This window comes from Halotolerantifilum yawarlongkerapense (assembly GCF_054506745.1).
Window position 1 is genome coordinate 346,028 of record NZ_CP199719.1, and the last position, 57,671, is coordinate 403,698.

At 55.8% G+C, this 57,671-nt stretch carries 50 protein-coding genes (2 of these 50 running past the window's edge); 1 reads left to right on the top strand and 49 read right to left on the bottom strand.

The genetic code is table 11. The features are described from left to right. From ACULM0_RS01730 to ACULM0_RS01740, 3 genes are all read right to left on the bottom strand, one after another. Nucleotides 1-2,257: the 5' portion of a zinc ribbon domain-containing protein gene (locus tag ACULM0_RS01730; RefSeq protein WP_463678734.1), read on the bottom strand. 938 nt of this gene lie to the left of the window's left edge; the window shows 2,257 of its 3,195 coding nt (coding positions 1-2,257); it begins with the start codon at nucleotides 2,255-2,257; its stop codon lies off the left edge, out of view. Between the two features lie 209 nt (nucleotides 2,258-2,466). Beyond that, nucleotides 2,467-3,144, bottom strand: coding sequence for a TIGR00266 family protein (locus tag ACULM0_RS01735; protein ID WP_463678735.1), 678 nt, complete (start codon nucleotides 3,142-3,144; stop codon nucleotides 2,467-2,469). A gap of 102 nt (nucleotides 3,145-3,246) precedes the next feature. Next, nucleotides 3,247-4,467: a choice-of-anchor Q domain-containing protein gene (locus ACULM0_RS01740; RefSeq protein WP_463678736.1), complete on the bottom strand. Its 1,221-nt coding sequence runs from the start codon at nucleotides 4,465-4,467 to the stop codon at nucleotides 3,247-3,249. Between the two features lie 167 nt (nucleotides 4,468-4,634). Between ACULM0_RS01740 and ACULM0_RS01745 the strand changes: the two genes are divergently transcribed. Beyond that, entirely contained in the window at nucleotides 4,635-6,260 is a 1,626-nt protein-coding gene (locus ACULM0_RS01745; RefSeq protein ID WP_463678737.1) for a GGDEF domain-containing protein, read from the top strand. 80 nt (nucleotides 6,261-6,340) lie between these two features. Here the strand turns inward: ACULM0_RS01745 and orr are convergent, their stop codons facing one another. The 46 genes from orr to ACULM0_RS01975 form a co-directional block, all read right to left on the bottom strand. Beyond that, nucleotides 6,341-7,405: an ornithine racemase Orr gene (gene orr, locus ACULM0_RS01750; RefSeq protein ID WP_463678738.1), complete on the bottom strand. Its 1,065-nt coding sequence runs from the start codon at nucleotides 7,403-7,405 to the stop codon at nucleotides 6,341-6,343. Nucleotide 7,406: 1 nt separating this feature from the next. After that, the gene (locus ACULM0_RS01755) at nucleotides 7,407-8,783 is read right to left on the bottom strand and encodes a GlmL-related ornithine degradation protein (protein WP_463678739.1); all 1,377 of its coding nucleotides are present in this window, start codon (nucleotides 8,781-8,783) and stop codon (nucleotides 7,407-7,409) included. Nucleotides 8,784-8,797: 14 nt separating this feature from the next. Next, on the bottom strand, nucleotides 8,798-11,035 hold the full coding sequence (oraE, locus tag ACULM0_RS01760) for a D-ornithine 4,5-aminomutase subunit OraE (RefSeq protein ID WP_463678740.1): 2,238 nt from the start codon (nucleotides 11,033-11,035) through the stop codon (nucleotides 8,798-8,800). Next, the gene (locus ACULM0_RS01765) at nucleotides 11,036-11,413 is read right to left on the bottom strand and encodes an ornithine aminomutase subunit alpha (protein WP_463678741.1); all 378 of its coding nucleotides are present in this window, start codon (nucleotides 11,411-11,413) and stop codon (nucleotides 11,036-11,038) included. A gap of 20 nt (nucleotides 11,414-11,433) precedes the next feature. Further along, nucleotides 11,434-12,849: a 2-amino-4-oxopentanoate thiolase subunit OrtB gene (gene ortB / locus ACULM0_RS01770; RefSeq protein ID WP_463678742.1), complete on the bottom strand. Its 1,416-nt coding sequence runs from the start codon at nucleotides 12,847-12,849 to the stop codon at nucleotides 11,434-11,436. Next, nucleotides 12,842-13,153 carry a 2-amino-4-oxopentanoate thiolase subunit OrtA gene (gene ortA / locus ACULM0_RS01775; RefSeq protein WP_463678743.1) on the bottom strand — a complete coding sequence of 104 codons (312 nt, stop codon included), beginning with the start codon at nucleotides 13,151-13,153 and terminating at the stop codon, nucleotides 12,842-12,844. The genes ortB and ortA overlap by 8 nt, the downstream gene beginning before the upstream one ends. A gap of 16 nt (nucleotides 13,154-13,169) precedes the next feature. After that, entirely contained in the window at nucleotides 13,170-14,216 is a 1,047-nt protein-coding gene (gene ord / locus ACULM0_RS01780; protein ID WP_463678744.1) for a 2,4-diaminopentanoate dehydrogenase, read from the bottom strand. 255 nt (nucleotides 14,217-14,471) lie between these two features. Continuing rightward, nucleotides 14,472-15,878, bottom strand: coding sequence for a sigma-54 interaction domain-containing protein (locus tag ACULM0_RS01785; RefSeq protein ID WP_463678745.1), 1,407 nt, complete (start codon nucleotides 15,876-15,878; stop codon nucleotides 14,472-14,474). After that, nucleotides 15,875-17,203 (bottom strand): Na+/H+ antiporter NhaC family protein, encoded by a 1,329-nt coding sequence (locus tag ACULM0_RS01790; RefSeq protein ID WP_463679842.1) that lies wholly within the window; start codon nucleotides 17,201-17,203, stop codon nucleotides 15,875-15,877. Before ACULM0_RS01790 ends, ACULM0_RS01785 begins: the two co-directional genes overlap by 4 nt. A 124-nt stretch (nucleotides 17,204-17,327) precedes the next feature. After that, a complete protein-coding gene (locus tag ACULM0_RS01795) occupies nucleotides 17,328-18,560 on the bottom strand; it encodes a serine hydroxymethyltransferase (RefSeq protein WP_463678746.1) in 1,233 nt (410 codons plus the stop codon). A 26-nt stretch (nucleotides 18,561-18,586) separates the two neighbouring features. Beyond that, nucleotides 18,587-19,030 carry a SoxR reducing system RseC family protein gene (locus tag ACULM0_RS01800; protein WP_463678747.1) on the bottom strand — a complete coding sequence of 148 codons (444 nt, stop codon included), beginning with the start codon at nucleotides 19,028-19,030 and terminating at the stop codon, nucleotides 18,587-18,589. Continuing rightward, nucleotides 19,023-20,795 carry an aspartate--tRNA ligase gene (gene aspS, locus ACULM0_RS01805; protein WP_463678748.1) on the bottom strand — a complete coding sequence of 591 codons (1,773 nt, stop codon included), beginning with the start codon at nucleotides 20,793-20,795 and terminating at the stop codon, nucleotides 19,023-19,025. Before aspS ends, ACULM0_RS01800 begins: the two co-directional genes overlap by 8 nt. Next, nucleotides 20,796-22,100, bottom strand: a complete 1,305-nt coding sequence (hisS, locus tag ACULM0_RS01810; protein WP_463678749.1) for a histidine--tRNA ligase — start codon at nucleotides 22,098-22,100, stop codon at nucleotides 20,796-20,798. It abuts the gene before it with no gap. A 254-nt stretch (nucleotides 22,101-22,354) separates the two neighbouring features. Beyond that, nucleotides 22,355-23,740, bottom strand: coding sequence for a coproporphyrinogen dehydrogenase HemZ (gene hemZ / locus ACULM0_RS01815; RefSeq protein WP_463678750.1), 1,386 nt, complete (start codon nucleotides 23,738-23,740; stop codon nucleotides 22,355-22,357). A gap of 11 nt (nucleotides 23,741-23,751) precedes the next feature. Next, nucleotides 23,752-24,363, bottom strand: coding sequence for an MBL fold metallo-hydrolase (locus ACULM0_RS01820; protein WP_463678751.1), 612 nt, complete (start codon nucleotides 24,361-24,363; stop codon nucleotides 23,752-23,754). Between the two features lie 2 nt (nucleotides 24,364-24,365). Next, nucleotides 24,366-24,815 carry a D-aminoacyl-tRNA deacylase gene (dtd, locus tag ACULM0_RS01825; protein WP_463678752.1) on the bottom strand — a complete coding sequence of 150 codons (450 nt, stop codon included), beginning with the start codon at nucleotides 24,813-24,815 and terminating at the stop codon, nucleotides 24,366-24,368. A gap of 11 nt (nucleotides 24,816-24,826) precedes the next feature. Then, a complete protein-coding gene (locus tag ACULM0_RS01830; RefSeq protein WP_463678753.1) occupies nucleotides 24,827-26,989 on the bottom strand; it encodes a RelA/SpoT family protein in 2,163 nt (720 codons plus the stop codon). Between the two features lie 134 nt (nucleotides 26,990-27,123). Continuing rightward, the gene (locus ACULM0_RS01835) at nucleotides 27,124-27,636 is read right to left on the bottom strand and encodes an adenine phosphoribosyltransferase (RefSeq protein ID WP_463678754.1); all 513 of its coding nucleotides are present in this window, start codon (nucleotides 27,634-27,636) and stop codon (nucleotides 27,124-27,126) included. A 9-nt stretch (nucleotides 27,637-27,645) separates the two neighbouring features. Then, the gene (recJ, locus tag ACULM0_RS01840; RefSeq protein WP_463678755.1) at nucleotides 27,646-29,928 is read right to left on the bottom strand and encodes a single-stranded-DNA-specific exonuclease RecJ; all 2,283 of its coding nucleotides are present in this window, start codon (nucleotides 29,926-29,928) and stop codon (nucleotides 27,646-27,648) included. Between the two features lie 3 nt (nucleotides 29,929-29,931). Further along, nucleotides 29,932-30,324 carry a LapA family protein gene (locus ACULM0_RS01845; RefSeq protein WP_463678756.1) on the bottom strand — a complete coding sequence of 131 codons (393 nt, stop codon included), beginning with the start codon at nucleotides 30,322-30,324 and terminating at the stop codon, nucleotides 29,932-29,934. 53 nt (nucleotides 30,325-30,377) lie between these two features. Beyond that, nucleotides 30,378-31,244: a protein translocase subunit SecF gene (gene secF, locus ACULM0_RS01850; protein ID WP_463678757.1), complete on the bottom strand. Its 867-nt coding sequence runs from the start codon at nucleotides 31,242-31,244 to the stop codon at nucleotides 30,378-30,380. Beyond that, on the bottom strand, nucleotides 31,241-32,545 hold the full coding sequence (secD, locus tag ACULM0_RS01855; RefSeq protein ID WP_463678758.1) for a protein translocase subunit SecD: 1,305 nt from the start codon (nucleotides 32,543-32,545) through the stop codon (nucleotides 31,241-31,243). Before secD ends, secF begins: the two co-directional genes overlap by 4 nt. After that, nucleotides 32,542-33,066, bottom strand: a complete 525-nt coding sequence (locus tag ACULM0_RS01860; protein WP_463678759.1) for a gamma carbonic anhydrase family protein — start codon at nucleotides 33,064-33,066, stop codon at nucleotides 32,542-32,544. Before ACULM0_RS01860 ends, secD begins: the two co-directional genes overlap by 4 nt. Nucleotides 33,067-33,074: 8 nt before the next feature. Beyond that, nucleotides 33,075-34,424 (bottom strand): thioether cross-link-forming SCIFF peptide maturase, encoded by a 1,350-nt coding sequence (gene scfB, locus ACULM0_RS01865; RefSeq protein ID WP_463678760.1) that lies wholly within the window; start codon nucleotides 34,422-34,424, stop codon nucleotides 33,075-33,077. Between the two features lie 59 nt (nucleotides 34,425-34,483). Further along, nucleotides 34,484-34,621 carry a six-cysteine ranthipeptide SCIFF gene (scfA, locus tag ACULM0_RS01870; protein ID WP_463678761.1) on the bottom strand — a complete coding sequence of 46 codons (138 nt, stop codon included), beginning with the start codon at nucleotides 34,619-34,621 and terminating at the stop codon, nucleotides 34,484-34,486. A 67-nt stretch (nucleotides 34,622-34,688) separates the two neighbouring features. After that, nucleotides 34,689-34,946, bottom strand: coding sequence for a preprotein translocase subunit YajC (gene yajC / locus ACULM0_RS01875; protein ID WP_463678762.1), 258 nt, complete (start codon nucleotides 34,944-34,946; stop codon nucleotides 34,689-34,691). Between the two features lie 65 nt (nucleotides 34,947-35,011). Then, nucleotides 35,012-36,124 (bottom strand): tRNA guanosine(34) transglycosylase Tgt, encoded by a 1,113-nt coding sequence (gene tgt / locus ACULM0_RS01880; RefSeq protein WP_463678763.1) that lies wholly within the window; start codon nucleotides 36,122-36,124, stop codon nucleotides 35,012-35,014. Further along, nucleotides 36,108-37,172, bottom strand: coding sequence for a tRNA preQ1(34) S-adenosylmethionine ribosyltransferase-isomerase QueA (gene queA / locus ACULM0_RS01885; RefSeq protein ID WP_463678764.1), 1,065 nt, complete (start codon nucleotides 37,170-37,172; stop codon nucleotides 36,108-36,110). The genes tgt and queA overlap by 17 nt, the downstream gene beginning before the upstream one ends. Before the next feature lie 14 nt (nucleotides 37,173-37,186). Then, nucleotides 37,187-38,464 carry a SpoIID/LytB domain-containing protein gene (locus tag ACULM0_RS01890; RefSeq protein WP_463678765.1) on the bottom strand — a complete coding sequence of 426 codons (1,278 nt, stop codon included), beginning with the start codon at nucleotides 38,462-38,464 and terminating at the stop codon, nucleotides 37,187-37,189. Continuing rightward, on the bottom strand, nucleotides 38,461-39,492 hold the full coding sequence (gene ruvB / locus ACULM0_RS01895; RefSeq protein ID WP_463679843.1) for a Holliday junction branch migration DNA helicase RuvB: 1,032 nt from the start codon (nucleotides 39,490-39,492) through the stop codon (nucleotides 38,461-38,463). The genes ACULM0_RS01890 and ruvB overlap by 4 nt, the downstream gene beginning before the upstream one ends. Before the next feature lie 12 nt (nucleotides 39,493-39,504). Next, nucleotides 39,505-40,107: a Holliday junction branch migration protein RuvA gene (gene ruvA, locus ACULM0_RS01900; RefSeq protein ID WP_463678766.1), complete on the bottom strand. Its 603-nt coding sequence runs from the start codon at nucleotides 40,105-40,107 to the stop codon at nucleotides 39,505-39,507. 99 nt (nucleotides 40,108-40,206) lie between these two features. Next, nucleotides 40,207-40,827, bottom strand: coding sequence for a DNA alkylation repair protein (locus ACULM0_RS01905; protein ID WP_463678767.1), 621 nt, complete (start codon nucleotides 40,825-40,827; stop codon nucleotides 40,207-40,209). A gap of 183 nt (nucleotides 40,828-41,010) precedes the next feature. After that, nucleotides 41,011-43,500, bottom strand: a complete 2,490-nt coding sequence (locus ACULM0_RS01910) for a heavy metal translocating P-type ATPase (protein ID WP_463678768.1) — start codon at nucleotides 43,498-43,500, stop codon at nucleotides 41,011-41,013. 15 nt (nucleotides 43,501-43,515) lie between these two features. Continuing rightward, nucleotides 43,516-43,806 carry a metal-sensitive transcriptional regulator gene (locus tag ACULM0_RS01915; RefSeq protein ID WP_463678769.1) on the bottom strand — a complete coding sequence of 97 codons (291 nt, stop codon included), beginning with the start codon at nucleotides 43,804-43,806 and terminating at the stop codon, nucleotides 43,516-43,518. 133 nt (nucleotides 43,807-43,939) lie between these two features. Beyond that, the gene (locus ACULM0_RS01920) at nucleotides 43,940-44,707 is read right to left on the bottom strand and encodes an alpha/beta hydrolase (protein ID WP_463678770.1); all 768 of its coding nucleotides are present in this window, start codon (nucleotides 44,705-44,707) and stop codon (nucleotides 43,940-43,942) included. A gap of 230 nt (nucleotides 44,708-44,937) precedes the next feature. Then, entirely contained in the window at nucleotides 44,938-46,332 is a 1,395-nt protein-coding gene (nhaC, locus tag ACULM0_RS01925) for a Na+/H+ antiporter NhaC (RefSeq protein ID WP_463678771.1), read from the bottom strand. A gap of 112 nt (nucleotides 46,333-46,444) precedes the next feature. After that, a complete protein-coding gene (locus tag ACULM0_RS01930) occupies nucleotides 46,445-47,293 on the bottom strand; it encodes a response regulator (RefSeq protein WP_463678772.1) in 849 nt (282 codons plus the stop codon). A 3-nt stretch (nucleotides 47,294-47,296) separates the two neighbouring features. Further along, nucleotides 47,297-48,532, bottom strand: a complete 1,236-nt coding sequence (locus ACULM0_RS01935; RefSeq protein ID WP_463678773.1) for a sensor histidine kinase — start codon at nucleotides 48,530-48,532, stop codon at nucleotides 47,297-47,299. A gap of 417 nt (nucleotides 48,533-48,949) precedes the next feature. Then, complete coding sequence (locus ACULM0_RS01940; protein ID WP_463678774.1) at nucleotides 48,950-50,710, bottom strand: ABC transporter ATP-binding protein; 1,761 nt, start codon at nucleotides 50,708-50,710, stop codon at nucleotides 48,950-48,952. A gap of 12 nt (nucleotides 50,711-50,722) precedes the next feature. After that, a complete protein-coding gene (locus ACULM0_RS01945) occupies nucleotides 50,723-52,453 on the bottom strand; it encodes an ABC transporter ATP-binding protein (RefSeq protein ID WP_463678775.1) in 1,731 nt (576 codons plus the stop codon). A 360-nt stretch (nucleotides 52,454-52,813) separates the two neighbouring features. Then, on the bottom strand, nucleotides 52,814-53,077 hold the full coding sequence (locus ACULM0_RS01950; protein ID WP_463678776.1) for a hypothetical protein: 264 nt from the start codon (nucleotides 53,075-53,077) through the stop codon (nucleotides 52,814-52,816). A gap of 7 nt (nucleotides 53,078-53,084) precedes the next feature. Continuing rightward, nucleotides 53,085-54,236, bottom strand: coding sequence for a trans-sulfuration enzyme family protein (locus tag ACULM0_RS01955; RefSeq protein WP_463678777.1), 1,152 nt, complete (start codon nucleotides 54,234-54,236; stop codon nucleotides 53,085-53,087). An 8-nt stretch (nucleotides 54,237-54,244) separates the two neighbouring features. Further along, nucleotides 54,245-54,895, bottom strand: a complete 651-nt coding sequence (locus ACULM0_RS01960; RefSeq protein WP_463678778.1) for a class II aldolase/adducin family protein — start codon at nucleotides 54,893-54,895, stop codon at nucleotides 54,245-54,247. 17 nt (nucleotides 54,896-54,912) lie between these two features. Next, on the bottom strand, nucleotides 54,913-55,659 hold the full coding sequence (locus ACULM0_RS01965; RefSeq protein WP_463678779.1) for an MTAP family purine nucleoside phosphorylase: 747 nt from the start codon (nucleotides 55,657-55,659) through the stop codon (nucleotides 54,913-54,915). Further along, complete coding sequence (gene mtnA / locus ACULM0_RS01970; protein ID WP_463678780.1) at nucleotides 55,656-56,681, bottom strand: S-methyl-5-thioribose-1-phosphate isomerase; 1,026 nt, start codon at nucleotides 56,679-56,681, stop codon at nucleotides 55,656-55,658. Before mtnA ends, ACULM0_RS01965 begins: the two co-directional genes overlap by 4 nt. Beyond that, nucleotides 56,678-57,671, bottom strand: the 3' portion of a protein-coding gene (locus tag ACULM0_RS01975; protein WP_463678781.1) for an amidohydrolase. 293 nt of this gene lie beyond the right edge of the window; 994 of the gene's 1,287 nt are visible here — the last part of the coding sequence; its start codon lies off the right edge, out of view; its stop codon occupies nucleotides 56,678-56,680. The genes mtnA and ACULM0_RS01975 overlap by 4 nt, the downstream gene beginning before the upstream one ends.

Below are 57,671 nucleotides of genomic sequence, written 5' to 3' on the forward strand. Positions count from 1 at the left end.
TATTATTTCTCGCCACTTGCAGATCGAAGTAAGGACTTTGTTGCACCTCGTCGTCGCCGAGCAAAATGGCGATCGATACATCATCTGAATCCTGAAAACGCTGACGATCCAGGTCAATGCGATAGGATCTGATGGGTGACGCATAGGGGTTGTTTTCCAGTGCATGGGCCACATAAGGTTTGGCTCGATTCAAGGTGACCTCCGGATACATCCACTCATGGAAGGGGTTACCAGGAGTCAGTGCCTTGTTGGTCCCGGTAATCATATCGTTGATTCTCCCTCGGTAGTAGACGCCAAGGGAATTCTGGAATCTTTCGTGGCTACCGGTGGTGACCTTCACGATGGACTCGATAGGATCCTTCCAGCTCCCTTTATAGGCTGTGAGCAGACGTTTGAGATAGGCCTTGGGTTCTTCTTGGTAGTGAAGGTCGCGGAGTTTGAGCAGTGCATAGCCCATGGCGTACCCCTGGTTCTGCCTGGCCTCTGCCAGTTCGTCTGAACCCAGGGAACCCCAGTAAGCCTCATCTCCGATTGCCCGCGCATAGCTTTGAAAATACTCTTGGACCATGGGTTGGAAGTCTCCGGCCACCAGCTCTTTGGATTTGTAGAAGGCCGCCGCTTCATTTTCCAGAAGGATGGCCGTAGCCTCCCAAAACCAAGTGTTCGCCTTCCAGTCTACCCCGTAGAGGTAGCGTGAGCTCTGCGTAACGTGCAACAGTTCATGAGCTGCCGTGACCAGGTACTCCGACTGCCGGTAGGCATCGGCATTCTTTTCCATAGGTCTTAGCGTCAGATAGGGCTTGAGCATCGCCGCGTTATAGGAACTGCCGAGATCTTTGGCCCGTTTAGAGACCATGACCATGACGCTAGGCGGTGATAAGAGGTCTCGTTCGGTGTACAGGTAGTAGTTGGCGTGTAGCACCGCATCGATGGCTTTGGTCAAGCCGAAAGGCAGGAGATTTTCGCGCTTCCACTTTGCACCGTGTTGTTTCTTAAACGCTTTGTAGGCTTCACTTTTGACGAAAGCCTGGGCCCTTTCGATGGCCTGGACATCGGGTAGCTTTTGCACGCCCTCCAGGTAGTCGAAGACCAGGCCGGGGTAACTCGGTAGTTCGTGGTTACGCATCGCTTCATCGATCACGCGAGCATAAGACTCGCTGGGATCGAGCAGACCCTTTTCTTGATACAAACGGATCTCGGTTTCAATCGCCTTTTTCACCTCATCGGGGCGGTTGAACCCCAGGTCGATGGGATAGTAGAAGGTATAGCGGGAAAGGTCTTGATAGTGGGCCTTCAGCCTCGGATCGTCGAGATCTTCCTTTTTAAGGTCTTTTCCATAAAAGACATCATAGGGATCATCGCCAAAGGCATCTTTAAATGCCTTGTGCTCTTCATACATATGGGCCCCCTTGGCCACGACACCCAATGTAAAGAGCAGTCCCGTGACGGAATTATGATTCGTTTGATAAACTAAAAGGTCGTCTCGGATCTCGTATCCTAAGAGCTCAAAATCACCGGGCGTATCCCCTCGTCGAAAGACGATCAGGTCTTCGTATAAGGCCGGATCGATCCCCTTTTTCGCAAGGTCCACCTCAATCGTGTAGATCCCCGACGTGTGTTCACCGGGTGCAAGTCCTGCGTCGAAATGATTGGCGGTAAGAAGGAGCAGCTCATCATCTAAAAATTCCGATTGTAGTCCTTCAAATGCTTCACCTTGAATGGCTTCAAGGATCACCTCTTCTTCTCCCGGTTCTGTGGAACCCGTGAGCCGTACGGTCGTGTCAGCAGTTTCAGCCACCCTCTGTTCCGGTAGCACCTCGGGTTCTTCAAAGGCAGGCAGTGCCTCGGATGCCGGCCTTGTGCTCTGTCCGGCTATCCCTTGGGAGGGCTCTTCATCGCTTTCTCCGAACAAATAGATTCCTGCGGGGATCATCAGAAGGAGCAAGAGGGCCACACCGATCCACAAGGGCCTGGCCTTTTTCTTACGGCCGTGGGACGCGGCGCGTCTACCTGTAGCCCTCACCGGATCATGTGTACGCTCACTCTGCGGAGTTGAGCGAGCCGTGTCTTGGGTAAAGATCTCTGTCACCATAGGCTCATCGGTTAGCGTAGCCCCGCAGCTCGTACAGAACTGGAATTGCCCGGCGACGGGCTCTCCGCAAGTCGGACATCTTCTCACTTCGAGTGAAGCACCGCATTCCGTACAAAAGGTCATCGATTCATCCTGCGTCGTACCACACTGGATACACCGTTTCATTCAAAACACCTCCGAAGGGGTCGCGAGCCGCACAAAAAAAGCGGCAGTCCTCCCTATTTCTTTTTACCCGCTCGCCGACCTGTCAACGCGGTTGTCAAAAATGTGGAAACTTGCTTGTTGACAGATTCTTGCCACTTGACAAGATCCTTGATTCAAACCCATCGCTTTCTAGAATAAAAGCCACCCCGGAGGGTGGCAAAACAAACTAACTATTTCGCAGGCATCATGGCGCGGATCATTTCTGTAAAGGCTTGGGGATTTCGTGTCTGAATCAGGATTTTTCCGGGTCCTGTGAAATGGCAAACGAGGCCCTCCCCAGAGGTCATGGACGAAATCCAACCTTTTGATGCTTTGTCGATGCTGTAGGGCATGTGCTCAGACCAGGCGACCAGGTGGTGGTTGTCGATGGTCACGCGTTTGCCCTCGGGCACTTCCAAGGTGTGGATGGCACCGTGGGAGTTCACGAAAACTGTACCGTTTCCGCGGATGTTCAATACGAAGAAGCCTTCCCCAGATAGAAATCCCTTGGACAAATTTTGCATCTGCGTGTCCACTTGGACTTGGTCTGTGGCCGCCAAGAAACCATCCTTTTGTACCGTATAGCCCTTTCCCTGCGAGACCTCGAGGGCCACAACACCACCGAGTGAAGCTGGCGCCAGGGTGACGGTCCCGGCTCCGTTCTTTGCATGGAGGGTCTGGAAGAAGAACTTTTCACCGGCCAACATGCGACCGAGCCCCTTCATAAGGCCACCCTCGGCCTTTCCTTCTACGGTGATGGTCTCGTCCATGGACACCATGGCACCGGACTCTGCTTTGATCTGTTCTCCACTTTCGAGCTGAACCTCCAGTAATGGGAACGCCTCGGGATGATGAATCGTGTACTTCATGAGATTCCTCCTCTAGATCAGACCATCTGTCTGAATTCATATGTGTTATCTAAGATTAGTATATCATATTTACCATATATTGTAATTTAAATTTTTTAAAAACTATCTCGTGTACCGATCCCACAGTTTGCCGAGAAAACCCCGGTCTTCAAAAGCACCGATATCCGTGCTACCCTTACGCCGCACACCGCGTTGGTCCGTGTCCAAAAGCTGATCTCCTCGAGCGATGGCATTGGCGAGTGGGCTCGAGGATGCGAAGGCACAGGTCCATGTGGGGCCGCCGTGATCGGCTGGTGCCAGGAGCATGGCATCTCCCGAAGGGACTCCCTCCAGACTTCCGTCGCCCACGAAGGTGTCCGAGATCTCCTCGATGAATCCCTCCCCGTAGAAGCCGAAACCACCGGTCCCGAGGAAGTAGTCGTTCCTGGCGTTCTGCGAGATGACGCTAGCGCGTATCCTGAGCTTGCCGAGGTTGTAGATGCCCCCGCCCTTGTGCGAAGCCGAGACGTTGTCCGTGATGGTCGTGTGCAGCAGTTCCAGGTCGCCCCGGAGGCTGATACCGCCGCCCTGTTCACCAGAGCGATTGCCCACGATGGTCGTATTGATCAGCTCTGCGCTGCCCTCGCAAGACACGTGGATACCGCCTCCGTTGCGGACGGATTCGTTGTCCATGACCAGACAGTTCTCCAGTACCGCCACGGCGTCGCGCTGCACCTTCATACCGCCGCCGGATCCCCCGCAGTCGAGTCCCGCCAGGTCCTCTTTCGGTGGACGCGGGATACCGATGTTGCGGGTGAGCACCGAGTCTTTCATCAGAAGGATCCCTCGGTTGTCGATCCCCACGCCGTAGGTGGCACGGTTGTCGCTGACGATGCAGTTGTCCAGCGTCACCTGTCCCCGGTTGAGGATTCCGGCTCCACCGCGGGGGACCTCATCCCGTTTCCCGTGGCGGACGGTGATTCCTTCCATGTAGAGAGCACCGGTTTCTTCCACGGTGAAGACCCGGTCGGTGGCCAGGTCCAGACTTTCTGCTCCCTGTACAATGGATGCATCGGGACCGAAGCCCATGACCACCACATCGTGATCGATCACGATGCCGCTTTCTGTGTGGACTTCATCGATAAGCCAGATCACAAGGCCCGTGCCCTGGGTACGATCGATGGCTTCCTGCAGGCTTGGGTAATCTCCTTCCGCACCGACGGTCACGATGGTCCCTTGGCTCGATAGCACTTGTTCCCGGGTGACGCCTGCGTCCCAGGGTTTTAGGGTGAGTATGAACAGACTCAGAACCAATGCGATGATGATGCGTACTTTTTTCATCATGTCCCCCCGACGTGTCTTCTTCAGTACTTTTCTTCTCCTTAGTTTCCATAATAACAAATATCCTAGTCTATGAGCGAATAATAAACAAAAGGACTATAACGTTAAGATTTACCGTGTTACAATGGATTCAACTGAGTTTCATTAGAGTGACGAAGGATGTGACATTTGTGTTTGACTGGATACTGAGCGCCGTAGACGGCATACAAACGATACTACTCATGATGATTATCATGAAGACACGACCACGCTTCTGGAAGATCCTCCTGTTTGTCGTTGCAAATACGCTCGTCATTGAAGTCGTAAAACCCTTGGTAGTGGCACAGGGACCTTCCTTCGCTTGGAACAGCCTGATCGCCATCATGGCTTTTGCTGTCTATGTGGTGGCCATCCAATGGATTTTTCAAAAACCCTTTCACTTTGCACTGGTAAGCGCGTCCTATCTGTTTGTCATCTTCTTTTTGTTCCAACTCTTCTCGTTTTTGATCATGATGATTCTGGGGCTTTGGATAAACTTTGGAGAGAACATGTTGATGATCACAGAAATAGCCTACTATTCAATCATCTTATGCGTAGAGATCTTTCAACCCAAATGGCTCCGTCGTCCCCACCAACACCTACATGCCTTTGTAGCACGACGAACCTATGCTAAGATGCTTGTGGATATTCTCCTCGTGATCCTGTTATTCTTGTTCACGACCTCTTTCATATTTGAAGCTTTTCATGAATCACCCTATATGTCGAATCGCATCTATTCGGTCGCGACTTTTTCACTCGTGTTCGTCATGGCCTTCATCGTCCTCTTGAGAGCGATTATTCAGTCTCATAAAAAAATCGACTATCAAAAAAATGAAGTCCATTTGAACAGCCTACTCATGAAAATCGACCAAATGCTCTTTCAAGGGGCTAGTGATGATCAGGTCTTAACCCACCTAAGCAATAGCCTCCTTGCGCATTATCCAGATGTTGCTACTTGTGAAGCTTACATCGTAGCGACCGATCAACACATCACGATTGACTCTTCCGCTAGTCCTGATGACAACGTCACGCCAGACTATCTCAACTTCGTTGAACATCAAAAGAAATTTCAAGCGAAATCCGATGTGATTGCAGATGTTTTTCTTCCATCGATCGCCACAAGCGAAGGATTGACGCTCCGCGTCCCCATTGTAGACGACGGCGACCTCTTTGCACTGCTTTCGCTCTCAAGTAAAGATCGCGATACCTTTGACGATGAAGATCTCACCCTCGCCCGGTCGCTAAAAGACCAGCTCGAGGGCATCATAGGGAAACACCGGGCCTATCGCCAGGCCATCCATGCTTCTACACACGATGACAGCACAGGCCTTTACAACCGAAGGCATACAGAGGAGAAAATTCTCGCGCATATATCGGATCACGAAAACGGAAACCGCCGCTTCGCTCTTGTTCTGATTACCCTCTTGGGGCTCGATGAAATCCGTGCGGATTATGGCGATGACCAGATGCAAGCGCATGTGAAGGACTTCGCAGATTTCTTGAAGGCACACGTAGAAGAGGCGACTCTCATCGGTCGCTACAGTGAAAACGAGTTCTTGCTCATTTTTTCCCAGGCAGATCGCATGGCCGTGGATACCCACATGAGCACCATGAAAGTGAACTTAAAGGAAATCCCCTTCTCACCCATGAAACCACACTTCCACTACGGTGTTTCCTTCTATCCGGACACCTCTCGATCGCTGACACGATTGATCACGGCAGCCGACCAACAGATCGTTGTTAACCAGCGACTGAAAGAAGGCCTGGGATTAACCTGATCCAAAGGACCAAACATGAAAACCAGCCGGTCGCAGCTCCCACCTTGGGAACTTGCGACCGGCTGGTCTTTTGCTTTCATTTATTCTTTTGTGACCTTCTCCACATAGTAGCTCGTCATGGCGGCGAGGAGGGCTCCGTAGCTCAGTTTGAACTGCAGGATGTCGCCTACCTTGTAGGCATCCTCTGTCGCTGTCAGGTCTACGATCAGGTGGTCGCTCGAGGCACCGATGATCTCGATGCGGTCGTCTTGCGGGATGAGACCGGAAGGATCCACATCCTGTCGGCCGATCGCCAGGATCCCCCGCTTCATCTTACCCTTATCTTCAAAGACCGGTTTGTTGCCGAAGGCATCCATACCGATGGTGCCCTTAGGCACACTGTCCTTCACCTTGCACTCGATGATCTCGGCTTCGAGCAGGAAGGCATCGTCGTGGGTTCCCGGGTAGCGGTCTCCTTCCTTGGTCTCACGACCCAGGACAAGGACCTCGCCAAGACGCAGGTTGTTGATTCCATCTGGTAGACGGTTCTCGCCGATCAGATAGATCGACGACGAGTTGCCACCAGATACCATCTCAAGTTTCAGCTCGTGGATCTCTTCGATCTGCTTGGCCAGTCGCGTCAGCTCGCCCAGATTGCCTTCTTCCGGGATCACCCCGCCGTAGCAGGTCAGGTTGACCCCGATGCCGTGCAGGTCTACACCCGGTAGGTGGAGAATCCGCTCGACAGCGGCGAGCGCATCATGCGCGAGGACACCCTCCCTCAGATCACCCAAGTCCACCATGAGGATCACGTGGTGGCGGATCCCCAGCGCCTCGGCCGCACGGCCGAGGGCCTCGATGGTCACAAGCTCCGAGTTCAGGCTGATGTCCGCGTAGCGCACCACCTCTTCCACCTCGGAAAGCGAGGGCAGGCGTAGGAGCACCTTGGGGATCTCATCGAAGGCGGCCAGCGCCTTGAGATTCTCCACCCGTGAATCGGCCAGGTAATCCACCCCGCCCTTTACAAAGGCCTCCACCACATCGGGATGGGCACAGGCCACCTTGGTCACGCCCATGATCGATAGGCCCGCGGCCCTGGCATCGCTCTTTAGTTTCGCAGCATTGTCGACCAGTTTTTTCTGATCGATGATCACTCTTGGATACATCTTACTTCACCAACCCCAAGCTCTTCTTCAGCAGGTACAGGGCACTCTCCGGATACTCCTTGGAGAGCACGCCGAGGGAGGCCATGATATAGTCGTTGTCGATGAGTACCTTGGCCTCATCCGTGGGCAGCAACTTCTCACCCTTGTTCGACGGCGCAATGGCCATGAGGATCTTGTCGCGGTCCGGCAGACGCGTCAGCGCTCCGCCCGTACCGATGATCGTTTTGATGCTGGTCAGGTCCTTCCCTTCGGCCAGCACCTTCTTGCCCTCGCCACCGTAGAGACTCCTGAAGCCTCCAGCATGACGATGGGCAGCCCGTAAGACCGCCTCAAGGGCCAGGCGTGTCACAAAGGTCCGTTCCTCGTCTGTTGTCGGAATCGGCGGATGGTTCTCGATCAAATCGTTGATCTTTTCCACAGGCATCCCCAGATCCACCGTCAGTCGGTCCATCCCGATCAGGTTCACGATGTTGCGCATGTTCACGAAAACCCCGAGATCGCCCTCCACGGTACGCTTGGCCTTGGGCTCTGGACTGATCAGATTACGGCTGATCTCCTCGGATCCCTCGGCCACCGAGTGCAGATCCGTGGTAGCCCCGCCGACATCCACCGTGATCAGATCGCCCAGCTCCTCTTCGAGGAGTTTTGAGGCCTCCATCACCGCACCGGGTGTCGGGATGATCGGTCCGTTGACCAGGTCCTTGATGTGATCCATCCCGGGAGCATGGATGATATGCTCCTCGAAGACATCCTGGATCACCGCACGCGTCGGTTCCACATTCAGCACATCGATCTTGGGATAGACATTTTCCACCACCGTGAGATAGGACTCCAGACCGTAGTCCTCGAAAATCAGGCGGATCTCTTCCTGGTTTTCCACATTCCCGGCATAGATCACGGGCACCTTCAGCCCGAGCTTACAGATGGCCTCTGCATTATCGAGAGCCGTGTCCCGCTCACCATAGTCCACCCCACCGGCGATCAGGATGATATTCGGCTTGATCTCCTGGATCTTTTTCAAATCGCTGCGGCGCAAACGGCCCGCCGTTACCAAGTGCAGGTTGGCCCCGGCTCCCAGTGCCGCTTCCTTGGCCGCCCTAGCCGTCATATCGTAGACGAGACCGTGGACGGTCATCTTCAGTCCACCCGCCGCACTGCTCGTCGCCAAGAGCTCATCATAGGTCAGCGCATCCGCGTCCATGTTTTTCGCGAGGTCGTCGATGGCGCTTTGGAGACCGATGTTCACGTCCCCCTCCAGCACCGAGGTGGGCGCTTGGCCCTGCCCGATAAAGGAAGGGGCATCTGTATGGATGCCCCCGAAAGCGTTGACGACCGTCGTGGTACTGCCAATTTCAGCTACCAGTACCTCAACGTGCATACAATCACTCCTTATTATTCTTCTTCTTTTTTCGCTTCCGGCTCGATGCCCAGACGCTCCCACCGCTTCTTCACCAGGTAAGTCGCCACGTTCACGCCGCGGTCGTTACGACCGAAGCCCTCATCCATCCCGTTCTCCCGGGCGATCTCAGGCGTTACCTGCGTACCACCGGCCACGATGATGAACTGATCGCGCACACCTTTTTCTAGTGCGTAGTTGTGAATGCGTTTCATGTTCTTGTAGTGGACGTCATCGTGCGAGATGATCGTGGAAGCCATGATCACGTCGGCATTGTGCTCGATTGCCGCGTCGACCAACTTCTCGATCGGCACACTGGTCCCGAGGTACTCGGCGTCGATGCCGTACTTCTCGATCCCGCCGTGCTTGATGTCGATAATCTCACGCAGACCCACAGAGTGCTCGTCCTCGCCTATGGTACCGGCGACAATCTTCAAAGGACGCGCTTCGATTTCCTCTCGGATCTCGTCATCGCTGAGCACCTCTGGCTCCGGTGGAATCTCGAGCTGCGATGTATCCAGATCGAAGTCCAGAACACCCTTGAGCTGTACGCGCGTACCCTCTGAAGGATGCATGGCCTCGAGGTGGATGACCTCGACGTCTCTTAAGTTCATCTTCTTGGCGAACTCGATCGCAGCGTACTGAGCCACGCGTCGCTGTGCCGGTAAGAAAATCTCCACCTGCACGACCCCGTCACCGAGCCACTGGACTTCAGGCTTGAGGTAAGAAGAGTCGCCCCTGTATTTTTCCGTCTCTTCGAGACGATTGTTCACGTTATCCTCTTCATCGAGCTCGTCGATGTAGATGATCTTCTCCGGCTGCTCGAAGGTTGACCCGTCGATCAGCTTAGCAGGATCATCGATCGCAGCCTCGTCGTACTGGGCCACATTATTGTGACCGAAGTGCGCGGTCACGGGAGCAAAGTAATCCTCGTCACGCTCGAAGACCGTACCGGCACCGATACCGCCGTTGATCTTTCGGCCGATCCCGTCGCCGTTACGCTGTGGGTACTCTCCCGAATCGACGAAGTAACCCTTCTCAACGGCCTCAAAGTAGCCACCTTCTTCGATGATTTCCTCGAGGAACAAAATCGCACGCTCTTTGAGCTCGCGCGCCTTATCGCGGAGGTAGCCCTCTTGCTTCAGCTCTACCATGTCCATGAGCGAATCCATACCGACGAGCGCTTGCTTCGCTGTGTCGCAGGCCTCAATGTTGAACATATGCCACGGTACATTTCGCCCTTCATCCGGCGTGATCGTGGACTGGATATCCGCACTGGTGAGACGGCTGATCATCATGTTGAGCACGTGGGTAACCGTCGCTTCACGAGAAGAACTCGTGATGTACTTGGTGTTCATCTGAGCGCGCATCTTGTACTCGCTGAAGACTTCACGGAGCGCCACGGCATAGGGCAAATCGAGCTTCATTGCCGGTGCTGGCACCGCACTCGGTGGCACCGTGGAGAGCGCGATGTTCTCTTTCGGCATACCGCACTTATGCGAGTAAAGGGCGTTGATCCCGTGCTGTACCATCAGCTCGGGCATAACCTTCCAGGCCTGTCGGGCAGTGGCGTTGGCATTGTGCGCACCATCGATCTGCACCATGTCGGCCCAAGTCATCACTTTTTTACTCTCTGCCGCATCGACAAAACTGCGGACCATATTGATGTTTCTGTAGAGCACGTTGTACTGGGGATCCTGGTGGGCACCGTTGACGCCCTCTTCCGCCAGCATCACGGCGATATCAGGACCGGCCACACCGGAAACATACGAGTGGTAATTGATCGGACGGCCCACTTCTTCCTCGATCAGATCCAGGGCCTTTCTATGTGCACGCACCTGTTTTCTGGAGATCGGGATACCACCCGTTCCCTGTGGCGTCCCCTCGATGAGCCCATCGAAGTGGGACTGGCCGGCCGTACGGATGACCATGATGTGGTCTGCGCCGTGCCATGCGGCCATGCGCATGCGGCGGATGTCATCTTCAAAGCGACCGGAGGCGATCTCGGTAGTGATCACATTATCCGGCTGCGGATCGATATCGTCAAAGTAACGGGCCGATGGAATCCCGAGGGACTGTTCCATGGGCTCCGCACAATCTTTGTAAACGAAGGGGCCCATCTGTAGATTCTCCACCTTCTTGCGCCATGTCCAACCGCGGCGCTTGGGGCGGTAGTCCTCGAGACCCTCTAGAATATCCCGTACATTGAGTCGTTCGTTCTTATCGAGTTTCATCTATTTGTCCCCTCCCTTGAAATACTCAACGGCATCATCCCAGTGCTTGCCGTCGATCAGTTCGAGTCCTGCCTGTCGGACGGGGATGTTCTTTTCCTTGGCCACGCGGTAGACCACGTGCCCCACGCCCTTGCCCATCAATCCGCGGTCCACAGCGCCTTCTACGAGGGGTTTCGCCTCGATGGAGCTGAAGCCCATGCGGAGCAGAACAGAACGCTCGATGGAAGGACTCGTGTGGGTCTTGGCCAGGTCTATGAGGGGATCAACGATCTCCTCGACGAGACCCCAGAACTTCTCGTGGATCTCCTCATCAGAAAGGGATGTCAGGTGCTGGTGACGCTTTTCGAAATCGTCATCACGCTTTAAAAATCCGTGCATTACACAACCTCCTTGTGACTCTATAGGTTCTCCCGGATCTCGGTCTCCATCTCGCGCACGCGCTCGGTTGTTAGCCGCGTTTCTTCCGCGAGATAGGCAAGGTCTTCCTCCGTGAGTGGTTTGTCTTCATTGTAGCGAATGGCGTTCTTGATGAAGCTCTTGCGGATCTTATCCAGATCCAGTTCATGTGCTGCGATCTTCGAAGGATCAGCCGGAAGGATGATACTCTTACCGGGCACCTCATCGCGGGGATTACCGAACTTCAGCTCGATGCCGTTGTCCCGGGCAAAGGACAGCTGGGGCTGGATGTGTTTCCCGGCTCCTGTGTATTCTGTCTCCTGGACCACAATGATCTGGTCTTTGTCGAGCTCTGCCGCGATGCTGAAGGCAGCCGCAAGGGATGTGTTACCAGCGGGTCCTCGCTCGAGGCCCTCGATCTGCGCCAGCGTTTCCGTCATGTAGAAGGTTTCCCCCTGAGTGACCGTCAGGTAACGGTCCATGTAGCGCAGGGGGCGCGCGGCGGAACGCGGCACATCGGATCGATCCGGCCACGTGGCAAAGGGGATGCCAAAGCCCGTATGTCCCGTTGTGAAACTCTTGCGGTTGAAGTCCACATCCGACGCCATGTGCAAACCGGAAAGATCCACACTGGCAGCGACGACCTGGCTATCCAGAGCGCCGGCCTTGATCAAGCCGCGGGCGGTTCCCGTCAGGTTGCCGCCGCCGGCATTGGTGCAGACCACCACGTCGGGGTCGCGCCCCTCACGCTCGCGCATCTGCATGGCGAGCTCATAGCCCAAGGTCTCCACGCCGGCGATGCCGAAGGGCGTGTAGAGCGAAGCATTGAAATAACCCGTTTCCTCGAGCAATTGTAAGAAGGTGTAGAAGAGCTCGGGACCGACGGTCAATTGAACGACCTCCGCACCATAGGCCTCACATTTTCTGGCTTTCTCAATGATCTCAGGTTGTCCCTTATGCTCGGAATCGTAGCACTCCTGGACGATGATGCACTTCAGGCCCAGCATGGCCGCCTGAGAGGCTACGGCCGCACCGTAGTTGCCGCTCGTGGCGGCGATGACACCCTTGTATCCATTTTTCTTCGCATGGTAGACAGACGTCGCGGCGCGGCGCGCCTTGTAGCTACCCGACGGATTCGACGCCTCATCCTTGACGAAAATCCGAGCGCCTTTTCCCTCTGGAGCGAACTTTCTCGCCAGTGCCGTGAGGTTCTTCAGCTCGATGAGCGGCGTGTTGCCCACCCCGGTCTCAAACTGCATCTTCTGCACGTCCTCGAGGGTGTAGCCCACTTCCTTCATCATGCGCTCATAATCAAAGGTCACGCCAGCACCCTCATACTCACTGTAATCGATGCCCACGGACTTGAGCATGATCTCATTCTTCTTGGCCATCATGGCTTCATAACCTTGATTAGGCATCGGCTTCACCTCCAAATAGGATCTCCCTGAGGTCGCGGCCGATTTTCAAAAGCTCGGGCACGTGGTTACCGAAACTGTGCTTGTAGGTCGGTGCGATCTCCACGAGCTCACCGGACACCTTCCGCCCGGTCAGGGTCTCCACGGACACCTTGTCGCCAATCTCCGCGGTGTCTTCCACCAGAAGACCCGTGATCCATCGTTCCAAAGGTACGTTTTTCGTATCGTCAGGCACCTGGGGTGCGCGCTCTTCCGATGTGAGTACCACATCGTACAGACGCACCCAGTCCCCTTTCTTGGCTGTCAAGATTATCTCTCCTCTCTTATGAGCGTTCGATCATATCGCGTACATCGCCCATCATGGCGCGCGGTACGGGCAGGTCGATCATCGTGCGCAGACCGGGACGTGCGTTGATCACGTGAGGGATCATGTTGACGCACATGGCGATCGTTCCCAGACCACCCTCCACCTCCGGTGTGATGGCCATATCGATACGCGGAGAGCCTTCGAGCGTGATGTAGTCGCCCGTCTGAACGCCCACCATCTCAGGTTCGATTTGCTGGGGGTGGACCATGTTGATCTTGAGCTCGCCATCGACGTAACCCTGACCCGTCATGCTCACACCGGCTACGTCGCCTGCTGCGGCGAAACCGTACTTGGACTGACGATCGACATTTGTCACGATCGGCTTCATCTGCTGCTCAAAGCGGTCGACTTTCCAACCGAGGGCGTCGGCGATCATTTGTACGGACTCTGCGAATCCGACGTGACCGGCCAGGGAGCCGTCTTCTACACCCTTGTCGAAGTCCTCGACGGTGATGCCCACACCCTGCTCTTCCATAACGGCTTTACCGAAAGGCGAGAGGCTGTTGACGCGCTTGGCAATCACGTTGTCAACTCGTGTCATGGCGCCCGTGAGGGCTACGACCAAGAGATCCATGATCATGCCGGGGTTGATGCCCGTACCGAGAACGGTCACACCATTGGCCTTTGCAAGCTCGTCGATCTTCTCGGCCAACTCCGGCTCCTGAGCCTGTGGGTAGGCCATTTCTTCCGCCGTGCTGATCACGTTGACACCCTTCTCGACGACCATCTTGATCTTATCGAAAGTCTTGGCCGTAAAGGAATCCGTAGCGATGAGACAGACATCACAAGGAACCGATAGCACTTCTTCAATGCTGTTGTTGATGATGACCTGTGGATGCCCCTTGCGATCGACACCGAGCACTTCGTGCATTTCCTTGCCTACACGCGCCGCGTTGCGGTCACAAACACCGATGATCTCGATACCCACTTTCGTGATGAGCATCTCAGCCATACCACTACCCATTGCGCCGAAACCCCAAATTGCTACTTTTACATTTTCCATTACACAAACACCTCCATAGTATTTTCACCCACTATAGGTGCAAGGTACGTGCCAATGTCAGAATACAATGCAAAAATACATGAAAATACTAAAAAGGACAGGTAAAGCACAAAAAAATGACGGTTTTCAGGAAAACCTTTGCCGGCAGATGGGCATATTTGACACGCCCGCCTCTTTATTGTATCGAAAAAGGGGAAGACATGCAAAAACCGCAAAATATCTTGCATTTACAGTGCAAGATATTTTGCGGTCTCTCTATTCGCGATCGAAGCCATATTTCTTCAGTTTGTACTGAAGGCTTTGCCGACTGATCCGTAGCGCCTTGGCCGTCTTGGTGATATTCTGGTCGTGAAAAGCCAGGTGCGTGCGGATCGTATCACGCTCGATCCGCTCGACATAGTCGTCGAGCCCCTCAAAATCAATGGGTTCTGCCTGCGAAACATGGGCTTTTTTCGCCAGCATGACCTCTTCGATATGGACGGGTAGGTGTTCGCGGGTGATCACGTGCTCATCGGTGACCATGTTCATGGCCGTCTCGATGTAATTCTTCAGTTCCCGGATGTTCCCCACCCAGCGGTAGTCCTTAAAGGCCTTCATCAAGTCGTCGGAAAGCATCCACACGTCCTTGTGCAGCTTCTCATTGAAGGCACGGATGAAGTGGTCCACCAGTAGCTCGATGTCCGCGGGGCGATCCTTGAGTGCTGGTAGGTGGATTGGAATCACATTGATCCTGTAGTAGAGATCCTTACGGAATTTTCCGGACTCCAGTAGTTCCTTGAGGTTTTCGTTGGCCGCCGCGATGATGCGCACGTCCACGGGGATATCCTCCTGACCACCCACACGGCGGATGTAGTTCTCCTGTAAAACGCGCAGGAGCTTGGCCTGTAGGCCCTCGCTCATGGAATTGATCTCATCTAGGAAGAGGGTCCCACCCGTGGCCTGTTCAAAGAGACCCGGTCGGTCCTCTGCCCCTGTGAAGGTCCCTCGGTTGGTTCCGAACAGGATGCCCTCGAGAAGGGTTTCTGGTAGGGCCGCGCAGTTCTGAGCGATAAAGGGAGCGTCCGCTCTCGGGCTCGCCGAATGAATGCTCTGGGCGAAAAGCTCCTTACCGGTCCCCGTCTCCCCGTAGATCAAGACAGAAGAGGCCGACTGGGCCGAGCGTTTGGCCACTTTCACGGCGCTCACATAGGCGGGATCTTTTCCGATCAGTTCATCGAAGGTATAGATGCCCCGGCTCTTCATGCGCTTTTTCTTGGACCCATGCAGCTGTTCGGTGAGCTCCATGATCCGATCGGAAAGATCCGATACGCTGGTCAGGTCCTTGGCGATCTCCACGGCACCGAGGAGCTCTTCGCCCTCGAAGATCGGATAGGTATTGTTCAGCGTCTTGATCGCCTTCCCGTTGTGGTTAAGGTAGCGCTGCTCCCGGTTTGTAATGGCCCGCTTGGTGGCCAAGACCGTGAGAAGGGTGGAATTCTCTTCCGTCCACCGGGGGTAGACATCGAGCAGATGTCTGCCCAGCACCTCCTCCCTGGCGAAGCCCTCGATATTGGCCATGGCCCGGTTGTAATGGATCGTCACACCATCGGCACCAATAATGTGGACGCCCTCCTCGATACTATGCAAAATTTTTTGCACCGATTGGTTCAGAAGGTCTTTCACGCGTTTTCACCCGCTTTCATGCGAAAGGTTAAAAGATAGGAAAAGAGGAAGAAGAGGAAGCAAAAAAGGGCAAAGGGGGCATAGGCAACAGCCGACACCCCGGTGAGTCCCGTGATCACCAAGGCGTTGACGTTCCAGGGAAAAAGGGGTGCCAGGATGATGCCGGATGCGGCCACGGAGGTGGCTACCGGCGCCCGCCGGATCCCCCGGTGCTCTATCTGCTCACCCAGGGCAGCGGCCGGCAAAACAATCCCCACCGTTTGGTCGCAGGTGACCACCGTGGCAAAGCCCGACAGCAGGTGGAGGCGGCGGTTGAAGCGCCCTTCGCCGCGATAGGGACCGATGACCAGACGCACGGTCTTCTCCAGTTCCCCCGTCAGCGACAGGAGGGCTGTCATGAAGACCGAACCGATCACGATGAACAGGACCTCCACCATGCCCAGGATGCCCCCGCTCTTCAAGATCGGAGCCAAGACGGGATCGTCTGTGGAAAAACCATAAAGGGCTGTCCGAATCACGTCACCCAGGGGAACCGCCTGATAGACCCAGGTCACCAGAAAGGTCGCCACGACACCAGCGCCGATAGCCCGCACCGTGGGCACGCCGAGGCCCGCCAAGAGGAGCACGGCGAAGGGAATGACCAGGAGTACCGGTGAGAGCGCGAAACCCGAAGCCAGGGCATCAGAGAAAGCCGGATCCAGTTGGACGGCCGCCTCCCCCGTCTCCAAGAGGAGATAAGCTCCCGCTGAAAAGACCATGGCCAAAATCAGGGGAAGTGCCATCGTCCTCAGGACCCCCCGGTAGCTGGTTCCGTAACTCTTGATGGTCAGACGTAGGAGTCCGGAGATGGGACTGACCACATCGGCCACGAAAGCGCCGGAGACCAGGACGCCCACGAGCAGGGCCACCGGGTACCCATAGCCGAGGCCCAAAGACAGGACCACGAGACCCAGGGTGCTCAGGGTTCCCAGGGCGGTCCCCACGAGCACACTCATGAGCGCCGTGAGCAAAAAGGACAGCGGTAAAAACACAGGTGGCGTCAGGAAGCGCCCCGAGAGATGGATCATGGTCGGCACCACGCCCGAGGCAAGCATCAAGGCGATGAAGGCGCCAAGGGTCAGGATGAGCATCAGGATCTCTCCTATATCCAAAAGCGTCGCCCGCAGTTGCCTAAAAATTGCGTCCAGGTCAATGCCCTGCCGGACCAGGAGCAGGCTATCGACGATGCAGATGACCAAAAAGGCATAGGCCAGGCTGGTCTTTGTCGCCACCGCGGCGATCAGCGCGATCAGGTTGAAAAGTAACATCACGCGAAAGGTTTTCATATGCACGGGGGAATCACCCTCCTTTCATGACCGACTGTTCTGCACGCATGAAGGGGGTGGCTTCCTTGCGCGAAAAATTTTGTGAAAAGACCGGCCAGATAAACTGGCCGGTCCCTAGATCAGGCTACTCGTACACGGGGAAATGCTCGCAAAGCGCAAGCACTTCTTTCTTTAGACCCTCGAGGTCCTCATCGCCTGTCAAGCAGCGATCCATAAGGTCCACGATCCGGTCCATCTCTTCTAGGCCCATGCCGCGCGTGGTAACGGCGGCCGTTCCGATGCGTAGACCGCTCGTGACGAAGGGACTTTCCGTCTCGTTGGGTACCGTGTTTTTGTTCACGGTCACATCAATCTCGCCCAAGCGTTTCTCCGCTTCTTTTCCCGTGAGGTTCTTGTTGCGCAGGTCGATCAGGAAGAGGTGGTTGTCCGTTCCACCGGAGACGATCTTGTACCCTCGTTTCACAAGGCCTTCGGCCATGCGCTTGCAGTTATCGACTACGTTCTGCTGGTAGGTGACGAACGCCTCGGACTGGGCCTCGAGGAAGCTCACGGCCTTGGCAGCGATCACGTGTACCAGCGGACCTCCCTGCGAGCCGGGAAAAATGGCCTTGTCGACCTTCTTGGCGTGCTCTGCCTTGCAAAGGATGGCACCACCGCGGGGACCGCGGAGGGTCTTGTGGGTGGTCGTTGTAACGAAGTCCGCCACTTCACAGGGATTCGGATGGAGCTTGGCTGCCACGAGGCCGGCGATATGCGCCATGTCCACCATAAGGTAGGCACCCACTTCATCGGCAATCTCTCGAAACTTCTTGAAGTCGATGATCCGGCTGTAGGCACTGGCCCCGGCCACGATCATCTTGGGCTTGACCGCGAGTGCCTTCTCGCGCACGACCTCGTAGTCGATCATTTCCGTCTCCGGATCCACACCGTAAGATTCGAAATTGTACAGGATCCCCGACATGTTCACGGGTGATCCGTGGGTCAGGTGACCGCCGTCCGTCAGGTTCATCCCGAGCACCGTATCACCGGGTTCGAGCACCGCGTAGTACACGGCGAAGTTCGCGTTGGATCCCGAATGCGGCTGCACGTTCGCATGATCCGCATCAAAGAGAGCCTTGAGTCGCTCGATGGCCAGGGTCTCCACCTCGTCTGCATAGACACAACCGCCGTAGTAGCGCTTGCCCGGATACCCTTCTGCGTATTTGTTCGTGAACACACTGCCCTGTGCCTCGAGGACACCCGGGCTCACGTTGTTCTCCGATGCAATCAATTCGATACCGTTATTCTGTCGATCGAGCTCTTTCTGGATCGCGCCGTAGACAGCGGGATCGCAGGATTTAAGATCTTTGCAAAACATCGTATTACCCCCTAATACTCGTGTTTTTAGAGTTCTCGTCGCGCGACGATGGACACGATCGAAGCGAGATAGTTCCCGCTGTTTTTGAATCGATGGTCATTTTTCTTGATCACCAGATAGGTGATCGCTGTCGCCGCTATAGAAAGTATAGCAGAAATCACTTCCGCCTGACCAGCGAAAGGCGTGAAATTTAGTAAAGTTGTACTGAGGACCAAGGTGGTGATCAGGACGATCAAGGGGATGGTGTAGGCGATAAAGGCCGCTACCAGGACATTTTGGTCGGCCATATCGATTTCGACGAGGGCCCCGGTCTTGGCGCCCAGTGGATTGAGCGCCTCCACCTCGATCACCTTGATCGATTCCTCCTGACCGAGCTCGCAGGCGTTGCAGTGGTCGCAAGCCTCGTGTCGGACCAACTGGACCTTGGCCAGATTGCCATCGCAGGCGATGACCTTCCCCTGTCTATTCATCGTCGCTCGTCACCGCCTGGATGCCGAGTTCGGCGAGCTGCGCCTCATCGGCCAGGCCCGGTGCTGCCGTCATCAGATCCGTGGCGTTCTGCGTTTTCGGGAAGGCGATGACCTCGCGGATGTTATCGGCACCCGTCAGGAGCATCACGATCCGGTCGAGACCGTAGGCGATGCCACCGTGGGGAGGTGTGCCGTACTTGAAGGCCTCGAGCAGGAAGCCGAACTTCTCCTGGGCCTCTTCAGCGGTGAAGCCTAGGGCTTTGAACATGCGTGACTGGAGCTCCGAACGGTGGATCCGGATGGAACCTCCGCCGAGTTCCACCCCGTTGAGCACGAGGTCGTAAGCGCGGGCGCGCACCTTGTCCGGTGCGGTCTCGAGCAGGTCCTCATCCTCAGGTTTCGGCGAGGTGAAGGGATGGTGCTTGGCCACATAACGACCGGCCTCTTCATCGTGCTCGAAAAGCGGAAAGTCCGTGACCCAGAGGAGTTTGAACTCGCTTTTGTCGAGCAGATCGAGCCGCTTGGCCACCTCGACACGCAGGGCGCCCAAACTGTCGAAGACCACTTGTGGTTTGTCTGCCACAAAGAAGAGCAAATCGCCGTCGGCCGCATCAAAAGCCGTCATGAGCTTGGTCTTCTCTTCGTCGGAGAGAAACTTCGCGATGGGACCGGCGAGCTCTCCATCGGTCGTTTTGAGCCAAGCGAGTCCCTTGGCCCCGTAATGAGAGACGAAGTCTTCGAGTTTCGTGATGTCCTTGCGTGAGAAGGAGTCGGCGTAGCCCTTGACGTTGATCCCGCGCACGTGGCCACCGCTGGCGATGGTCCCACTGAAGACCTTGAAGGTAGAGTCGGCCAAAATCTCAGTGGCGTCCACGAGTTCAAAACCGAAGCGGATATCCGGCTTGTCCGAACCGAAGCGTTCCATGGCCTCGTCGTAGGGCATCCGCTGGAAGGGGGGCTTCACGTCCACATCGAGGGCAGACTTGAAAATACGCTGCATCAGCCGTTCGTTCATAGCAAAGACATCTTCCTCATCCACAAAGCTCATCTCGATATCAATCTGGGTGAACTCCGGTTGGCGATCGGCGCGCAGGTCCTCGTCTCTAAAGCACTTCACGATCTGATAGTAACGGTCGATACCGGAGACCATGAGGATCTGCTTGAAGAGCTGGGGTGACTGTGGCAGGGCATAGAAGTGACCGGGGTTCACACGCGAGGGCACGAGATAGTCCCGAGCACCCTCCGGCGTGGGACGGGTCAAAACAGGGGTCTCCACGTCGATAAAGCCCTCGGACTCCAGGAAGCTTCTCACCTCGTGGGTCACCTTGTTCCGAAAGAGCAGGTTCCGCTGCATCTTGGGTTTTCTCAAGTCCAAGTAACGGTACTTCAGTCGCAGTTTTTCCGCGGCCTTGTCATCGTCCTGCACGTGGATCGGTGGCACTTCCGAGGCATTTAAAATCTCCAGATCCTCGGCAAAAATCTCGATGTCGCCCGTAGGAAGATCGGCATTCTTCGACTCACGCTCGTGCACGACCCCCTCGATGGCAATGACAAACTCCCCGCGCAGGCCGTTGGCCTTCTCGAAACTCTCGGCGTCGACCTTTTCGTCGAACACCACCTGGCAGATGCCTGTACGATCCCTGAGGTCAACAAAGATCAAGCTCCCAAGGTTCCGCTTCTTCTGCACCCAACCCGTGAGCACCACTCGCTGGCCGATATCACCGGCTCTCAGTTCACCATTGTATCTCGTTCGTTTCAAACGCATCTATTTCTCCTCCTTCACCAGGGCTTTGACAGCCTCCAGGTCTTTCAAGTCAATTTCCGTCTGGTCGCCCGTGCGCATGTTGCGCAGCGTCACGACCTCGTCGGCCACCTCATTATCGCCGATGACCACCGTGAAATCGGCGTTCGTCTTGTCCGCGTACTTAAATTGGGACTTAAAGGAACGTCCGAGGTGATCGATGTCCACGGCAAGGCCTAGGTCCCGTAGCTTTTTCGCCGTCTTCATGGCGTAGCGTCGGGCGGCCTCACCCATGATCACGATAAAGATATCGATAGGCTCCTCTTCTCCGAAAGAGAGTCCCTGGGCTTCCATGGTCATGATCAAGCGTTCGATCCCCATCCCAAAGCCAACACCGGGTGTCGCGGGTCCGCCCACTTCCTGTATGAGACCATCGTAGCGTCCGCCACCGCAAACGGTGGACTGGGCGCCGATATCCCCGGAGATGAACTCGAAGGCCGTCTTCGTGTAGTAATCGAGTCCGCGAACAATGTAGGGATTCACCACGAAGGGCACTTCCGATGCCTCGAGATAGGTCTTCACCGATTCAAAATGGCTTTCGCAGGCTGCGCACAGGTGATCGGTGATCACCGGTGCCTGTGCGATCACCGGCTGGCAACTGGTCACCTTACAGTCGAGCACCCGCAGGGGATTCGTCTCGATCCGTCCCTTGCATGTCTCGCAGAGGTCTTCTTCATGGGACTCCAAGTAGGTCTTGAGCATCTTGTCGTAGGACGGTCGGCACTCGGGACAGCCGATGGAGTTGATCTCTAGGTGGATGTCCTTAAGCCCCAAGGTCTTCATGAGATCGTCAGCCAGGGCGATGACCTCCGCATCGGAGGTGGCCGTCTCCGATCCGAAGATCTCGATGCCGAACTGGTGGAACTGCCGCAGGCGACCGGCCTGGGGTCGCTCGTGGCGGAAGCAGGGGGTTAGGTAAAAAATCTTCGTGGGCTGTGCATCGGCGTAGAGCTTGTTCTCCACGAAGGCGCGGACCACGGGGGCCGTGCCCTCGGGCTTGAGCGTGAAGCCCTCTTTGTCGAGGTCAAAGGTGCCGGCCTTGAACTTGCCGAGCCCCTGATCGGAGATCACCGTGTACATCTCTTTTTGCACGATATCGGTTGTCTCCCCCACCCCGCGCTTGAAAAGTTTCGTCTTCTCGAACATGGGGGTGCGGATCTCACTGTACCCATATTTTCTCGTGATCTCACGGATCGCACCTTCCACGTACAACCACTTCTTCACGTCGTCAGCCAATAGGTCGCGCGTTCCCTTGGGTTTTTGTATCATTTTCGCTCCTCCTCCTTTTCTGCCATCAAAAAAACTCCCGTCCCCTAGGGACGAGAGTCTATGCTCCCGCGGTGCCACCCTGTTTGACGCCCTCGGGCGCCCACTTCGTTGGTCGATGCTTTTCTTGCGGGTGTCCTTCACCGGGTAGCGGATTCCCCGGCTCTCACCGTCCCGGGGTCGCTTGGAATCGTACCGCGGTTACTGCTTTCTTCCGCGCATCGTTTCGTTATGTGATTGTCTTAAGTATACTGATTTCACTCACCTGCGTCAAGCGGATAGAGCGCTTCGAGAGAGGCGATCTTCTTCTCGATCAGACCATCGATCTCGCGGACGTACTGCTCGAGCCCTTTGATGTTAGAAAAGCGCTCGAAATGATCGGGCGTGATCGACCACTTAGAGGCACTCCCGGCCCCGAGGGCCAAGATCACGTGACGCTCGCCCATGATGCGCACATTGTAGCGGTTCACCGGACCTCGGGTGAAGCCCACGTTCTCCAGGTGACCGATCATTTTCTTCTGGCGGTAGAGGTAGTAAGGGTCGTAGCCCGCCCTCTCCAGCAGGCCAGTGGCCAGGGCCATCATGTCCGTCACCAAGGTGTCGCGCTCGAGGAGTTCAGATTCCAGGGCCAGACCAGCACCGCGCTTCAGACTGAGGGTGTGCACGGTGATCTGGTCTGGACCCAGGGCACAGAGGCGGTCCACGGAATCGGCCACCTCGGCCAGTCCCTCGCCGGGTAGTCCCAGGATCAGATCGGCGTTGATCTCAAAGGCACCCCGCGCGGTGGCCCGCTCGAAGGCAGCGATGTAGTCCGCGGCATCGTGACCACGGTTGATGCGACCGAGCGTTTCATCGGATAGGGTCTGGGGATTGAGGCAGATGCGGTCGACCCCCTGCTTGTCCAGCACATCGAGCATAGCTTCTGTCACGGTAAGCGGTCTACCGGCCTCCACGGTAAAGGAGCGGACCTCATCTCGATCGAGATGGGCGAAGAGCCCTTCGATGAGCCGGTCCAGCTGGTCCGGCGTGATACTGGTGGGCGTACCACCGCCGATGTAGACATCATCAATCCTATACCCGCGCGCCCTAAAGAAGCGGATGGTGATTTCGGCTTCTCGCAAGACCGCCTCGATGTAAGGTTCGACCCAACCCTGTTTGCGGTCGATGGCGTTCGAGGCAAAGGAACAGTAGGTGCATCGCGTGGGGCAGAAGGGAATCCCCACGTAGAGACTCATCGCTTTTCCCACGCCCTCCGTCAGAATCGGGCGCTCTCTCACGGCCACGCGGCACATGAGATCGATCTTATCAGGGCTGATCAGATAGGTGTGGGCTAGGATCTGCCGCGCCTCTTCTTCCGAATGGCCCCGGTCGTAGAGACCGTGGAGAATCTTCATAGGGCGTACGCCCACCAGGATCCCCCAGTCGGAGGCGGTGGTGTAGTGGGCCGAGAGGGCGCGGTAAAGGGCACGCTTGGCCACCAGCGGGTCGTCCGACAGCTCCAGGGGTACGAAAAGGACGTCCTCCTCCCCGCGATCGATGGAGAGTCGGACGCCTTCTGCGTCTTCGATCAGACGCACCTCATGGGTCGGTGGGATATCAAAAAGACCCTTCAGGTGGTCGCGATCGTAGGCTTTCATCCACATGTCAGCAGCCCCTAGCGCACGTACGGGTTGTGCTTCTTCTCGTGACCGATGGTCGTGGCCGGACCGTGGCCGGGGTAGACCTTCGTCTCATCGGGAAGTCGGTAGAGATTCTGTTTGATCGAGCGGACGATCTCAGCCTGGTCCCCGCCGTGCAGGTCCGTGCGTCCGATGGACTCGAGAAAAAGCGTATCCCCTGAAAAGAGCACGTCGCCGAAGCGGTAGGACAGGCCACCCTTCGTATGTCCGGGTGTACCGATGACCTCGACGGTCATGCCGGCGAAGGGAAAGCTGTCCCCGTGGCTGAAGGTACCATCGGCATCGAGCGTCGTCTCCCCACCCGTGTGCGCCGACAGGTTCAGCGCTGCGTTCGTGATCATCTCCACATCGCCCTCCCCAACATGTAAGGGACAGTCGTAGCGCTTGACCAGTGGTTTTACGCCGCCGATGTGGTCCCCGTGTCCGTGGGTCAGGAGGATCGCCTTGGCTTTCAGCTCATTTTTATCGAGGAAGCCGATCACAGGGGACGGATCGCCACCGGGATCGACGATCAGGGCCTCGCTCTCGTGGCTGACCACATAACAGTTGGTCTGCAGGGGGCCCAATTGAAAAATTTTTATTTCCATGGTTAAAACTCCTTCTTTGAATCGATGAGTAGTGTGACGGGTCCGTCGTTTTCGAGCCGGACCATCATATGGGCCTGGAAGGTACCCGTCTCGCACCGGATGCCCTCTTGTCTGATACCGGTGACGAAATCTTCGTACAAGGTCTCCGCCACCGCGGGCGGCGCGGCGCTAGTGAAGGCCGGTCTGCGCCCCTTGCGACAATCACCGTAGAGCGTGAATTGACTCACCGCCAGCATCTGGCCACCCACGTCCTTCAGGCTCAGGTTCATCTTCTCCTCGCTATCTTCAAAGATCCGTAGATTGCTGATCTTGTTCACCATGTAGGTCACATCGTCGGGACCATCCTCGGCGCCTACGCCGAGCAGGACCATCAGTCCTCTCTCCGATGCGCCGACGGTCTCCCCATCGACGGTCACAGAAGCCCCCGTCACCCGCTGCACGACTGCTCGCATCTTCTTCCTCCTTAGCTCGTCACCCGTTTGACCTCGATGATCTCGGGCATCTGCTTGAGTTTGGTCATCAGTTGTCTCAGTTGGTTCTTGTCCTTGATCTCAATCGTCAGGTTGATGATCGCGATCTGGTTCTTACCGATCTTGGCGTTGACACCCGTCACGGTCAAGGTCGTTTCAGAGATTATCGCCGTGATATCGGAGAGGAGGCCCTTGCGATCGGGTGCCACGATCTGCACCTCCGTCGAGTAGTTGTAGCTGACATCCTCGGACCACTGGACTTCGATAAAGCGTTTCTTCGTATCATCTGCCTTCTCAAAGTTGGGACAGTCGGCCCTATGGACAGTGATGCCACGGCCCCTTGTGATGTAGCCGATGATCTTGTCCCCGGGTACGGGGTTACAACACTTGGCGTAGCGCACGAGCACGTCGTCGATCCCTTGGATCTTAACGCCACTCTTGGAACCGCGTTTTTCTTCTTCGCGGGATTCACGCTTGATGTCGATGACATCAGGCGGCTCTTCCTTGTGCTGGTCCTTGTAGATCTCGCGGATCTTCGGGAGCACCTGGGTCATCTGGATGCCGCCGTAACCGATGGCAGCGTAGAGGTCCTCCACCTTCTTGACGCTAAGGCGCTTGAGGATCGGATCCATATACTTGTTGTCGCTGAGGACACCCGCACCGAAGCCCGCCTTGCGCACTTCCTTCTCAAGCATTTCCTTGCCCTTTTCGATATTCTCTGTCCGACGTTCTTTTTTGAACCAATGCTTGATCTTGTTCTTGGCATTGGTGGATTTGACGAACTTCAACCAGTCCCTAGAGGGACCATTGGCGTTTTTCGACGTCAGAATTTCCACGATCTCGCCGTTCTTGAGCTTGACATTAAGGGGGACGATCCGACCGTTCACCTTGGCCCCCACGCACTTGTTCCCCACGGCGGAGTGAATCTTATAGGCGAAATCAACGGGTGTAGCGCCGGCGGGCAGATTGATCACGTCACCCTCTGGCGTGAAGACGAAGACCTCATTGTTGAAGAGGTCGAACTTCAGGCTCTTCATAAACTCACTCGGGTCGTTGAGCTCGCCCTGCCACTCCATCATCTGACGGATCCAGCTAAGCTTCTCCTCCATCTGGTCGCCCCTGTGGCTCCCTTCCTTGTACTTCCAGTGGGCCGCGATTCCATACTCGGAGACGTGGTGCATCTCCCAGGTGCGGATCTGGATTTCAAAGGGCTCGCCTCGGTCTCCCATGACCGTGGTGTGCAGGGACTGGTACATGTTAGATTTGGGCATGGCGATATAGTCCTTCACCCGACCGGGGAAGGGCTTCCACATGGCGTGCACGATCCCGAGCACGCTATAGCAATCGGCCACGGAGTTGACGATGATCCGGATAGCCGTGATGTCGTAGATTTCCTCGAAGGTCTTAGACTGGTGATGCATCTTCTTGTAGATCGAATAGAAGCTCTTGGGCCTACCGTAGATATCGTAGTCAATATTGTTCTCATCGAGTTCGATCGCCAACTTTTCGATGACCCCATTGATCACCTGCTCGCGCTCGTGACGCTTCTTGTTGACGAGAGTACGTAGCTCCTCGTAGCCCTCGGGGTCGAGGAACTTCAGGCTGATGTCCTCGAGTTCCCACTTTACCTTGGCGATACCGAGCCGGTGGGCAATGGGAGCGTAGATCTCGAGGGTCTCCTTCGCCTTCTCCCGTTTCTTCTTGGGCGTCATGTACTCCAGGGTACGGATATTGTGCAGACGGTCGGCCAGCTTGATGAGGATCACGCGGATATCCTTGGCCATGGCCAAGAACATCTTGCGGTAGTTCTCCACCTGACGTTCTTCCTTGGTCTCGTAATGAATCTGACCGAGCTTGGTCACACCATCGACCAGATTGGCCGCATCTTCCCCGAAATTGGATTTCACATCTGCTGTGGTGATGTTGGTGTCCTCCACCACATCGTGCAGAAGGGACGCGATGATCGTGTCCTCATCCATGTTAAGTTCCGCCAAGATCAGCGAAACCTCGACGGGATGGATGAAGTAATCCTGGCCGGATTTCCTTTTTTGGCCGAGATGAGCCATCTCGCCAAAGTTGTAAGCCTTGGCGATCCGGTCGAGGTCGTACTTGTCATTGTATTTATTGAGTTCGTCGAGATAGTCTTTCAACAACATGATTTCGCACCTTCAGACGTCTTGATAGTCATTTTCGTATGACACTCATTATATCGAAAAGAATCGGATGTTTCAACAACCGTACACGGTCGGCTCAAAAAATGTTGAAGTCCACCCTTGGGCGGACCTCATGGCTATTCCTTGATAATGGATCGGACGTCGTATCCCTCGAGCATCTCGCGACCTTTGAGAAAACCGAGTTCGATCAAAAAGACCAGACCGACGACTTCGCCGCCGAGGGCCTCGATCATCTCCACGACCGCTTTGGTCGTCCCCCCCGTGGCGAGCAGATCATCGGCGATCAGTACCTTTTGACCGGGCCGGATGGCATCCTTGTGCATCTCGAGCACGTCGGTACCGTACTCTAGCTCGTACTCGTAGCGCAGAGTCTCCGCGGGCAGTTTGCCCGGCTTACGAATGGGCACAAAGCCCTTTTTCATGGCATAGGCCATGGGCGTGCCCACGATGAAACCGCGCGCCTCGGGACCCACGATCAGGTCGAAGTCAAGATCCGATACCTGGTCGATCATCGTATCGATGGCATCTCTCAGTCCCTCGGGATCTTTGAGTAGTGTGGTGATATCTTTAAATGAAATCCCTTTCTTGGGAAAGTCTTCGATCACGCGAATTTTCGCAGTAAAGTCCATACTTGCCTCCTATTGATTGAGGATCTCGGCGTACCGCCGGTGAACGGCCGTGTGTTCGAGATCAATTTTCTTCTTGGGGCGGTGCTTCTCCTTCACAGTGATGAGATGCCCGTCCAATTCGTAGGTTAAAAGTGACAAACGCCCGAGTAGATCGAGCCCGATCAAGATTTTGGCAGCGGTGAGACCCAGTTGCTTGACCAGATCATCGATGCCGGTGGTGCCGACCTCGATCCGGTAAATGTCCAGGAGCTCCTCCCGATTTGGCATAAAATGCTCGGCCGGTTCCATGTAGCGCGTCAGGGGTTCCTTTTCATACACGAGATAACGCGTATCGAAGGGCCGGTCGTAAAAGCTCAGTGCTTCCGGCGCGAACCGCGAGAGCTCTTTGAGCGTTGGCAAGAGAAGGATTCTCTCCTCTTCGAGCTTGCCTTCGATCACATCCCGGTATCCCTCTAGGGTAAAGATACAGAGGTGGGGTGTCCGTTCCTCGGGATGGGCGTAGCGCCAATCGGCGCGGCCATGGTTGGCCAACACCATGCGGCCCTGGTCCAGGGAGAAGAAGATCCCCTTCTTCGTAAAGGGCAGGTGATCCTCCGAGGGACGTCTGAGATCTCTTACCAAGAGCTGTAGGGTCACGGTGCCGTTGTACTCGTTGCGCTCAAGATGACCCACGAGATCGAGGACCTCTCCCTCCGAAATGGGAAAATCCTCATCGATCATGCGAAAGCCGATGGCATCGAGACTCCTGCCGTCTTTCACAAGGGTGAGCTTGAGGTGGTCACGTTGCTTGCCCACGGCGCGTCGCTGGGCTACTTTCATCTGTTTGAAGTGGAGCAGCGGTCGCGGGTTCTTGACGCCAAAGGGCTCGAGACGGTTCATCTCATCGAGAAAGTCAAAGTGCAGGGCCCTGGCGTCCACCGTGAGGTCGTAGACGACCTTGCGGTAGAAACAGCTCTCGTCGTAGGTGGACAGCTCTTCGTTGACCGCCCGGACGAAGGGCGCCACATTCTCGGCCGTCATGGACAGTCCGGCTGCCATCTCGTGGCCACCGAACTTCAGGAAGAATTTCTTGTAGCGCGACAGGATCTCGAAAAGATTGAGATCGTCGATCGAACGGGCCGATCCCTTGGCAATGCCATCGTCCTCTAGGTTGAGGACCATGCTCGGTCGGTGGAAGCGCTGGGTGAGCCGCGAGGCCACAATACCGATCACGCCGTGGTGCCAGTTTCGGCCTTGGACGATAATCATGCGTTCTGTCGCCAGGTCCACGTGCTTATCGATGTAGTCGAGGGCCTCGTTGAAAATCGCTTCCTCGATGGCCCGGCGCTCATCGTTCATGGCGTTCATTTTCTGGGCCAGCGCGATGGCCTCCGATTGCGAGCGTGTCATCAGTAGCTTCACGCCGATCTGTGGTTCGTTGATCCGCCCCGTGGCATTGATCCGGGGTCCCAGGTTGAAGGCAATGTGACTGGCCTCGATCCGCTGTTTTTCCAGACCGCTCACCTGGTAGAGCTCATAAAGTCCGATGTGCCGGCGGCGGTTCAATTCCTCGAGGCCCCTGGCCACGATGATCCGGTTCTCATCGACAAGCGGCGCGATATCCGCCACCGTCCCCAGGGCCGTGATCCCGATATAGGTATCGATGGTGGAGAAGAAATGATCGTTCCCCAACAGGGCGTGGACGAGCTTGAGGGCCACGCCTACGCCCGCCAGCATGCGGAAGGGGTAATTCCCCACCTTGGGGTTCACGATGGCCACGCAGTCCGGTAGTGTTTCCTGTGGCTCGTGGTGGTCTGTCACGATCAGGTCGATCCCCAGCTCCTTGCAGCGCTCGGCCTCCTCCACTGAGGTGATGCCGCAATCCACTGTGATGAGGAGATCGCATCCCTTCTGATAGATGTTCTCGATGGCCTCGGCGTTCAGCCCGTAGCCTTCATCCTCCCGATCTGGGATATAGTAATCGGCTTTGCAACCGATATGATCAAAATAATGTAGCATCACGGAGATACTCGTGATCCCGTCCACATCATAATCACCATATACGGTGATGCGCTCCTTGTTCTTGAGGGCTCTTCGAATACGCCCTACGGCTTTGTCCATTTCTGGAAACAAAAAAGGATCGTGGAGATCCTTCAATGTGGGTTTCATGAAGGCCGATGCTTTTTCCGGCGTATCAAGCCCCCGTTTGACGAGTAAATCCGCCATGATTGGACTGACGTTGAGGGACCGCACGAGCCTTCGCGCTTTTTCGGGGTCTCCGATTCCCTCCCGCCATATTTTTTCATCCAACATGTATTACACCCTTCCCGTCTGCTCTCCTTCTTCCGAGACGGTGGGTTCCTCCTTCGCTTCGGTGTTCTCAACGACGACCTGGTCGCGTTCTTTCTCCAGGAGCTCTCGGCGCTGCTTCTCCGCTTCAACTTGAAGCACGAGCGCTTCCTTCTCCTTTTCGACAGCCGTCAGCTGCTTTTTCAGTTCCTTCATCTGCATGTTTTTCTTCACTTTCTTCACACTATCGAGCAAAAACACGATCAGTGCGCCGAAGACACTGGAAACCAAGATCACGATGGCCTGGCTCAGTTCAAATTGTCTGAACAGCAGGTTGATCGTCACCACGTTCGCGTTGAGTAACGCGAAAAGTGCCACGATGATCGCGAAGACCAATGAAATGATAAAGGTGATTTGCATCTGGGTGCCTCCTTTCCTCTTTTCTCCATTATACCCTCAACAGGCCGCTTTCACTAGACTCTTTTCGGTTTGAAGCGCGTTCTGAGCAGGGCCCAGGTGGGGCTGGCGATGAAAATCGATGAGTAGGTACCCACGATCACACCGGCGAAGAGCGGGAAGGCAAAGTCTCGAATGGACTCGAGACCGAGGAAATAGAGGCTGCCGATCACGAGACCCGTGGTCAGCGAGGTGTTGATACTGCGCGAGAGCGTCTGCTTCACACTGAGATCGGCGATATCGAAAAAGGTTCCCTTGGTGTGGTAGAGATTCTCCCGGATCCGGTCGAAGACCACGATGGTATCGTTGATCGAGTACCCGACGATGGTCAGGACCGCCGCGATGAAAGAAGAGTTCACCGGCACACGGAAGAGACTGTAGATGGCGAGCAAAATCGCCACATCGTGCACGAGGGCAAGAATGGCTGCGAAGCCGAACATCAATTCGAAACGGAACCAGATGTAGACGAGCATACAGACGGCTGCGGCCAGCACGGCAAAGAGCGCACGTTGCTGGATCTCCCCACCGATGGTGGGTCCGAACTGTTCCGCACCGAGGAAGTCCGTATCTTCAAGGCCATAGGCTTCTTGGAAGACAGAGAAAATCTCCATGCGGCTGGCGTTGTCGAGGGACTCACGGGTTTTGATGATAATCTCGTGGCGCTCCTCACCGGCGTGTACCACCTCTTCCTCCAGATCGAAGGGTGCCAGAAGCTCACCGATGGCGTCGAGGGAGACCTGCTCGTGCAGATCGATCTGAACCATCGTACCACCGGTGAAGTCGATCCCCAGGTTCACCCCGAAGATCACGGCGGCCAGAATACCCGCTAGAATAACCGCTGCAGAGAGGCCGAAGAACAGTTTGTGGTGTTTGATCATGTTCATGCTTTCTCGACCTCCTTATGACCGAAGTAACGTTTCTTGTTGAAAGCCTTAATCAGAATGATATCAAAGAGCATCGTGCGCGTCACGAAGACGGCCGTGATCATCGATGTGGCAATACCGATCATAAGCGTCACGGAGAAGCCCCTGATAGGCCCTTCCCCGAAGATGTACAGGATGATGGCGGCGATGATCGTGGTCACATTGGCATCCACAATGGTCCGCAGCGCCTTCTGGAAACCCGCCTTGATGGACGAGCGAAGCGTCTTGCCAACGGCCAGCTCCTCTTTGATACGCTCAAAAATGATGACGTTGGCATCGACGGCCATACCAAAGGACAGCACGATACCCGCGACACCCGGGAGGGTCAGCGTGGCGTCAAAGGCCGTCATGGTGAAGAGCACGATGGTGCCGTAGAGGACCAGGGCGAGGGCCGCCAGGACTCCGGGCAGGCGGTAGTACAGGATCATGTAGGCTACAACCAGCAGCAGACCGATCTGGGCGGCGTCGATGGCCAGTTTCAGCGAGTTGAGACCCAGGGTTGGTCCGATGACGGAGGTCTGGATCTCCTCGAGATTGACAGGTAGCGCACCCCCGCGGATGAGGGCCGCTAGGTTGCCGGCCTCTTCGAGCGTAAAGTTACCGCTGATAATGGCTTCCCCGCTCCCGATGATCACTTCCGTGACCGGGGCGCTGATCACAACCCCATCGAGTAAGATGGCGATCTGTCCGAAGCCTAGCTCCGATTCGACGGCCTTCCGCGTGGCTGCTTCGAAAGCCCGCGTGCCCTCGCTATCGAAGGTCAGGGACACGCCCGGGCGGTTGTCCTGGTCGTAGGCGATCTCTGCGTTTTCAACATTTTGTCCGGTGAGAACCGTCTCGGCGACGAAATCCTCACGCTGCTCGTCGATGGTCGTCATGTCATCGACATCCACCAAGGCGAACTCCAGCTGTGCTGTCCGTCCGATGACCGCGATGGCATCCCCGGCATTGTCGACGCCGGGTAGCTCGATGCGCAGGCGCTTTTCCCCTTGGACGGAGATGTTGGGTTCTGTCAGACCCAGTGCGTTCACGCGACGCCCGATGACACCCTTTGTCTGATCCATCAATCGCGTCAGTTCTGTTCCGGTGGCGTCTGTCTGGGCCTCGTAGACCACGACGACGCCGCCCTTGATATCCAAACCAAGGTTCATATCCTCGGCGATGGGCGCCACGCGGTAGTTCCCCACGCCGACCCCCGTCAGGGCTACGGTGACCATCAGGGCGATGAGCACCAGGATTCCCGCTAGTTTCACAGGCTTCATCTTGCGTCTCCTCCTTTTGACTCAGCATGGGTACGTGCCAAGCGCACGTACTCTTCTGCCGACTGGGCAATGTGCGCAATCTCATCTTCCGTCAGAGGCCGCACGACTTTTGCCGGTGTACCCATGACCATAGAGCCCGGCGGAATCACCGTGCCCGGTGTCACCACACTTCCGGCCGCCACGATCGAGTTAGCGCCGATCCTGGCGCCATTCAGGAGGATCGCCCCCATGCCGATCAACACGCGGTCGGCTATCTCGCAGGCGTGCACGATGGCCCCGTGACCGACGGTCACCTCGTCCCCGAGGATCGTCGGCTCGTCGCCAGCGATGTGTAGCGTGCAGTTGTCCTGGATGTTCGTACGCTTGCCGATCCGCACGAAGTTATCGTCCCCTCGGATCACGGTGCCGAACCAGATGCTGGCCGACTCAGCGACGCTCACGCGTCCGATGAGCTCAGCCGTCGGTGCGACGAACGCCGTGGAATGGATGTCGGGCGTATGTTCTAAATAGGGATACGTCATTTTGATGATCACTCCTCGAGCATCTCCATGGCCTTGAGGTAAATGGCATTTTCGATGCGATGCTTTTCCATTTCGCAACCCAGTGCGTAGGGTTCCGTCAGGTTTCCGTTGAAGTTATAGGCATTGGCATGGCAGCCGCCGGAGCAGTAGAACTTGGCCCAGCAGGCTTGACAGGTGGGCTTGTGGTAGACGTGGGCGGCCGCGAAATCATGGGTTTTTCTCATGGTGACCGGTTCCTCCATCACGCTACCCATCTTGAACTCCGGTTTGCCGACGAACTGGTGGCAAGGGTAGATTTCCCCCTCCGGGGTGATGGCCAGGTACTCCGAGCCGGCGCCACAACCGGAGACGCGTTTCACGGCGCAGGGGCCCTGATCGAGATCGATGGCGTAGTGGAAAAAGTGGAAGGGTCTCCCCGACCGGCGTCTTTCGATCATGGCCTCGGCCAAGCGATCGTAGGCCGCCTTGATGGTATCGAGGTCCGATTCCCTTAAGGCGTAGGCGTGGTGCGGTTCAGCCACGACGGGCTCCACCGAGGTCTCGTTGAAACCCAGGTCGTGCAGGTGAAGCACATCATCTGTGAAGTCCGCGTTAAAATGCGTAAAGGTGCCCCGGACATAGTAATTTCGTCCCCCCCGCCTGTCCACGAGCTCTTTAAACCTGGGTACGATCAGGTCGTAAGACCCGCGTCCGTTGGTGGTGGGGCGCATCCGGTCGTTGATTGTCCGGTCGCCGTCGAGACTCAGGACCACGTTGTGCATATTTTCATTGAGAAAATCGATGATCTCGTCATCGAGGAGCACGCCATTGGTGGTCAAGGTAAAGCGAAACCGCTTGTCCCTTCCCTTTTCCAGTTCCCTACCGTAGGCCACGAGCTCCTTGACCACTTCGAAGTTCATCAGCGGCTCCCCACCGAAAAAATCCACCTCTAGATTACGACGGTTGCCGGAGTTCTCCACGAGAAAGGCTAACGATCGTTTGCCGACCTCCAGGGGCATGAGGAGACGATCGCCCTCGAAATCCCCTTGGGAGGCAAAGCAATAGGTGCACCGCAGGTTACAGTCGTGGGCCACGTGCAGGCAGAGGGCCTTTACCACGGGTTGGTGGGCGTTGATTTTCTCGACGGGCATCCCGTCTTCAGAGAAAAGAAGGCCCTCGTCAATCAACTGCTTGACCTCTTCCTCCGATTCGCGCAGGGCCTTGGGACCAAACCGCATCTCCAGCATCTCGCGATTGTCCACTTGTTTTCCGTCGTGATGTGAGAGAACTGCGGCCGTCACGTCGTCGATCATGTGAACCGCCCCGCTGTGTACGTCGAGGGCGAAATAGTGTCCGCCTCTGGTGAATTGATGAATCAAAAAAACGCCTCCTCGCTAACGTGAAAAAAGCAGCCTAGGCTGCTTTGGGACTCTTGCACTTATTTTTCGCAGGACTGGTTTCCCACCGTGCAGCTCGTCTTGCATGCGGACTGGCACGATGTCTGGCATTCACCGCAACCGCCCGTCAACAGGGTGGACTTGAGGTTCCCGCGCGTGAGCGTCTTCACGTGTTTCATTCGATTTCCCTCCTACCATTATCAAAAAATCTTACCCAGACAGTATATCACATTGCCGGGCTGTTGGCTACTTATCTACGTTTCCGATCGCCCATTTTTTGATCTCGATCTGCGTTTCCCCGACCTTCAGGAGGATGTCATCTTCACTGATGCGTTTCACTTCACCCTTGATGCCACCGATTGTTGTTACGCGATCGCCATTTTTGAGCGCATCACGCATCTGTGCCAACTCTTTGTTCTTCTTTCTTTGCGGTCGGATCAAGAGAAAGTACATGAGTCCGAAAAGCGCTGCGATGTAAAAAATCTGGATCATAGCATTGTTCATAATTTGCCTCCTCGTATTTTTAAGTTCAAGACCATTCTACACTAATTTTCGGTGACCTTCAAAACTTAACCGTCGTATTCGTCGAAAAATTCTTTCTTGAAGGCCAGCAGGCGGTCTTCTCGAATCGCCTCGCGGATGTTCTCCATCAGGTGGAGGAGAAAATGCAGGTTGTGGATGGTAAAGAGTCGAGCCGACAGGATCTCGTTGGCTTTAAAGAGATGACGCAGGTAGGCCCTGGAATAATTGCTACAAGTGTAGCAGGAACAGGCCGCGTCCAACGGACCGAAGTCTTCTGTGTACTGGGCGTTCTTGATGCTGATCCGCCCCTTGCTCGTCATGGCCGTGCCGTTTCTAGCGATACGCGTCGGTAGCACACAGTCGAACATATCGATCCCGCGCTCCACCCCTGCAAAGAGAGCGTCTGGACTGCCCACACCCATGAGGTAACGGGGTTTGTCCTTGGGCAACCACTCCACGCTGTAATCGAGGACCTCGTACATGATGTCCTTGGGCTCCCCCACGCTCAATCCGCCCACGGCGTAACCGGGGAAATCGAGAGCCAGCAGTTCCTCGGTGCTCTGCTTCCTGAGATCCTTGTACATACCACCCTGGATGATCCCAAAAAGCGCTTGCTCGTCGGGACGGGCATGGGCTTCCTTCGATCGTTTTGCCCAGCGGGTGGTGCGCTCAAGGCTTTTCTTCACGTACTCGTGATCCGCAGGATAGGGCGGACACTCGTCGAAGGCCATGATGATATCGGCCCCGAGTGCGTTTTGGATGGCGATGGAATCCTCGGGGCGGATGAAATGATAGGAGCCATCGATATGTGACTGGAACTTGACCCCTTCCTCCGTGATCTTACGACTGTCGCCTAAGGAGAAAACTTGAAAGCCACCGCTATCGGTCAAGATGGGGCCGTCCCAGTTCATGAATCGATGCAAGCCCCCGGCCCGCTCGATCAAACCGTGACCGGGGCGAAGGAAGAGGTGGTAGGTGTTGGCCAGGATGATCTGGGCACCCAGATCCTTGACCTCTTCCGGTGTCATGGCCTTGACTGTGGCCTTGGTCCCCACGGGCATGAAGATCGGGGTCTCGATCTCCCCGTGCGGGGTGGTGATGTGCCCCAATCGGGCGCGCGTCTCCTTGTCTTCTTTTAACAGCTTAAAGGTCAGTGGCATGGTTCTCTCCTTCTGGATTCGTCGGTGGTTTGATCAACATGGCATCGCCAAAGCTGAAAAATCGATACGCTTCTTTTACAGCCGTGCGGTAGGCCTCAAGGGTACGCTCTCTACCGTAGAGGGCGCTGACCAGCATGATCAGGGTGGACTCCGGTAGGTGGAAGTTCGTGATCAGCCCATCGATACATTTGAACTGATAACCAGGATAAATAAAGATATCCGTCCATCCCTTGCTCGCCCGCACGACCCCAGACTCGTCCGCGATCGATTCGAGGGTTCTGGTGGAAGTAGTCCCCACGGCGATGACCCGTCCCCCCTTCTTCTTGGTCTCATTGATCAAGTCGGCTGTCTCTTCAGAAAGATCATAATACTCTGCGTGCATCTCGTGATCGGTGATCTCGTCGGCTTTTACCGGCCGAAAGGTCCCCAGCCCCACGTGGAGGGTCAGGGGGGCGATGCGGATGCCACGCGCCTTCAGCTGATCGATCAGGGCCTCGTCGAAGTGCAGTCCCGCCGTTGGCGCCGCTGCTGAACCCTCCTGCTTGGCATAGACCGTTTGGTAGCGATTCTTTTCCTTCAGTTCTTCCGTGATGTAGGGGGGCAGCGGCATATGCCCCAGCTCGTCTAAGATCTCCTCGAAGATTCCTTCGTAGTGCATCTGCACGATGCGGGTTCCGGCTTCACCGTGTTCCAGGATCTCGGCGATCAATCGACCGTCACCAAAGACGATCTCGTCGCCAATCTTGGCCTTGCGACCGGGCTTGACCATAGTCTCCCAGCGGTCGCCCGTCAAACGCTTGAGCAGTAGAAACTCAACGGCCGCCCCGGTCCTCCGCTTGCCGTAGAGGCGAGCGGGGAGCACCTTGGTGTCATTGACAACGAGCAGATCACCGGCCCTCAGTTCCTCGGTAAGATCGGAGAACTGTTTGTGTTCGATCGTCTCCTCGCCACGTTCGAGCACCATCAACCGAGAGGTCGGCCGATGGCGCAGGGGGACCTGCGCGATGAGCACATCGGGCAGGTCGAAATAAAAATCTTGTCGTTTCATATGCACGTAAACTCCTATCTCACTTCGGTGTTCGTATAGTAAAAGGTCAGGATCTCCTCGAAGGTCGCGCCCTCCTCGGCCATGGTTCGGGCGCCCCACTGGCTCATCCCGATTCCGTGACCGAAACCCTGACCGGCGAAGGTGATTTCATCGCCGGTGGTCTCCACTGCTGTGATGCCACGGTCCGTCGCCGCGTAGAGCGAACCACCGAGCGCTTCATCGCCCCCGATCGATCGCACCACGAGTCCACGGGTCTCACCGGCGCGTGAGGTGACGGCATCGCGCATGTACATGTTACCGCCAAAATCCACTTCATACCAGATGGACCGGAAGGTCGTGTAGCCAAAAATCCGGCGTACGGCTTCTTTCTCCAGCGTGACACTGTCGCGATTGCCCCGGAAGGTGATCCGCTGCACGCGAAAGTCCTGAGCCACTTCTTCTACGGTCACGGCAATCAGATCGCCGATCCGGTAACCGGCTTGCGCCAGGGTCCGCTCGATTTCCTCGCGGGTGTAGGTGGCCGACCAGCGTTCGCTGGGGGTGCCGTCACTGTAGGGATCGGGTTTGCCCACGAGATAGGCCGCGCCGCGCGACCAAACGTTCTCGACACTGGCCGTGTGTCCACCACTATTCGCATGGTAATAACACTGCACCAGGTCGTCCCCGTAATAAAGGCGTAAATCGGACGTTTCGTCGACGGCCCGGTTCGTTGCCGGTGCCTCGATGGCCATGCCACCGTAGACCTGACAGTCCGTGGTGTCGCAAAGATCGTACCCCTTCTCGGCATGTTTCGAACGACTGCTCTCGGCAAAATTGCGCGCGGCGATCGCCTGGGCTTTCAACGCTTCCAGCGGCCATGAAGGGGACATTTCTTTCGGCAGGACACCGTAGAGATAGTGATCCATCAGTACGAGGTTGATCCCCTGGACCCGGCCATTGTACAAACTGGCGGTGGCGCCGCCCCGGTAGCTGGTCCCGTCGATCACGACTCGTGAGGAGTCAAGGTCCTCACCGCGTGCGAAGAGCACCCAGTCACCTGTGGGCAGGGCCAAATTGCCCCCCGCATTCCCGCTGAGCACCAGTTTGCCGCCCGATTCCTCGATGACCACGCGCTGGTCCGGAAGGCTTGTCGCCGGTGAGCCGTCGGTCCACAGGTCAAAACCATCCTGGGATAGCACCACCACCGCACTGCCTTCGGTCACGCCGATCTTGAGGGAATCCTCGGCCGCAAAGGAGACGGTGGACAGGAGCAAGAAGGCTAAAAGGGTGAAAAAAATCTGTCTTTTCATCATTCGAACACCTCGTTCCAGTTGGTCAGGTCCCGCACCACTTCCAGGTGCAGGTGGTCATAGGCCTGAGCTGTCGCAACGCGTCCCCTGGGGGTGCGCTTGAGGAAGCCCTCCTGCAGAAGGAAGGGTTCGTAAACATCTTCGATCGTGGTGGATTCTTCTCCGGTGGCCGCGGCCAGGGTCTCTACCCCCACCGGCCCTCCCTCGAATTTCTCGATGATCGTCTTGAGGATTCCACGGTCCACAGCGTCGAGCCCACGGGCATCGATGTCGAGCATGGCGAGCGCAGCATCGGCGAGGGCCAGGGTAATTTTACCCTCACCCTTGACCTGGGCATAGTCGCGCACGCGCTTGAGGATCCGGTTGACCAGTCGCGGTGTGCCACGGCTCCTGCGTGCAATCTCTAGGCAGGCATCTTCGTGGATCGGTACGTCGAGAAGCTTCGCACTGCGATCGACGATGGCACGCAGTTCCTCCGGTCGATAGAGCTCGAGCTTGTTGATTACGCCGAAACGATCCCGGAGGGGAGCGGTCAGTTGTCCTGCTCGCGTTGTGGCTCCGATCAAGGTGAAACGTGGCAGATCAATGCGCACCGACCGGGCTGCCGGGCCCTTGCCGATCACGATATCGAGGACGTAATCCTCCATGGCCGGGTAAAGCACCTCTTCTACGTGTCGGCTGAGCCGGTGGATTTCATCGATGAACAAAACATCACGGTCCTCCAGGTTGGATAGAATTGCCGCCAGGTCGCCAGGACGCTCGATAGCGGGGCCTGAGGTGATCTTGATGTTCACACCCATCTCGTGGGCGATGATCATAGACAAAGTGGTCTTGCCGAGCCCAGGGGGGCCGTAGAGCAGCACGTGATCGAGCGGCTCATCCCGTAGGCGCGCAGCCTGCATGAAGATGGTCATTCTTTCCTTCACACGCTCCTGGCCAATGTAATCTACCAGTCGCTGGGGTCTCAAACCCCCATCATTCTCCTCGTCGCGATAGGTCACATCGGGGGTGACGAAGCGATTGGTCTCCATGAACTCCACGGATTAACGCCCTCCCTTCGCAGTCATGTTCCTGAGGGCGATCTTGACGATCTCCTGTGTGGATAGTTTCTCCACATCGACATTCTTCAGGAAGTACCTCACCTCTTCCGAAGTGAAGCCCAGTGCCGCCAGAGCATCGAAAGCCTCCGAGTGACCGGGTGAGGTGGAGACAATGGTGGCATCCGCGCCGACGACCTCGTAGTCTTTCTGGATCTTATCCTTGAGTTCGAGCACCAGGCGCTGGGCGGTCTTCTTACCCACCCCGGTTACCTTGGTGAGGGAGCCGTGATCCCCTGAGCCCAAGATTGATACAAGCTCCCCCATGCGGTAGGTACCCATGATGGCCAGGGCCACCTTCATGCCCACCCCACTCACCGACGTCAGCAGGTGAAAAAGCGAGCGTTCCTCACGGCTGGCGAAACCCACCAGCTGCATACTATCTTCCTTCACCACTAGTTCTGTATAGATTGTTCTCATTTTCGGGTCCTGTCCCACATCGCGAAGTGTCTCCGTCGAAGCCATCACCTTGTAACCGGTATGACCGCAAGCAAGCACAAAGCTCATCTCCTCCACGTGGACCACATCACCCGTTAAGTAGTCGTACATCAGCATCACTCCTACCTCTCATCATACCACAGGAAAGCCCAAAACGAAACGGAATCAGGGTCCTTCAAAGCGTTCTTCCCGCGTCATTTCCCTTCTTGGTCAAAGGTACTTGGATGCCTCCCGGCGGGTCAATGCGGGGAGATCGCTTTCTCCGAGGAAAGAGCCCACCGTCTCGGGGGCCGTTTTGCTGTAGGCCCGCAGGGCCCATCCCATGGCCTTGGCGATGAAAAAAGTCTTCTCCCCACTGTAGGTTCGGATCAGATCGAAGAGAAAGACCTCATCGGTTTCTTCCTTATACTTCAGCTGATGAAGGAGTAGCGCCCTGGCGTGCCAAGTGGAACGCCTGTGGTCGATCTGATCCCGCTCTTCAGGGAAGAGCTTGAGAAAATCTCCCAGAGCATTCGCGGCCACACTGTCCACCGTATCCCACCAGGGCGCATGGCAAAGAACCCAATCGATCGCTGCAAGGTCCTCCCGCTTCAGTTTCTTGCCCCGGGCATTGATCAAGTCACAGGCCACGTAGTGCATCTCGCGCTCAGGATAGCCGTAGCAGGCCACCGCGAGGGTAAGCAGGGGCATCTCCTTGAGCCCAGGAAAGGCTCTCAAATGGTCGGCAAGCATCCGTCGCCGGGGACCGGCCTGTATCCCCAAGAAGGGAAACTGGTCCTTCATGTAGGTACGCATGGGGCCGCTCTTCTCGGGGTCAGCTTCCTTTTTCATCTCTTGGTAGAGTCTATCGATGGAGATCGTCCCCTCCTCCTTTCTCGGTAAAAAAAATCCCCCCGCCTGTTATGAAGGGGCGGAGGGAACTATTTATCGACGGTCAAGTGCCCTTTTTAAGAGCGGTTGTTCACATGACCAGTATACCATACTCTATTGGTTTTTTTCTATGGTTCCTTGCATTCAGGCCGCGTCTTTTAGAACCTCCGGACGAATGTCCACGCGCTTGAGGCGCAGGGAATTGTAGACCACGTTGAGGGAGCTCACGCTCATGGCGGCGGCTCCGATCATGGGGTGGAGGAGCCCGAGCATGGCCACGGGAATGGCCACAGCGTTATAGAACCATGCCCAGAAATAATTCTCCTTGATCTTGCGGAAGGTTGCGCGGGAGAGGAGTATGGCAGACAGAATTCCGCCGAGCTCGCCCTTCACGAGAGTGACATCGGCCGCTTCGATGGCGATGTCCGTACCCGTTCCGATGGCGATCCCAATATTGGCTTGCTTCAGAGCCGGCGCATCGTTGATCCCGTCACCCACCATGGCGACGATCCCATGGGATGCCTGTAGGCGCTTGACCTCGTCCACCTTGCCTTCGGGTAGCACTTCTGCGATGACGTGGTCGACACCGGCACGGCGCGCGATAGCAGCCGCCGTCCTGCGGTTGTCACCGGTGACCATAGCCGTTTCGATGCCCAGTTTGTGCAGGGCGGCGATGGCCGGTGCAGAGTCTTCCTTGATCGGATCGGCCACGGCAACGAGACCCATCAGGCGGGTGCCTTCGGCGGCCAGCATGACCGTTTTGGCTTCTTCCTCAAGGTTGGCAATCGCCTTTTCCCAGGCGTCAAAGGTGACACCCTCGCTTTCCATGAGCTTGCGGTTGCCGAAAAACAGTTCCGTGCCATCCATCCGCTTGGCCCGGATACCGAAACCAGGAAGGGCTTCGAAGTCCATCACCTGGTTGGGCTTGATCTCCATTTTCTTCGTGTGATCGAGAATGGCGTTGGCGAGGGGGTGTTCCGAGCTGGCTTCCAAATCAGCGGCAAGCTGCCAAAGGTCGCTTTCTTCCACACCGTCGGCCACACGGGAATCTGTCACGGCCGGTCGACCCAGCGTGATGGTCCCGGTTTTATCGAAGATGACCATCTTGAGGTCCTTGAAAGTCTGCACGGCTTCACCGTTGCGGATCAGGATACCGTTCTCGGCTCCCATACCGCTACCGACCATCAAGGCCGTGGGCGTACCGAGTCCCAGGGCACAGGGACAGGCGATGACCAGTACGGCCGTTGCCGTGACAAAGGCCGTTGAAAGTGCATTGGCGCCTGGATTGACCCAGGGGAAATACTGGGCACCCCATTCCAAGATCCCCTGGTGAAAGGCCGGGAACAGGAGGTTCGAGGAGAAAACGAGGGCCGTGATGATCATGATAGCCGGTACGAAATAACCCGTGATCCGATCGGCGAACTCTTGGATCGGCACCTTGGAACCCTGGCAGGCCTCGACCAACTCGATGACCTGGGACAGGAAGGTATCCTTACCGGTTTTGGTGACGCGCACGCGAAGAATTCCCTGTTTGTTGATCGTAGCGCCGATGACCTCGTCGTCCACGGTCCGCTTCACGGGCATGGACTCTCCGGTGGCCATGGACTCGTCCACGGTGCTCATCCCCTCGACGACGACGCCGTCCGTCGGAATCTTTTCCCCGGGCCGAACGATCATCAGATCGCCAGGCTGCAGTTGCTCCACCGGGACCTGCATCTCTTCACCGTCGATCATGATGTTGGCGGTCTTGGCACCCATCTCGATCAGTTTTTTGATAGCTTGTGAGGCGCGCCCTTTGGCGCGCGTCTCCAGGTACTTACCGATCAGGTGGAAGGTCATGATACTGGTGGCCATCTCTGTGAAAGCCTGCAGTGGCATGAAGAAGGCCAATAGACCGATGAGGTAGGGCGGTACGGATCCCAGGCTGACGAGCACGTCCATGTTGGGGGACTTGTTCTTCAGCGCGTTATAACTGGCCCGGTGCACGTGTTTGCCCAGGTAGAAAATATTGGGCAGCGCTAGGATATTGATGATCCAGAGGTAGCCGGGAATTTTCGTGACGAACATATGAAGGATCATCAGCAACATGACGGTGCCCGACAGGGCGACAGAGTAGAGCATTTTTCGTTTGGCCTTCTGCATCATCTCTTCGTCTCGGTCGACGGCCTCTCTCCCCTTCTCCTCGGAAAGTAGCTGATAGCCCAGATCGTGCACGGCCTTTTCGATAAAGGCCCTGCGCACCAGTCGCACGTCATAGGTCACGGTCAGTTTTTCTGCCGCGAAGTTGATCGTGGCCGAGTCGATGCCCGCCATTTTACCGAGCTTTCGTTCGATGGCTGCCGAACAGGCCGTACAGGTCATGCCCGCCACCTTCATGGTTTCAGTTTTCGTGATTCCCTCTTCCTCCTCATCAGCCTCGACGGAAGTAAGGTCCGGCTGATAGCCCAGGTCTTCGATCAGGGAACCGATCTCCTCGATAGACAGCGCGCTATCGTCAAAGGAGACCATGAGCTTTTCCGTGGCGAAATTGATGGTAGCGGTATCCACCCCTTCGGTCTTGTTGAGCTTTCGTTCGATCGCTGCCGAGCAGGAGGTACAACTCATCCCGTCGACGCGTAAGCTTGTTTTTTTCATGGATTTTTCGCTCCTTTACTTGGCGATTTTTTTAAAGGTCGTCATGATCTCATCGGTAATCGTGGGGTCGCCCTCTTGGATCTGGCGGACCACACAGTGCTTGACGTGACTCTCGAGCAGCACGAGTTCAATGGACCGGAGGGCCGACCGTGCTGCCTCGAGCTGATGGATAATATCATCACAATAGGTTTCTTTTTCAATCAGTTTCTTGATCCCCCTGATCTGTCCTTCGACACGACTCAAGCGGTTGACCATACTCTTTTGCACTTCGAGGGAATGGGCTGATGCATGTTTGTCTTCGGCCATGGGTCTCCTCCTATCTCAAATGTGTATCATTCTCATTATCTGACCCCAGTATACCATACCCCCCTATGGTATGCAAGTGGTAAAAATGAAATCGTAAGACACCCGTTCCAGTGACTACGATCCCTTTCTCCCTCTAACGATCCGGACCCGTAAAATGATCGCTGAACCAGGCCACGGCGAGGTCTACCACCCGGTCCATATATCCAACACACCCGTGCCCGGCCCCCTCGATCACCTCGAGATGCGAGGACGCCGGTAGCCATTTCATCCCCGCGCGCGAGTGACCGAGCAAGGTCAGCTCCTCCTGGTCCTCAGCATGGTCCCCGTGGAGGATGAGCACCGGGCAGGCTACGGATGCAAGTAGCGCCTGCTGGTCAATTTCTTCAAAGTCACGGAGCATCTGGTGTCCCAGCTTACGCAGACTTCCGTTCTCCATCTGGAGCGTCATCACACCCTCGCGCTTCAACTCCTCCATCTTCTCGCTTGGGAAGATAGCATCCCAGTCGTAGTGCATGTTGTGGGTCAGGGCGCCCATGAGGACCATGGTACGGATCCCCTCGTCCGCGCACCTGAGGCAGATGTAAGATCCGAGGCTGTTGCCGAAAAGACCGATTTGTCGGTAGCCTCTACCGCGTGCCCACTGAAGGGCCGCGCGCAGATCGTCCACCTGTCCCGCAGCGCTGAGGATGGCGGGATCGGACCCCCCACTACCTGAAAAATCAAAGGCCAGGGCAGAGATCCCCGCCTTGGCCAGGGATCCGGCCATGCGTTCGAAACGCCCCTGCGAGGATTTGTCATTGAGAAAACCGTGGGCCAAGATCACGATACGCTCGCCATCGGCCTGATAGAGATAGCCCACCAGCAACTGCTGATGCGTATTGAAAAATCGAACGTCTTCCATGCTATTTCCCCCCCTAGTTAACAGCTCCTTCTACCATACCATAATTTCGTATTTCTAGACGCCGATGAAGAAGAAGACGCCAAAAACTCCAGTTATGAAGAAGATTCAAGAAGCTCTCATCTAGCATTTTTTGAGATGTCCGAAGAGGTGGTCGTTTGCCCCGGCCCCGACCATTCGAATGGCATAAAAAAAAGATGCCTCCCTTTCGGGAGACACCTGGCTGTATAGACTTATGCTTCTGTAGCTTCTGGATCGATCTTCTCCATCGTGATGCCTGTGTATCCGTAGAAAATGGAAACCAGCGGATTGATCAGGTTCAGGAAGGCGAAGGGCAGGTATGCGATCGTTGCCACGCCCAGTGTGGAGGACATGAACAGACCGCAGGAGTTCCAAGGAACCAGAGGCGATGTGAGCGTACCGGAGTCCTCGAGTACACGGGAGAGGTTCTTCGGATGGAGGCCCATCTCGTCGTAAATCTCCTTGTACATACGACCGGGAATAACGATCGCAAGGTACTGGTCACCGGCCACGAGGTTCATGAAGATAACCGTCAGGATCGTTGCGAGCACGAGGTTACCCACGTTCGTAGCGAACTTGAGGATTTGATCGGCAACTGCTTTGAGCATGCCGCTCTTCTCCATGATGCCGCCGAAGGTCATGGCGATCAGGATCAATGATACTGTCCACATCATGCTGTCGAGTCCACCCTTGGAGAGCAGATCGTCGATGGCAGCGATGCCAGACTCAGAATAGTAACCGTAGTGTGCAGCGTCGATGATGCTTCCGAGGCCAGAGCCCTGGAAGATCCATGCGAAAACGCCACCGATTAATACGCCACCCATCAGACCGGGCAGTGCAGGTGTACGCTTGACGACCATGCCGATAACCAGCAGTGGTGCGACCAAAAGAATGGGCGACAGGTTGAAGTTCGCCTCGAGACCCTGTAGGATCACTTGGATGCCTTCAGTATCTACGCTACCGCTTGCATAGCGCATACCGATGATGCCGTACAGCACCAGCGCGATCAGCAGCGATGGGCCTGTCGTGAAGAGCATGTGACGGATGTGATCGAAGAGCGTAGCGCCTGCAACAGCAGGGGCCAGGTTCGTCGTATCAGACAGCGGGCTCATCTTGTCGCCGAAGTAGGCGCCTGAGATGATTGCACCGGCCACGAGGCCGAGGGGCATACCCATACCGCCACCGACACCGATCAGGGCTACGCCCACCGTACCGGCAGTTGTCCAGCTTGAACCTGTGGAGAGCGATACGATCGCACAGATGATCGCAGCCGCCACGAGGAAGATTGCTGGCGATAAAAGCTTCAGTCCGTAGTAAATCATCGTAGGTACGACTCCGCTGAGGATCCAGGTTCCGATGACAGAACCGATGACCATCAGGATCAGGATGGCCCCCATGCTCATCTTGATCGTGTCGACGATCCCCTCTTCAAGTTCTTCCCATTTGAATCCGAGACCGAAAACGGCTACTATCGCTGCGACGACGGCAGCTGCGAGGATCGGGATATGAACGTCGGCACCGAATACGGTGAGACCGAAGAACAAAAAGGCGATCAGTGATAGGATTGGGATAAGTGCTAGTCCTAGTGTTGCTTGTTTCTTTGGCAAAATAATTCCCCCTTAATATAGAATTGTCTACATTATAGGGAACGACCCACACAAAAATTTAGATTTCGTCAGGTTCCTTCACCAAAGAAAGTTGAATTTGTTAAAAAAACGTTTAAATTTGCGCATCTTCTGACAATAACAGTAAATTTTCGATAAAACGCTTCACATTGATCTTCCCGCCGCCCTGCCGTTTACCTCGGATAAAATCCATCTCAGCCTTCACGTTTTCGAAGTCGTAGAGGGAGTTGGAGAAGCGCATGAAATTCTCATTCATGTAATCCTCAAGACCTACGTTGGCGATATTGGCCAGACCCTTGTTGATGGCACGTCGGATCCGTTGTTCCATGGCCCGGGGATTATCCGAGAGTTTCGCACAAATCTCACTGACTTTGAAATCAAACCGGTGACTGTTCTGTTCAATCATAACATCACAGATCTCCGAAATATCCCCACAGCCCTTCTCCCCCATGATCCCGAGTTTTGAAAAGATGAACTCGATGTTGCGGCGTTGGTCGACCTCGGGCTCCTCGTGTGCCTTCACCTGGACGTCCTCTCCGATGACCATACCTTTGATGATATTGAACTGCTTCTCAAGCGTCATCTTCTCCGACAGGATCTCAACAACGCGCGTCACCTCCACGCGGTTGATCGGCTTGTGGATAAAAAAGGACACACCCGAATCATAGGCTTTCTGCACCAGGTCCTTGGAACTCACCTGGCTGATCATAATGAAACGTGTCGTCTTGTTGGCCTCTCGCACGCGCTCGATAAGGCGGTTGCCATCCATGCCGGGCATCAAAAGATCCACGAGCACGATGTCGGGACGCTTGACGATCAGATCCGACAAGGCACGCTCTGGATCAGTGGCGAATCCAGCGATTTCTCCGAGTCCTTCCTCTTCAATCAGGTTCTCGAGCATTTTGATCACCAGGATATCGTCATCGATCAGGTAAAAGGTCATGGTTTATCCCTCCAGTAAACTTGTCTTCAGTGCAATGCGAAAGATGGTCCCTTTACCCTGGACCGAGGTGACCTCAATGGTCCCGCCGAAGCGATCTTCCACGAGCGTCTTGACCATGGTCAGGCCGATACCACGACCGACCTCACCCGTCACGTCGAATTTTGTCGAAAAGCCGGGATCGAAAATATAGGGTAGATTCTTTTCCTTGATGCCCTGACCATTGTCCTCGATCACGAACTCGTTATAGGTCTCCATACGATGGTGGCGCACCCAAATCCTATGGCCCGGGTCACAGGCTTCGATGGCATTCGAAATGAGGTTGCGCAGAATGCTCATCATATAGTAATGGTCTTGGATCTCCACGTCATCGCGAATATCATAGTTGATCTCGATGCCACTCTCCCCTTCTGTTTTCTCAAAACTCTCCTGCAGCAGGGCGACCAGATCCGTGAGCATCATCTTGCCGTAAAGCTCACCCTCCTGGCTCGTGCGTTCGATTCCCTTGATCACCTGGATATAGTTCTTTTTGATCTCATGGATATCCCGCGCGATGGAAAGGGAAAGTCGGGAGAAATCTCCCTCCTCCCCGCTGATCTCATAGAGTTTGTAAGCATCGCGCATGACTTCCTCGATGTACTGCATATTGTTGCGCATAAAGTAAATCTCACTCTTGAGATCCGAGACGAACTGCATGAAGTAACGGTAGCGCTCGAGGTCCGCCTCGCGTTTTTTGATCACGTCGAAGTATTTAAAGATCATCACCGCAACGAGTCCGATCATCGTTCGGATCAGCGCGGCGAGGACCAGGGTATTGAAAGTAAACAGATCGATGGCTGAGAAACCCGATCGTACGATAAGTTCAATGGTGTTCGCGAAGAAATCGGAGAACAATACCACGACAAACCATCGGCCGATCCCCTTCTCTTCGGAGCGGAAGAAGAATACATACAGGAGGAATCCATAGGTCAAATCAAAGATCAATATTGGAAAATCCACCAGTGTGGCTTCGGTAAAAGAGGCATAGGCCCCGGTGCCGAGTACTCCTCGGAAGAGGAGCCCCGTCGCACCGATGAACAAGGCCGTGATCATCGGATTAAGCTTGTGCTCAAAATAGTAAAAGACGGGTAGGATGGCCACCGACAGAGAGATGCGAAAATCATCTACCAGCACGTCTAAAAAGATCTGGCTTAAAAATGCATCGAACACAGCGATGAACAACATGTACTTCACCATCGACATAGCCTGCGAACACCTTCCTTCCCTACTCTTCCGATTATACCATATCGCACGAAAAAAAAGCCCCTCACGTGACCGTAACGGGTCTGTTTCACAGATCCGACGAGATCTGTAGGGGATCTTGACGAAAAACATCGGGGATCTGCGGAAGAGACACAAATGCCCGATGACGGGTTCCACCTCGGTTCATCCCACGTTTTCTCCAAGGGTCAGTGTCATCAGTTGCTCCCACATAGGCCCTAGCAATGCAGGAGAGGATGCCCACTGGCAACACTTTCCTAAGCCGGCATACACTGTACCATGACAAAAACCACGGCATAACCGTGGTCTTCATACAAATCCACTTATCGCATCACCGTGCGTTTTCGAGTAGCTAGAGGGAACCGGGTCATGTGGAAAGTACGGTGTCACTTCGTCTCATCAGGCCGGTTGGCGGTGTGATGAGATGGTCTCGTTTTCCCTGCTGACCATCTGGTAGTATTGACCCCGTTTTTTCATGAGCGTCCGGTGATCACCGGACTCCACGATTTTACCGGCCGAGAGCACACAGATCCTGTCAGCCTTTTTCACCGTCGCAAGCCGGTGTGCAATAATGATGCTCGTGCGATCGGACATCACGCGGTCGAGCGCACGCTGGATCGACTGCTCGGCCAGGGGATCCACGGAACTCGTGGCCTCATCCAAAATCAAGATCTTTGGATCCGATAGGATTGCGCGCGCCATGGCGATCAGTTGCTTCTGTCCTAGGGACAAATTGCTCCCCTCTTCCGAAATCACCGTCTCGTACCCTTCCTCAAGGTGCCGAATCATCTCGTGCACCCCCGTGATCTTGGCTGCCCGGATCATTTCCTCGCGGGAAGCCGCAGGTCGGCCGTACAGAATGTTATCTGCGATGGTTCCAGAGAAGAGCTGGGGCTTCTGGAGCACGTAACCAAAATAGGAACGAAGGGTTCCATGATCTAGAGCAGAGTAAGGGATCCCATCGACGAGCATCCCCCCTTCGGTGGGCTCGTAGAAACGGATCATCAGGTTCACCAGGGTGCTCTTTCCCGACCCCGTCTCCCCCACGAAGGCCACGGTTTCTCCAGCCCTCACTTGAAAGCTGAAATCTTCAAGGATCATAGTTCCCGGTTCGTAGGCAAAGGACACGTGATCAAAGACAAGTGCCCCCCTTTGCACGACGGTAACAGGGGCGGCGACCGCGAGCTCCCTCGCCGGGTCTTCCGCTTCCTCGAACAAACCCACGACCCTTTCCACGGCCGCTTCGCTACTGATCAGCTCGGAGAAAACCCGACTCATTTCCACGATTGGATCGAAAAGCCGCATGGCATAGTTGATGAACAGCACATAGGTGCCGTAGCTGATGGCTCCCCCTTCGGCGAGCAACCCACCCTGTACCAGCGCAAAAATCGTGCCCAGTGTCCCGATGCTCATGACGAGGGGTTGGTAGAAGGAGGAGAGTCTGCCAGAAGCGTAAGCCTCCCCGTACATATCACCGACCAGACCCTTGAAATCCTCCTTCTGGCGTGCGGCGCTGTCGATTATCTTCGAAACGATCGCACCGTGGATTGCCTCGGAAAAACGCCCCGTGATCGTCGCATTGTACTTACGCACCTCGCGCTGCCGGGCGATCATCTTCTTCTGGAAGAAGAGTGCCGCGAGTGCAAGCAGAGGCACCACCGTGAGGGTCACGAGGGCAAGCCGCCAATGGATGGACAGCATGATGCAGGCGATCAGGAGGACCGTGGACATCCCCCAGACCAGATCCACCATCCCCCAGGCCAGCGTATCACCGATCTTGGAGATGTCGCTGGTCAGGCGGCTGATGATCCAACCGTCGTTGTTTTTATCGTAGTAGGCTACGGGTAATCGCTGCAATTTCGTGAAGGCCTTTCGCCTCAGATCGTACACGACTGCCGCTTCGATTTTCCCAGAAAGATGGATGAAGAGGAAAATCATCAGCGCGAGGCCTAAGATCAAGCCCATATAGACCAAGGCGAAGGCCTTGAGTTTCTCGTCGGCCGCCGGGGTGATGATCTCATCGATGGCGTAGCGCGTCATCAGTGGGAAGGCCGAGTCGATCAGTGCCACGCTGATCATCATCAGGGCCAGTTTCTTCAGGCGACCGCTGACGTGTGCGAAGTGCACAGCGATCTTCCGCCACGTCTTCCATGTCGACATTGCTTTCAACTCCTATTCGAGGGACGTCGCGAGTCTGGCGCAGTCCCGATAACGTCCATTTGTTTTCAATAATTCCTCGTGCGTACCGGCCGCCACAAGCCGACCGGCCTCCATCAGGAAGAGACGATCGGCTCTGCGGACTGCAGAGAGGCGGTGGGATACAATCAGTGTTGTCCTTTTCTGCCCCAGCTTCTCGAGTTCGTCGAGAATTCTCGATTCCGTGGTCACATCCACGGCACTGAGCGGATCGTCGAAGAGATAGACATCACGTGGTTCATATAGGGTGCGCGCCAGGCTGACGCGCTGCTGCTGGCCTCCGGAGAGGCTGAGCCCTCGCTCCTCCACCATGGTATCGTAGCCGGCTTCAAACCCCATCACCGTGTGATGCAGGTCGGCATGCTCGGCCGCATGAACCACACGTTCGATCTGGCCACTTTTTTCCTGGGCGTGGATATTTTCCTTGATCGACTGGTGGAAGAGGAAACTCTCCTGCATCACCATGCCAAACCGCCGCCGCAGGTGCGATCGATCGATCTCCCTCAGGTTTACGCCGTCAAGAGTGATGCGTCCCTCATAAGGGTATAAGCCCATGAGTACCTTGAGGAGGGAGGACTTACCAGAACCGGCCGGGCCCAAAATACCGATGGTCTCGCCAGGTTGCACCTCAAAACTCACGTCACGCAGTGCCCTGCTCCCATCATGATAAGACATGGAGACATTTTCGAAACGGATCTGGCCGTGGAAAGAAGGATGCAGCAGGTTTGCATTCTCCTCCTCTTCAGCCGGACTATCCAGGATCTCGTCGATCCGACCGATGGCCACGGTAGCCTTACCAAACTCCGATAGAATTCGTCCGAGCTGCCTGACGGGCCAGATCAGCATGCCCTCGTAGCTGGTAAAGGCGATCAGCGTACCGAGGGTCATCTCTCCTTTCAGTGTGAGGAAAATGCCATAGTACAAGACGATTGCCGCCTGCGATAGTGTGATCAAGTCTGAGTAGGACCAGAAATATGCAAATTTTGTCACCAGTTTCTCAATGCGATCGGCATAGTCACGGTTGTGCACATCGAAATTCGCTTCTGCCCGTTCTTCATTCCCGAAAGCCCTGACCACGCGCACACCGGCGATGTTCTCGCCAAGGGTACTGGTCATGCGGGCTTCGGCTTCATCTGTGACGGTAAAATACCGTTTCACGATGAAGAAGAAGTAGACGGAGCTCGCGAAAATCAATGGCATCAGCCCCATGGCGACGAAGGTCATCTTGACATGCAACGTCAGCATCAGGCCCAGGATCAAGAAGAAAAGGAAGATCACCCTTGCGATCTCGACCACCTGAACGCCAATGAACCGGCGGATGGTCTCCACATCGGAGGTACACCTTTGGAGAAGATCTCCCTTCTCGTGCGTATCGTGTCCCGAGGCTTCCATCGCCAGGATCTGTCGGAACAACCGCTCCTTCAGATCTCTCGTTAGGTCCTCGGACAGATGGGCCGCGAGGGCCCCTTTCTTGTATTCGAAGAAGAATCGCAAGAGTGTGATCACTGCCATGACTATGCCTACTTTAAAAAAATCGACACCTAGCATTTCTTTCATCCATTTCATCTCGGGTTCAAGACCTCCGATGATCACATCGACTGTATAACGGATGATCAGCGGTGTGATGAGACTAAAGAGTGTGAAAATGATGACGTAGGCGATTTCTGCGACGATCGATTGTGTGTAGTGCTTGAGATATTTCAACATGTGCAACCTCCTTACCGGTTGGCTTGGGATAAAAAAAGACGCCCGGATAGCACCGTGGCGTCGTGAGGGTATGGAAAAATATACCTTCTGTGGGCATAAAAAAGCCACGGGTGTTGTACCCGTGGCATCTCGTTATGATAGCGGCGCGCTAAGAAAACCTCAGAGACGTTGCGGGTCCTGTGATGCAATTGTCAAGTACAGCTGTCTGAAGTGCGATTGGGTTACGAGCTACATATGCATTGATCAACATCACAAAACCTCCTTTCGTGTAAAAGTTTTTTTATACGCTAACAACAGTATAAGTGAATTTTCTAAACTTTCAACCCTTTTTTCTCATTTGTAACTTTTCTGTAAACTACCTTAACGCGGCGACCCATCGCGTTTGATAGGTTTGGCCTTGAGTGCCTTTACCGTGGCTTCCAATCCACTGTGCTCCACATAGCGGTCGATCAGCATCTCCGTGAGGTTCGATAAACTGTAAAGATGCGTCAGGAGTGCCTCGTCATCGCCCGCCGCTTCGCAGTCGGCGATGAGTTGGGTCAGGTAGTTCTTCTGACGTTCAAAAATCTCATCGGTCCTTTTATTCTGAAATTCATAGAATGCGTCGTGTATGATTACTTTCAAAGTGAATTCATCCTCCCAAGGTATCCAGTGCTTGTTTTAAATCGTCGATCAGATCTTCTTGGTGCTCGAGCCCAGCGGAAATTCGGATCAGGGACTTGGGGATCTTGGCCTCGGCGAGTGCCTCGTCCGAGTACCCCAGGTGCGTCATCCGCGCGGGCATTTCGATCAGCGTTTCACAATCACCAAGCGAAACGGCCAATGTCATCAGATCGAGGGCCTCAAAGAAGGTATCCACTCGATCGAGGTGTTCATCCTTCAGGGTAAAGGCCACCATGCCGCCCCGACCCTCCATCTGTCCTTCGATTCTCTCCGGTCGGTAGACGCGCTCCACCTCGGAGCGTCCGGAGAGGTAGTCGGCGATGGCATCGGCATTACGTTCGTGGCGGTCCATCCGGACGGCCAGTGTCTTCAAGCCCCTGAGCAACAAATAGGCATCGAAGGGGCTGAGGACTCCACCCAGTTCACACATGTAGTCGAACTTCAACCGGTTCACATACTCCTGATCGGAAGCGACGGCCACACCAGCCACCACATCCCCATGTCCTCCGATGTACTTGGTGGCGCTATGAACCACCACATCGGCTCCCAGACCGAGCGGTCTTTGCAAATAGGGGGTCATGAAGGTATTGTCCACCACCAGCGTAGCCTCACCCTTGTGCTTGGCGATGGCTACGAGATCGAGACTATCGAGAACGGGATTGGTCGGGGTCTCCAAGTAGACCACCTTTGCGTCTAGGGTCCCGAGCCGGGCGATTCCTTCCTCCGTGGCGAGATCCAGACTGATGGCCTCCACCTGATACTTTTTCATGAACTGAGTCAAGAAGGTGTAGCTTGATCCGTAGAGCGTCCGGTGGAAAACGACCCGGTCGCCCGGTGCCAAGAAAGACATCAATACGCTGGAAATCGCTGCCATACCCGAACCGAAGGCCACTGCACCCACACCGCCCTCTAGAGCAGCGATCCGTTCTTCGAAGTCCCGGAGCGTTGGATTGTTTCCCCTTGTGTAAACGTAATCCGACGATCGAAAATTCATCACATCGTCAACCTGTTGCAGATTGTCGAAGGAAAAGGTGCTCGTTTGATAGATCGGTGTGGTCAGCGCCCGGTGGGCGTTCTCGTGTTTGTCTTTTCCGTGGATGGTCATGGTTTCAAAGCGCATCGATCGGCTCACCTCTGTCCATATTTATGCAGGTAGAAGTCACGCATGGCGTCCACGTCACTCTCCGTGAGGCTCACGGGGCCGCCGAGCTGGTAGCTCAGGAGCGTGGCCATGGCCGATTTCTCCATGACCGCCACGATTTTGAAAGTCTCCTCGAGCGACGGGCCGCAGGCCAGGGCCCCGTGGTTGGCCAGGATTACCCCATTTCTCCCCTCGAGCGCCTTCACAGCCTCCCTGCCGAGTCCCTCGGATCCGGGTAGCACATAGTCCGTCACCCGGATGCCTCCACCACAAATCTGCACGAGATCCTCCGCCGAGGGTGGGAGCTCGTGACGGGCGATGGCAAAGGCCGTCAGATAGGGCGAGTGCGTGTGTATGATCGCTTTCACATCGGGTCGCGCCTTGTAGATCGCCAGGTGGAGCGGCCACTCGATGGAGGGCTTACGCTCCCCGTCGATCACCTCTCCCGCGAGGTTGAGCACGGGGATATCCGTTACCGACATGGTATCGTAGGCCATCCCGCTGGGCGTAATCGCCACGAGACCCGGATCATCCAGCCGGAGACTGATGTTCCCCCAGGTGCCCACCACATGATGTTCCTTCAACAGTTTGCAACCCATGGCCTGGATTCCTTTTCTGGCCACTCCCATTTTCATCATAGAACATCTCTCCCCTTCTATAGTTTGATCAGCGCATCGGCGCACGAGCACGCGGGATGTTCAGGAACCCGGAGCGTTGCGATAAAAGCATCCATCAGAAGCGCTTTCTTTGACGCCACACTCCCCATGATTTCATCGTGGGAAATGTGGTCGGTGACACCTGTACAAAAGTTGGTCACGATGCCGACGGATTGATAGCACATGCCAAGTTCTTTGGCCAATACCACCTCAGGGACACCGGTCATCCCCACCACGTCACCGCCGATCTGCCGGTAGAAGGCGATTTCGGCGGCCGTCTCAAAGCGAGGGCCCTCGGTACACACGTAAACGCCCGTCTGGTCGATCGTCAGTTCTTTTTCCCTCAGCCGGGAGGCCAGCACCTCGCGTAGCGAGGAGCAGTAGGGTTCCTCCATGCTCACGTGAGCCACGTCACCGTCCTCGAAAAAAGTAGAGGGTCTGGCCTTGGTAAAATCGAGAAAATCCGTGATCATGACGAGACTACCGGGAGGCAGGTTCTTGTGTACACTGCCCACGGCTCCTGTGGCCAGGATCCTCTTTACCCCCAGTTCCTTGAGAGCGTAGAGGTTGGCCTGGTAGGGAATCCGATGGGGAGCGTGGCTGTGGGTGCTCCCGTGACGGGGTAGAAAGACCACGTCGTTGACAAGGTAGACCCTCACCTCTCCATAGGGGGTAGAGACGGTTCGCTCCGCCATCTCCGCACCGGTGTCGTAGACCCCAGTGCCCCCGATGATCGCCCCGATCATCGGAGGGCCTCCGCCAAGGACCGGTCGAAGGGTGGCGTGAGAATCCCTTTTTCTGTGATGATCCCTGTGATCAGCTCTGCATCGGTCACGTCGAAGGCCGGATTATGACCCTCGATTCCCTCCGGAGCAATGCGTTCTTCTCCCACGAGGAAAATCTCCTCATAGGCGCGTTCTTCGATGGCGATATCAGCCCCACTTTTTGCCGATAGATCCACCGTGCTCGTGGGCGCCACGATATAAAAGGGCACGCCATAGTGCTTGGCCAGGAGACCCAGCATGAGTGTGCCGATCTTGTTCGCCGTATCACCATTGGCCGCGATGCGGTCGGCTCCCACCAAGATCACATCCACTTTTTTCGTTTTCATCAGATGGGCCGCAGCGCCGTCGGCCTGGAGGGCAAAGGGAATCCCGGCTTTCTTTAACTCGAAGGCCGTGAGTCTGGCCCCCTGGAGCCTTGGACGCGTTTCATCGGCATAGACGAAAAGGTCCCCGTGGGTATCGAAAGCCTTCTTGATGACACCAAAGGCCGTACCCAGATGGGCCGTGGCCAGTGCCCCGGTGTTACAGTGGGTCAGGACCGTCGATCCCGGGGGGACCACCGCGAGCCCGGCGGACGCCATGGCCTCATTGGTCGCGATATCCGCCTCGTGGATGGCCACGGCCTCCCTTTCGAGCGCTTGGAGCTGATCGGATAAAGGACGATCGTGACGGAGCACGCCCCTCATGCGATCCACCGCCCACATCAGGTTGACAGCGGTGGGGCGCGCCTGCTCGAGACGTTGCGAGAAGTCCTCAAGTGCCTCTGGCCGCCGCTCCGCAACAAGGGCCCTTGCCTCTAAGAGCAGGGCATAGGCCGCCGTCACACCGATGGCCGGTGCGCCCCTGACGACCATCGAGGCGATGGCCTCGATCAAGGGTTCCCCACGATCGTAAGAGATGTACCGTTCCACCGTGGGAAGCACGCGCTGGTCGATCAGCGTGAGGGTTTTGCCATCGTAGGTGATGCTCTTGAAATCACTCATGCCTGCTCCCCCCTCTTCACCAGATCGAAGGCCGCGCGTTCCCCGCGGGCAATAACCTGATCCTCATCCATCGTGGTGAGGCTACCCTCTTCCATCAGGATACGCCCATCGACCATCACCAGGGTGACATCCGAGGCCTGGGCAGAATAGACCATGGCAGCAGCCGGGTCAAAGAGCGGTCGCAGGTGGGGACGGTTGAGGTCCACGAGAATCAAGTCCGCGCGCTTGCCCACCTCTATGCTACCCACGAGATGATCGATGCCGAGCGCCTTGGCACCGTTGAGCGTGGCCATGCGCAGGACCAACATGGGGGAAAGCACCGTGGGGTCCTGTGTCAGGGCTTTATGGAGGATCGCCGTCACGTGCATTTCTTCAAAAAGATTCAAGTTGTTGTTCGAGCTGGCCCCATCGGTACCGATGGCCACATTGATCCCTGCCCCGAGATAATCACTCACGGGGCAGAAACCGCTGGCTAATTTCAGATTACTCTCGGGGTTGTGCACCAAGTGCACATCGTAGTGCGAAAGAATCTCCAGATCGTCAGGTGTCACGTGCACGCCATGGGCCATGACCACGGGCACCTCGAAGAGGCCTATGGACTCGAGATAGGCCACGGGTGTCATGCCGAACTGCTCGAGCGCTTCATCGTGCTCACGCTTTGTTTCCGAAACATGGATGTGAATACGCAGGCCCCTTTCCTTGGCATGGGCAATGATCGTCTCCAGTGTCATCCGGTCGCAGGTGTAGGGTGCGTGAGGGGCAAGCATGATCTGCAGGCGCCCATCGTCTGCTCCGTGGTAATCCCGGGCCAGCTGCACGGCGTCACGTATCTTATCCGCCACATCCTCACTGCTCACGATGCCCCGGTTGATGACCGCGCGGATACCCGTTTCGCGGGCCGCGCGGACCACATCATCGCAAAAGAAGTACATATCGTTAAAGGTCGTGACGCCGCTACGGATGGACTCTGCGATGGCCAGCATGGTGCCG

Bases quoted from the DNA above. Each gene is read 5' to 3' on its own strand.
- ACULM0_RS01910 (WP_463678768.1), bottom strand. From the start codon at position 43,500: ATGAAAAAAACAAGCTTACGCGTCGACGGGATGAGTTGTACCTCCTGC.
- ruvA (WP_463678766.1), bottom strand. From the start codon at position 40,107: ATGTACGACTACTTAACGGGTGATGTGGTCCACGTGGAGGAGATGAGC.
- ACULM0_RS01920 (WP_463678770.1), bottom strand. From the start codon at position 44,707: ATGGAAGACGTTCGATTTTTCAATACGCATCAGCAGTTGCTGGTGGGC.
- ACULM0_RS01860 (WP_463678759.1), bottom strand. From the start codon at position 33,066: ATGACGTATCCCTATTTAGAACATACGCCCGACATCCATTCCACGGCG.
- ACULM0_RS01915 (WP_463678769.1), bottom strand. From the start codon at position 43,806: ATGGCCGAAGACAAACATGCATCAGCCCATTCCCTCGAAGTGCAAAAG.
- ACULM0_RS01795 (WP_463678746.1), bottom strand. From the start codon at position 18,560: ATGTTTTGCAAAGATCTTAAATCCTGCGATCCCGCTGTCTACGGCGCG.
- secD (WP_463678758.1), bottom strand. From the start codon at position 32,545: ATGAAGCCTGTGAAACTAGCGGGAATCCTGGTGCTCATCGCCCTGATG.
- ACULM0_RS01800 (WP_463678747.1), bottom strand. From the start codon at position 19,030: ATGAATAGACAGGGGAAGGTCATCGCCTGCGATGGCAATCTGGCCAAG.
- oraE (WP_463678740.1), bottom strand. From the start codon at position 11,035: ATGAAACTCGATAAGAACGAACGACTCAATGTACGGGATATTCTAGAG.
- ACULM0_RS01835 (WP_463678754.1), bottom strand. From the start codon at position 27,636: ATGGACTTTACTGCGAAAATTCGCGTGATCGAAGACTTTCCCAAGAAA.
- ACULM0_RS01930 (WP_463678772.1), bottom strand. From the start codon at position 47,293: ATGACCTTTTACCTGATCGATGACGATATCCTGGTGATCAAAATGCTC.
- ord (WP_463678744.1), bottom strand. From the start codon at position 14,216: ATGGAAAATGTAAAAGTAGCAATTTGGGGTTTCGGCGCAATGGGTAGT.
- ACULM0_RS01955 (WP_463678777.1), bottom strand. From the start codon at position 54,236: ATGCGCTTTGAAACCATGACCATCCACGGAAAAGACAAACACGAGAAC.
- ACULM0_RS01740 (WP_463678736.1), bottom strand. From the start codon at position 4,467: ATGATGAAAAAAGTACGCATCATCATCGCATTGGTTCTGAGTCTGTTC.
- ACULM0_RS01735 (WP_463678735.1), bottom strand. From the start codon at position 3,144: ATGAAGTACACGATTCATCATCCCGAGGCGTTCCCATTACTGGAGGTT.
- scfA (WP_463678761.1), bottom strand. From the start codon at position 34,621: ATGAAACACGTGAAGACGCTCACGCGCGGGAACCTCAAGTCCACCCTG.
- ACULM0_RS01960 (WP_463678778.1), bottom strand. From the start codon at position 54,895: ATGATGAAAATGGGAGTGGCCAGAAAAGGAATCCAGGCCATGGGTTGC.
- queA (WP_463678764.1), bottom strand. From the start codon at position 37,172: ATGAAACGACAAGATTTTTATTTCGACCTGCCCGATGTGCTCATCGCG.
- ACULM0_RS01765 (WP_463678741.1), bottom strand. From the start codon at position 11,413: ATGCACGGATTTTTAAAGCGTGATGACGATTTCGAAAAGCGTCACCAG.
- orr (WP_463678738.1), bottom strand. From the start codon at position 7,405: ATGTATCCAAGAGTGATCATCGATCAGAAAAAACTGGTCGACAATGCT.
- secF (WP_463678757.1), bottom strand. From the start codon at position 31,244: ATGAACATGATCAAACACCACAAACTGTTCTTCGGCCTCTCTGCAGCG.
- ruvB (WP_463679843.1), bottom strand. From the start codon at position 39,492: ATGGAGACCAATCGCTTCGTCACCCCCGATGTGACCTATCGCGACGAG.
- ortB (WP_463678742.1), bottom strand. From the start codon at position 12,849: ATGCCTAATCAAGGTTATGAAGCCATGATGGCCAAGAAGAATGAGATC.
- hisS (WP_463678749.1), bottom strand. From the start codon at position 22,100: ATGATACAAAAACCCAAGGGAACGCGCGACCTATTGGCTGACGACGTG.
- ACULM0_RS01845 (WP_463678756.1), bottom strand. From the start codon at position 30,324: ATGCAAATCACCTTTATCATTTCATTGGTCTTCGCGATCATCGTGGCA.
- tgt (WP_463678763.1), bottom strand. From the start codon at position 36,124: ATGCCACTGACCTTTAAGCTGTTAAAAGAAGACAAGGAGACGCGCGCC.
- mtnA (WP_463678780.1), bottom strand. From the start codon at position 56,681: ATGAGTGATTTCAAGAGCATCACCTACGATGGCAAAACCCTCACGCTG.
- ACULM0_RS01755 (WP_463678739.1), bottom strand. From the start codon at position 8,783: ATGCACGTTGAGGTACTGGTAGCTGAAATTGGCAGTACCACGACGGTC.
- recJ (WP_463678755.1), bottom strand. From the start codon at position 29,928: ATGTTGGATGAAAAAATATGGCGGGAGGGAATCGGAGACCCCGAAAAA.
- ACULM0_RS01965 (WP_463678779.1), bottom strand. From the start codon at position 55,659: ATGATCGGGGCGATCATCGGGGGCACTGGGGTCTACGACACCGGTGCG.
- hemZ (WP_463678750.1), bottom strand. From the start codon at position 23,740: ATGTGGATGAAAGCCTACGATCGCGACCACCTGAAGGGTCTTTTTGAT.
- dtd (WP_463678752.1), bottom strand. From the start codon at position 24,815: ATGCGAGCAGTCGTGCAGCGGGTGACGGGGGCTTCTGTGACCGTCGAT.
- aspS (WP_463678748.1), bottom strand. From the start codon at position 20,795: ATGCGTTTGAAACGAACGAGATACAATGGTGAACTGAGAGCCGGTGAT.
- ACULM0_RS01935 (WP_463678773.1), bottom strand. From the start codon at position 48,532: ATGTCGATGGTGAAGTACATGTTGTTCATCGCTGTGTTCGATGCATTT.
- yajC (WP_463678762.1), bottom strand. From the start codon at position 34,946: ATGAACAATGCTATGATCCAGATTTTTTACATCGCAGCGCTTTTCGGA.
- ACULM0_RS01820 (WP_463678751.1), bottom strand. From the start codon at position 24,363: ATGGAAATAAAAATTTTTCAATTGGGCCCCCTGCAGACCAACTGTTAT.
- ACULM0_RS01905 (WP_463678767.1), bottom strand. From the start codon at position 40,827: ATGAAAAAGGAAGCTGACCCCGAGAAGAGCGGCCCCATGCGTACCTAC.
- ACULM0_RS01940 (WP_463678774.1), bottom strand. From the start codon at position 50,710: ATGTCGACATGGAAGACGTGGCGGAAGATCGCTGTGCACTTCGCACAC.
- ACULM0_RS01830 (WP_463678753.1), bottom strand. From the start codon at position 26,989: ATGTTGTTGAAAGACTATCTCGACGAACTCAATAAATACAATGACAAG.
- ACULM0_RS01890 (WP_463678765.1), bottom strand. From the start codon at position 38,464: ATGATGAAAAGACAGATTTTTTTCACCCTTTTAGCCTTCTTGCTCCTG.
- ACULM0_RS01790 (WP_463679842.1), bottom strand. From the start codon at position 17,203: ATGAAAACCTTTCGCGTGATGTTACTTTTCAACCTGATCGCGCTGATC.
- ACULM0_RS01945 (WP_463678775.1), bottom strand. From the start codon at position 52,453: ATGTTGAAATATCTCAAGCACTACACACAATCGATCGTCGCAGAAATC.